This window comes from Mucilaginibacter sp. P4_C11, from assembly GCF_056402115.1.
In genome coordinates, this window is record NZ_JBFUIA010000028.1 from 1 (window position 1) to 57,671 (window position 57,671).

Below are 57,671 nucleotides of genomic sequence, written 5' to 3' on the forward strand. Positions count from 1 at the left end.
ATAGAAAAGATAGAAAAGAGTTTATTCTATGGTACTTGTTCCTCAAGAATAAACAAAATGGCAATAGGTTTTCTTAGCCATATTTGAACTCTACCATGAATAAAAAAAGCCGGACTTTCGTCCGGCCATGGTATCGTTCGCAAATATTATTGCTGGCAGGTTGCACCTCTGCAGAGCCTGGGTACTCTTATATCTGCATTTGCTATATACTGCTTTTTTTAACTAATTCCACCAACTATTTTTGGCATCATTACCAAAGAAAATTGTCATTTCGATAGAGCTTGTGGGGGAATAGAGGGGTCGCGAAAGAGAAATCTTGAACGTGCTGCATCCAAACCAGGCTATCGGAATGCTGGACGTTCAAGATTTCTCCTCACCCCCTTTCGCACAATCTGCCGCTGGTTCGTTCGAAATGACAACTGGTTTTATTAATTGATGAGATCCAAAAGATTTGTATACACGTTCGCCTTTCGACGGACGGTTGTAGTAGTTATCATTAGAGATTTAGCCTAAATTGTCCTCCCAATCCCCCATTTTGCAAATTGCCACATTAATTGTAAATTTGTAAAAAAATAAATGATGCTGTTTAAAAATTCATTCTGTAAAACTATAATGTGGCCCATGGCGCTGCAGCAGAAGGGTTATGCATCAATCATACGCTTCTCCACCCCGGTATAGTAACCATACTTTTAATACCGAAACATTTTTATTACGCATCATTATTAATTACAAAAAGTGCTGATTTTTAGCACAATTTTATACAATACAAAATTTATGGACACTTATTATACTATCGAAGAAAAGTATTTGCAGGCCGTGGATAAACTCTCTTATGGTAAAACTACCAAAGGGCTTAAATTACTGAACGAAATTATCAGCAACGATCCTTTATACGCGCGTGCCCACCACCAACTGGGTATGTTATACTATTACGAAGTGAAAGATTACCAAACCGCAGGCTACCACTTCAAAACCTGTATGGAACTGGAACCTTCATTTCCGGATAACTATACACACTATCTTGATTTGCTTGTGTTTTTGAATATGGAAAAACTGGTAAACAACGTATCTGTTAAAGCCCTGAATACGCCCGGAGTTGATACCGCCGAAGTTTACAGCCTGCTTGGCTTGTTCCACGAAAAAAGCAAAGACTGGACAAAAGCCTTAATTAACTATCAAAAAGCCTTTATGGAAGTAACCGACCATAACGACAAAATTGATATTGAGCAAAGCATCAAACGCATCCGCTCAAAAATGAAGCATACGCTGGCTTATACTTACCAGATAACGGAGTAAGAGGCCTCACCCAACCCTCTCCAAAGGAGAGGGCTTTTGATTTGCAGTATGGAAATCACGTAAACATAAAAACCGGCCAAAAGCCAGTTTTTATGTTTATAAACTTCTGCTCCCTCTCCTTTGGAGAGGGCTGGGGTGAGGCTTTCTATTTCATATTCGCTGCCCTTATTGCCTTAACCTGCGCCGTGCTTACGGCCGATGCTTTGTTGCCAAAGCTATTTCTGATGTAGGTGAGCAAATCGGCAATTTCCTGGTCTTTTAAAAAGTCATGAGCTGCCATGGTGTTAGAGTAGCGCTGGCCATTGATATCTACATCGTCACTAAAACCGTTTAATATTATTTTAATCAGTTTGGCTTTATCGCCCAAAACAAAAGAGGTTTTGGCCAGGGGCGGGTTCATGCTGGGTATCCCCATACCATCTGCCTGGTGGCATGCGGCACAGTTTTCGGCAAATATTGGGGCCCCGGCTGCCATGGATGCCTTTAGTGCAGCCGATGGTTGTTTGCCCGCAGCTTTGTGTTTCCTGGCTTGCGCCTGTAAGCCTGTAGTTATAAAAATAGATAGCAGTAATAGTAAAGGGGCTTTTTTTAAGTCCATTATTATTTTTTATACGTGATTTTGTAAATGGTTCCCTGGTTATCGTCGGTTACATAAAGTGCGCCATCTGGTCCCTGCGCCAGTCCGCATGGGCGATGCTCGGCACTACCTTTGGCAGCTTTTTCGGCACTTCCTGCAAAATTATCTGCAAATACCTCGTATGCGCCGCTTGGCTTGCCATCTTTAAACGGCTGAAAAACTACAAAATAACCGGCCTGCGGTTCTGGCGTACGGTTCCACGAACCATGAAAAGCGATGAAAGCGCCGTTTTTATACTTTTCGGGAAATTGGCTTCCGGTGTAAAACAATAAGCCGTTGGGCGCCAGGTGGCCGGGAAATGCGGCCGCCGGATTTATGGCCGTTTCGCCGCCTTCCTTTTTGCCATCACCTCCGTACTCGGGCATTAATATTTTTTTGTTTTGCTGCCAGTCGTAATACATATATGGCCAGCCGGCGTTATCGCCTTTTTTAATGGCGTACATACACTCGGCAGGCAAATCTGCCGATTGCTTGGTGGTAAAGTATTCCGGGAACAGGTCGTGAAGTTGGTCGCGGCCATGTTGCATCACAAAAAGCTGGTTATTTTGCTGGTTCCAGTCCATCCCAACCACATTGCGTAAACCGGTGGCGTAACGGATGCCATCGCCATAGTGCTGGTTAAGCTTATCGGCTTTAAACTGCCAGATGCCACCTGCCGAATCTAAAATAGGGCAGCCTTTTTGGCCCGGCGAGCCTTTTTTTCTATCGGCTACCTGGCAGGCGTTGGAGTACGCACCAATATTAACATACAGATTGCCATCGTTATCAAGCGTTATGGCTTTGGCCTCGTGCTCATTGCGGCTTAAGAGGCCGGTCACAATTTTTTCTGGCTGATCGGGACTAATTACTTCACTCTTGTCATTCAATTTATAACGGAAAACTTCCTGGTCGGACGATGCATACAGGTAGCCGTTTTTTACAAAGGCACCGGTGCCTTTATAATCGCCAAAGCTTGTTTTCAAAGTGGCTTTATCACCATCCTGTGTTAAATACAAAATGGTTTTGCCATCTTTTATGGTGTTAAGCTTTACATAAATGTTGTTTTGTGGCGTAATGGCTATTTCCCTGGTACCGCCCAATTTCTCGGCAATTGCGGCTGCGCTGAAACCAGCCGGAAGCTTAAGCCCGGCATTTGTCGCAGTTGTAGTTGTGCCGGTAGTATCGCTACCTTTTTTATTATCGGGGTTGCCGCTTTTGCAACTGTTAAGCAGTATAGCGCCGGCAATAGCTGCAACAGGCAGCATTGTCCATACGATGTTTCTTTTTTTCATGGCTTCTGATTGATTATCAAAATAAATAAATATACAGGGAATCCCGAAATCTGATTTGTAGTAATTGTATGACAATTAGGGTTGTTGGGAGAATCTTAAACTGCTGTATAAAATGGTTTATTGGTGTTTATACCTCGAATGAAGCACATATCCACGCGAGGGGTAAAAAGGGAGAATGACGTATATCGCATGGCGGCTACGACTCACCCCGGCTACGCTACGCTGGCGACTTCTCCGGCTCCGCCGCAAAGAGGGTTTTGGAAACATGTTGAGTAAATATTTGATTGTCAAAAAATTAGAAACAAAAACCCTCTTTCCACCGCAGGTGAAGAGAGGGTGGTCGGGCGTAGCCTCGACCGGGTGAGTCTTAGCCTGCGTTCAAGCGAACGTTTATGTGAATGTCAATACGTCATGGGTAGGTATGCAGTAGTAACGGACCTTTTTTAGTTTTAAACAGCCTCTTAAACTGCTGATCTTCATTTACTGCTATTGATCGTGACGAGGCAAATGATTATCTTTCTTACCTTAATAGTAATTGTTAAAGATTGTAACTTCCATACAATGTACTCCTAATAGGCTTAGCCCCTCTAAGCGTTCCCCTATTGTGTATAAAAGTTATGTAGCCAATTAACTTTCACCTACCGTGCACATCCCCGCCAAATTAAATTTCTCACAATCGATACCGGTAACAAATTAAGTACTGATTTATACCAGTTGTAACATATATAGCAACAATGGATTAAACCATTGCCATTGCTGGGGGTCATAGCTATATAAAATTTAACAAAATGAAAAAGTTAATCATAGTATCAGCAATAGCAATGAGTGGGTTAATAGCTAATAAAGCAAACGCTCAATTATCAATACATGTAGGTTTTAATGTTCCTGCTCACCGTGTTTATGTACCAAGCCCTCCGCCTGTTGTGGTTGAAGAGCAACCGGTTTATAATGACGATTACGCCCAGGTAAACTATAACGATGATAGCGATGATTACTACTATTTGCCTGAAGTAGAAGCTTATTACAGCATATCAAACCACAGTTACTATTATAATAATGGCAGCAACTGGGTAACTTGTGCTTACTTGCCAGGCGCATACCGCAACTATGACTGGCGTACCGCTGTAAGGTACGAGGTACGTGGAAACCGCGCTTACATGCACCATGATGTGTACAGGCAAAGGTGGGGCGGATATCGCGGAGATCGCGGTAACTGGGGCCATCGTTTTGAAAGAAGGAATGATGGAGGATATGCTTATCAGGGCCATGATAACAGAAACAATAACCGTGGATGGGATAACGCAAGAGACAATAACCGCGACCGTGGTAACTGGGGTGGCAGGCCCGATAACAGGGGCGACCGTGGCAACTGGGGTGGCAGGCCCGATAACAGGGGCGACCATGGCAACTGGGGTGGCAGGCCAAACAACAATGATAACCACGGTGGCGGCAACCAAAATCATGGTAACTGGGGCGGGCAGCCTAACAATGGTGGCCAGGATCACGGAAACCAAAACCATGGCAACGGGGGCGGACAACCTAATAACGGCGGCCAGGATCATGGAAACCAAAACCAGGGTGGCGGTCATGACCGCGGAAGCAACGGCGGTGGCCAGGACCATGGCAACCGTGGCGGCGGACGCGAATTTGCCGGAAACCGCGGTGGGTTTGGTGTAAGGCAATAAGCTTTCTGCTGATACCAGATAATACAATTCATCTCCCCATATATATAAATGAAAAAGCTGCCTTTGCGGGCGGCTTTTTTTATGCAATGTTTCGGCGGATGAAGCCGATGCCCCAATAAAAAGTAGTAGTCTGTTTAGCTACACATTTCGTTTTATTAAGCAAAAAATCCTACTTTGTATCCAAATTATAAACCTCTCCCCGGGATATGAAAAAGATTGTTGCTTTACTGCTGTTTGTTGCGTTTGCTGCTGATGCCCTTGCGCAGGGTAATACTTTGCAAATTGGTACACCGGCCAATGAAAAATTTTCTACAGAACGTTTGCAGCGCATTGATAACATGATTGAGCAAACCATCGATTCGGGCTATATTAATGGGGCAGTAGGGTTGATAGCCCGTAACGGCAAAATGATTTATTATAAATCATTCGGCATGGCCGATGTTGAACAAAAAAAGTTGATGAATAACGATGCTATCTTTCGCATCGCGTCGCAAACAAAGGCAATTACCAGTGTAGCTGTAATGATGCTTTTTGAAGAAGGTAAGTTTTTGCTGGATGATCCTATCTCCAAATACCTGCCAGCGTTTGCTCATCCAAAGGTGATAGACACCTTCAATCCTAAAGATACAACTTATACCACTGTCCCTGCCAGGCGTGAAATTACCATTCGCGATTTACTTACCCATACTTCGGGCATAGCCTATGCTCAGATCGGCTCGCCTACGATGAATGCCGTTTATGCCAAAGCCCATATTCCGGCCGGCTTTGTTACCGATAAAATACTACTGGCCGATGCCATGAAAAAACTGGGCCCATTACCGTTGGAGCACCAGCCGGGCGAACGCTGGACTTACGGCCTTAACATAGATGTTTTAGGCTACCTGGTTGAAAAACTATCGGGCAAAAGCTTAGACCAGTTTATGAAAGAACGCATTTTTGATCCCCTTGGGATGAAGGATACCTATTTTTATATCCCCACAGCCAAGCAAAACAGGCTGGTGGCCGTGTATACTCCCGATAAAAAAGACCATCTTATTAAGTGGAATGCATCTACTTTTGAGGGCCTTAGCGCCGATTACCCCACTGTTAATGGTACCTATTATGCGGGCGGTGCCGGTTTAACATCTACAATTAAGGATTATGCCACTTTTTTGCAAATGATGCTGAATGGCGGCGTTTATAACGGTCAGCGCTTATTAGCACGGCACACCGTTGAACTAATGACCACCAACCAGATTGGCGACCTGTACATTAACCCCGGTAAAGAGAAATTTGGCCTGGGTTTTGGCCTGACAACCGACATAAGTTCAAAAAAGCTGGGCATAAGCGAAGGTTCATTTGCCTGGGGCGGTTTTTTTGGCACCCTGTATTGGGTTGATCCGAAAGAACACCTGGTATGCCTGTTATTTGTTCAGAACTGGCCATTGCCGCACAACGCCTTCCAGGATAAATTCAGGGCGATGGTTTACCAGGCGCTTACGGATTGAGCACTTTTGAAAATATTGTTGTTGGAAGATTTTTATTCCCTCCCAACGGGAGGGGTGCGGCCGACGTCGTGCGCAAAGGCAGGGAGGGGTTTCGCCGCGCGATTATGAAACTTATACGTAAACGGTTCATAAACCCCTACCTCCTCCTTCCCCAAGGAAGGAATCGCACAACCCTCTGTCGTTTTCGAAATGGTACTGTTACTAATATGTCGCCTTAGTCGTTATCCAACTCACCTTTCAAAACCTCCCAAACATTCCTGGCAACAATTTTAGCGCCTTTTTCGGTTGGATGGATGCCATCGCCCTGGTTAAGGTCGGGGTGGCCGCCTACGCCTTGTAACAGGAATGGCACCAGCGCCATTTTATTTTTAGTGGCCAATGTGGGGAACACCGCCTTAAACTTGTCTACATAATCGGCGCCCATATTTGGCGGTACCTGCATGCCCAGCATTACCAGTTTGGCCGCCGGGTATTTTGCCCTTACCTTATCAATAATAGATTGCAGATTTTTGGTAGTTTCGGTAGGCGATATGCCGCGCAGGCCGTCATTTGCTCCTAATTCAAGTATAAATATATCAACCTTTTGTTTCAAGGTCCAATTTATCCGGCCGTTGCCTCCGGCAGATGTTTCGCCGCTTACCCCGGCGTTAATCACCTTATAGGGTAGTTTTAGCGAATCTATTTTTTTTGCGATAACACCGGGGAAGGCATCTGCCGGGTCATCCAACCCATAGCCCGCAGTTAAGCTATCGCCAAAAAATAAAATAGTTTGCACTTGTGCCGATGCAGCAGACTTCGCGGCAGTATCTGCCGGTGTTGATGTATTGGAGTTTGATTTATCGCCACCGCCGCAACTTGCCAAAGCAAATGTGGCCGCAAGCATAAAAAAGATCTTTACTTTGTTCATAAAACTAATACAACGCGGTTAAGCGTTTGTTCTTAATATCTCTAAAGGCGGTTTGTTCAACACGCCCCGGCTGTTTAACAATCCAATAATTACGGTTAGCAAAGCGATGATGAAAAATAAAATCAACGCAGGCACAAAGCTAACCGAATAAGGGATCTCGAAACTATATTTTGCTAAAAACCATGTACCTGCCACGGCTATTAAAATCCCTGTTAATGCCGATAAACTGCCTAAAAACAGGTATTCCAATGCTGTTATAGCCAATATCTGTTTGCGGCTGGCCCCCAATGTTCTTAATAAAACGCTTTCCTGTATGCGCTGGTACTTGCTGATGCGTACCGAGGCAATGAGTACCACTATACCCGTAATGATGCTGAACGCGCTCATAAAACGGATCACATAACTGATTTTGCTTAACAATTCATCCAAAATACTTAATACCAAACCCAAATCGATAATGGATATGTTGGGGAATTGCCTTACCACAGCCTGCTGAAATGCCGCCGATACCTTGCTTGAGGGCACATGCGTCATCAGCACCTGGAATTGCGGAGCATCTTCCAGTACCCCGGTAGGGAATACCACCTGGAAATTGGTTTGCACTTTGCCCCAGTTAACTTTACGCACACTGGCTACATACGCAGGCATCGGTACCCCCTGAACGTTAAATACCAGCTTATCGCCAATTTTAAGGTGCGCGCGTTTTTGCAGGTTTTCTTCTACCGATACCGGGATGTCTTTCCCGGCTTCGGCCTTGCCTATCCATTTGCCATCCAGCAGTTTCTCTGATGAGGATAATGTATCCCTAAACGTTACCCTATATTCCCAGGCAAATACGCCATGGGGGATTTTGATGGTGGTATCTTTAATTACGTCGGCCGCGGTTTTGCCGTTTATCTGCTCTAACCTCACGGTTACTATGGGCACCTGTTGCAAAACCGGCAACCCATTTTTGCGGGTTACATCGGCTACGGCATCCTTCTGGCTTTTTTGGATATCAAACAAAATCATATTGGATTGATTGCCGCTGCTTGATAAATTCACCTGGCTGATGAGGATGCTCTGGATAAAAAACAACGTACAAATAAAGGCCGTACTTAGCCCGATGGAAACCATCAGGATTAAAGTTTGGTTGTTTGGCCGGTATAAATTGGCAAAGCCCTGTCGCCATAAATAGCTCCAGCCGCTGTTGATAAGCAGTTTCATCACGCGCATCAGCAACCAGGCCACGGCGGCCAATATCATAAAGGCCACTAAAATACCGATGGTGAAAAAGATACTGCCTATCCAGCTATCTAATTGCAAATAGGTAAAGCCTAAAACAAACACGATGATGAGTAAATAAACCAGCCAGCTTAAAGGGTCGCGTTTGCGGCCTGCTTCGTCAAATGACATGCGCAGCGTATTTAGTGGTGATATATTACGCACCGATATCAGCGGCAGTAAAGCAAACAATATTGATATAATTACCCCCAATAAAATACCCTGACCAATAGCCAGCCACGATATCTCGACAGAAATAGTGAAGGGCAAAAAGTCTTTAAAAACCAGGGGCAGTAAATGCTGTATGGCCGTACCTAAAGCTGCGCCCGCTATGGAGCCTATCAGCCCGATGCCAACTATCTGTATCAGGTAAATCAAAAACGCCTCGGATGCTTTAACGCCCAAACAACGCATAATGGCTATCGAGGCTATCTTTTCGCGTACATAAATATGAATAGCGCTGGCTACACCCACGCAGCCCAACAACAAGGCAATAAAGCCCACCAGCGATAAAAAACGGCCCAGGTCGCCAAATGCCCTGCCGGTGTTTTCTTTGCGGGTTTCAATGGTATCGTAGTTCATGCCATTTTTATCTAATATGGGGTCCAGCTTTTTGGTTAGCTTTTCCATATCAACTTTATGGTCGTACTTGTAGTAAAAGGTATAATTTACGCGGCTGCCTGTTTTCATGAGGCCGGTTTGCTCCAGGTATCGCATCGGGATGTACACCACCGGCGCTATCCCCGCCATGGCACCACTTTGCCCGGGGGCTTTATCTAACGCGCCTGCTATCAGGAAATGTTCGGTGCCTATGCGCACCGAGTCGCCAACCTTGGCGCCAAATTGCAGCATCAGCGTTTTATCAACCAGCGCAGTTTGGCCTTGCTTAAAAGAGGTGCCGGCAATCTCGGGCGTGGTTTCTATAGCGCCGTAGTAAGGGTAATCGCCCTGCAAAGCCCTGATCTGTACCAGCCTGGTGCCCTTGCTTTTGGGGAAATAGGCCATCGATGCAAAACTCCGCTCGGTTGATCTTTTATCGCCCAGCGAGTCGAGCATCTTCTTCAGTTTAACATCCGCAGGCTTATTGCCCGATATCAGCAAATCGGCACCAATGAGGGTTGCGGCCTGGCCATTTACATCGTTTTGCACATTGTACCTGAACGAGTAGATAGCCACCAGCGCAGCAATACCAAATACAATGGCCGATATGAACAGGAACAACCTCGACCGGTTTTTCCTGCTATCGCGCAAGGCCATGTTAAATAGCCAGGCAACGTTTGTTTTTCGTTTATAATTAACCGGATTGGTGTCCATAACTTACCCGTTAATTGTTTTTTCGTCGGATACCAGCTTGCCGCCTTTTATCCTGATGATGCGTTGTGTTTTGGCCGCAAGGTCAAGGTCGTGGGTTACTACAACCAGGGTAGTACCGGCCTCTTTGTTCAGGTCGAAGATGAGTTTAATCACCTTTTCGCTGGTTTCGGCATCAAGGTTTCCGGTTGGCTCGTCGGCAAAAAGGATCTTGGGCGCGTTTGAAAACGCGCGGGCCAGCGATACCCGTTGCTGCTCGCCACCTGATAGCTGCGATGGATAGTGATGCCCGCGGTCGGCAAGGCCAACTTTGTCCAGCAAATCCAGTGCACGTGCTTTAATATTTTTTTCGTTTCGTAACTCCAGCGGCACCATCACATTCTCTAAAGCGGTAAGCGTTGGCAGCAATTGAAAGTTTTGGAAAATAAAACCCACATATTGGTTACGCACCTGCGCGCGCTGGTCTTCGGTTAAATTGCCCAGGCTGATGCCATTTAGCTCCACCGATCCGGTGCTTGACCTATCCAGCCCGGCACATAGCCCCAGCAGGGTAGTTTTGCCGCTGCCCGATGGCCCGACAATAGCATTGGTAGAGCCTTCAGTGATGGCGAAGTTGATATTATCAAGCACGGTGAGCGTACGCCCGGCGCTTTGGTATGTTTTACTGAGATCTTGAATATTAAGGATAGTTTCCAACGGATAATTTTTATGCTTTGATGATTTACCAACCAATTTGTTACCGCATCGGTTTGCATAAATATCCATGAAATAGCCAGTTTATAGCTATAAGCTGCAGTGTTTTTTGATTTAATGACATAGCTGTGGCTTAAGTGGTGAGTAGTCAGTGTTGAGTAGTGAGTGTTGAGTATTGAGTTCGACGGTTAGAGTCGGCTTATATAACGATTTTACAATTTCCTGTTTAAAATAATCCGATTCATAACGCACAACTATCCTGTCAGGCAAGTTGAATAAAGAGGGTGAACTAACTCGGTGATGACCTTCGGATGAGTCTTCACCCGGCATGTCAACGGTTCTTTACCTATGGCATTGCAAAGCTTTTTTGAACACCAATCACATTTTAAATACCTTTGCCCCTAATGAAAGTATCCGGATTTACCTTTATCAGAAACGCGGTTAAAAACGATTATCCAATTGTGGAGGCTATCAGCTCCATTTTGCCCCTTTGCGATGAGTTTATCGTAGCCGCCGGCAATTCTGATGATGGCACACGCCAACTGATCGAGGCCATCGGATCGCCAAAAATCAAGATCATCGATACTATTTGGGATGATTCGCTGAAAGATGGCGGCCGGGTGTTCGCGGTGGAGACGGATAAGGCCTTCGCGGCCATATCGCCGGATAGCGACTGGGCATTTTACATCCAGGGCGATGAGGCGGTGCATGAAAAGTACCATCCCCTTATCAAAAAGGAGATGGAGGCTGCGCTTAACAAACCCAACATCGAGGGCCTGCTGTTTAAATACCTTCACTTTTACGGCTCCTATGATTACTACGGCGATTCGCGCAGGTGGTATCGCCGCGAGATTCGCCTGGTAAAAAACATTAAAGGCATCCATGCCTACCGGGATGCGCAGGGTTTCCGCCTTAACGACCGGAAGATTAAAGTAAAGCTGATTGACGCGTACATTTACCACTACGGCTGGGCCAAACCCCCGCAGGGATTAAATAACAAGATCCGCAACTTCAACAAGTTTTACCACGACGATGCCTGGATGGAGCAAAACCTGCCCGAAACTTTTGAGTTTGATTACAGCAACGCCGATAAGCTGGTCCGCTTTACCAACACGCATCCCGCACCTATACAAAAACGCATTGCCGCCACCAACTGGAATATCGACTTCAGCACCAAAGAACTGCGCAAAGCGATGACTTTTAGACGTAAGTTTTTGCAGTTTGTAGAGAAGTATACCGGCTGGCGGATAGGGGAGTATAGGAATTACGAGATAGTGGAAAGGTAGAAGGAACCCTTAAAGAGCGGGGGCCTGCGCGATTCCTTCCTTGGGGAAGGAGGAGGTAGGGGTCTCGTCAGGCGTTCAAGCCGCTTTTTACTCGTCGCTTGTATAAACCCCTCCCTGCCTTTGCGCGCAATTCAACCGCACCCCTATCGTGGGGGCTACTGTGTGTACACAAGTTTTGGAAACTTATCAATAAATAGAAAAATGTCATTTCGAACGAACCGGGGCGGGCATTGAGCGTTGGCGTGAGGAGAAATCCTATACGTCATGCTTGCAAATTTGCATGGTTGAATGCATGTGGTATAGGATTTCTCCTCGTACCTCGTTCGAAATGACATTTTCTTTTGGTTTAAAGATGTGTACACACAGTAGCCCGCCGGGAGGGAATAAAAAAAGAGCTACAAATTCTGCGCTATCACAAACCCGCTGGCCCAGGCCCATTGAAAATTGTAGCCGCCAAGCCAGCCGGTTACATCTACACATTCGCCGCCGAAGAACAGGCCGGGTACTTTTTTAGCTTCGAGGGTCTTGGACGATAGCTCGTCGGTTGATACGCCGCCGCGCATTACTTCGGCTTTGTCGTAGCCTTTATCGCCGGCGGGTTTTACTTTAAACTCGTGTATCAGCAGGCTAATATCTTCAATCTCGGTTTTGGTGAGCGATGCCAGATTTTTCTCTACCGGCAGCCTGTCGCTCAATGCCTCGGCAAATTTGCGGGTGTACAGGCCGGCCAGGTAGGCCAGCAGCATTTTTTTGCCGTTGGTTTCTTTTTCCTGCTGAATCAGGTCGGCAATGTTTTGGTTGGGGAGCAGGTCGATGTTGATGGTTTCGCCAGGTTTCCAGTAGGATGAGATCTGCAATATGGCCGGGCCGCTCAATCCCCAGTGGGTAAACAATATGTTTTCTTCAAAGCTGATCCTGTCGTTCCAAACGCGGCAAAAAATGCTGTTGCCGCTCAGCTGCTCAAACCAGGGCTGATCTTTGCCGGTAATGGTAAGCGGTACCAGGGCGGGGGCGGTATCGGCTATTTTTAAATCGAACTGGCGGGCAGTACGCAATCCAAAATCGGTAGCGCCCATTTTGGGGATGGGTAATCCGCCGGCTGCTATAACCACATTGGGCGCGCTTATAAATTCCTGTTTGCCATTAACCTCAACCCGAACGGTAAAACCACCGTCAGTTTTTTCAACCATTTTCACCTCGGCATTGCACCAGATATCCTGTTCCATATCGGCACATAGATTGGTGAACACCTCTACTATATCTTTAGCCTTATCACTTTCGGGAAACAGCTGGCCCAAAGTTTTTTCTTTGCCTGTAATGCCGTAGGTTTCAAAAAAACTGATGGTATCGTCCACCGTCCATTGTGAAAAGGCTGATTTACAAAAATGTGGGTTTTGCGATATAAATTGCTGGTCGGTAGCGTACAGGTTAGTGTAATTACAGCGGCCGCCACCACTTATCAGGATCTTGGCACCTACCCGGTCGGCTTTTTCCAGCACCAGGGTACGCTTGCCCAAAAAGCCGGCTTGCACCGCGCACATGAGGCCGCAGGCGCCGCCGCCAATAATTATTGCGTCAAAATCTGTTTGTTTTGTTAATTTTGTTGTCATGACCGAGGTTTCGCAAATATCAGAATTTGGAAAGATACTCATCTTTCTTATCACCGGGATAATAATGGTGTGCGTGATATTCTTTTTCAACCGGTTACTGGCCCCCAGCAACCCCAATTACGAGAAGCTAACTTCCTATGAATGTGGCGAGGAGCCTACCGGCAATGCCTGGCTGCCCTTCAATTCGCGTTTTTATGTTATCGCCTTAATATTTTTATTGTTCGATGTCGAGATGGTGTTTGTATTCCCCTGGGCTACCGTTTTTGGCAACCACGAGCTGATTGCTGCCGATAACCGCTGGGGATGGTTCTCGCTGGCCGAGATGTTTATCTTTTTAGGCATCCTGATATTGGGCCTGGTTTACGTGTGGGCCAAAGGCGATTTGGAATGGATAAAAGCCAAACCAACCGTACCCACAACTGATGTAAACATCCCGCTGTCGTTTTACGAGCAGCTGAACCTGGAGCAGGGCAAATTTGTTGTAAAACCATTTAGCCTGACTAACGAACCGGTTGCTGCACCTGAACCTGTTGCTGCCGAAGCACCTGCGGAGGCCGCCCCGGTACGCAAGCCCATGTTTAAACCCACCTTTAAAAAGCCCACAAATGAGTAGCGATATAACCAGCGAAGACGGCGGTGTAGTGATCACCAAAATGAACGACCTGCTTAACTGGGCGCGTTTATCATCCCTGTGGCCTCTAAGTTTTGGGATAGCCTGCTGCGCTATTGAAATGATGGGTTCCATGGCATCCACTTACGATCTTGACCGTTTTGGCGTATTCCCCCGCCCATCAGCCCGCCAGGCAGATGTGATCATTATAGCAGGTACGGTTACCTTTAAAATGGCCGAACGCATCAAGCGCCTGTACGAGCAAATGCCCGAACCTAAATACGTGATCAGCATGGGCTCATGCTCCAACTGCGGCGGCCCGTACTGGCAGCACGGTTACCACGTGGTGAAAGGTGTAGATAGGGTTATCCCGGTTGATGTGTACGTACAAGGCTGCCCACCCCGCCCCGAAGCTTTGATTGGCGCTATTTTGGAATTGCAGAAGAAGATTGAAGGGGAGCGGTTGATAGGGGCGTAAAGAAATGACCGGAAGAAAACCTAAACCAAAACCTTTATTTTATTTTGAGGCATTTAATCCCTGGGATGTACTATTTATTTTAGTTTATGGGACAGCTACAATTGGTGTTTTGCTATATTTACATTGTGGTGCTGATAAATCTAAAAACGAGGTTTTAATATTTTATACTGTTGCTCCTCAATTGCTTAACTATTTTCTGAATTACAGCTCTTTAAAAAATCTCAGATCCTATTTTATATGGATTGGGTTTGCAGTTGTACATATCTGCATATATTGCTTTTTGAAAAATGATCCCTTTTACGAACGATCAAGGGGGCTTTTGCTAAATACTATTGTTTTATTAATTCTATATCAACTGCAAAGGATCGTAAGCCTTAAAATTCAAAACCAAGAATTGGCAATGCCAACCAAGGATTGGAAGGATCTTTTTACCAACAGAAGCGTAACTTTTTTGGATTTTATTCTGTTTGTGATTTATTTTGGATGTTTTTATACGCTAACAATTTTTGCAGCTTCCCATACATACTGATTAGTCATTATAAATCATTAGAAGGCGGTATCATGATAAAGTGGTTTAAGAAAAAGAAAAGTTTAAAAGATCAGGTACTATCATTACTTAGTATTGCTAAAATACTGGGACTTAACCAGCGCGATTTAGATAACTCTAAAGAATACCTGGAATATAACGAATATGGATTATGCTTCGAAATCCTGATAACCCAAATGCATGAGTATAATATCGGGATAGATAACGACGTATATTTATTGATAAGCGATATTGCAGCGAAGATGAAGTTACCTGCTGAAGAATATTCCTTTATGCAGGAGTTGGTGCGCGATAATCCTGAGAAAACCGCTGCTGTGATAAAATTTCCGTTTCATCAGCAGGTATTGAGCGGAGAAATAGAAAATGTTAAGGCTGTGCTTACCCCGGATACTAATTTAGATGAACTTGATGAGTTGGGTAATTCGCCTTTGCATTGGGCGGTGATGAGGGGAGATTTGGATATTGTTGAATTACTACTAAGCAAAGGAGCTAACCCTAACGTTGTTTGTTCGGACGGCTACACACCTAAATGGAGCGCAGCGGATTTTGGGCTCACCGGGATTGAAGAACTATTGACATCATTTGGAGGGAAAATAGCTACTAATGAAAATTTTGACAAGGTGTCGTGGTCGGTGTTCAAAGGGTTTTTAAACGAGCCGATGCCTGGTGAAGAATGATAATTAAAAACCAAGGAGGTCCTTATAGTCCCCGATCAATTTGAGAAGCAACTTAAAACGGAAGCGGTCAAACGAATGCCTATGTAAATTCCAATATATCACGGGTAGTTGTAAAGTTTCGCGAAACTCTGAAGGGAGAATGACATTGAATAAGGTAATTGTCATCCCGAACGTAGTGAAGGATCTATTCGCGAACTTTTCTGTCGGCGATGCCTGTCGGTTAATAGATTCTTCACTACGTTCAGAATGACAAAGGGGTTGTTTATAATATATTATGGTTAGGAATCAGCGAATTACAGACTTGTCATACAATGAACAAGACAAGACATACACGGTAGCGCGAAGAGAAAACTACCTCTTGAGCGTAGCGAAAAATCTTATACGCACTGCATTCAATTTATAACGTCGGATTGTATATCGTAAAAGATTTCTCACTCGTACCTCGTTTCGAAATGACAAATGAGTGGGTTACCCTTCCGGGTTCAATCGCGCAAATACCCCTTTTATCACATCCGGGCCGCCGTTGGCCATTGTTTCGCTAAAGCCAAAGGTTAGTTCGGTTTTGCCGTCCTTCAGTTGTTCAAATATAGCTTCGATAAAAGCGCTTACCGGTGGGTGGGCATCGTGCAGGCCCTTGCCGCCCAGGTCGGTATTTAGCGCGGGTGGAATAATTTCTATTACCTCAACATTCCTGGCTTTTAACAGGTGCCGTGCCGATAACGTAAACGAATGGAAAAAAGCCTTGGTTGCCGAATACACGGGTACGTTGGTAAACGGCACAAACGCCAGACCGGATGTTACATTCATAACCGTGCTCAGGGATTTTAAATTCAAAAATAACGACATCAGGTGCAGCGGGGCTTCAATGTTGGTGGCTATCTCGTCCTTCGCGCGGGCAAAAAAATCATCGTCGGTAATTTTCATCCAGTTTTGGATGCCGGCGTTGTTCACCAGTACGTTTGTATCGCCGTGGTTTTCGGCAACCCAGTTGTAAAGTTCCTCGCGGCCGGCTTCTGTAGATAAATCGGCTACTTTTGTAATTACCGATGGGTATTTTTCGGCTGTTTCCTGTAAAACAGACTCGCGCCTGCCGCAAACTATAACGGTGTTGCCTTCCTGTATAAACCGTTCGGTAAGCCCAAGGCCAATGCCGCTTGCGCCGCCGGTTATTAATATTTTATTGCCAGATAAATTCATGGTGTTGTTTTAATTGATATCACAAAGATGCGTACAGGCAGGCATCGGCAGGTTACGAATTTCAAACCATAGTTTGCAAAATTCAAATAACGTAAGTGCCGCAAAATGTAGAGACGCTTAATTGCGTCTCCCGCGTTTAGGTTTACGCTTACAAAGTTCACTTGTCTGGCGTGCGACGCAATTATGCGTCTCTACAATGAATTTTCAGGCAAAAAACATCAATCTAAAACCTATCTTTAAGCAACCAATAAATTATGAAAAAGCTTATCGTTTTAATCCTGCTGTTCAGCAATTGCGCTATTGCCCAAACATCTACCCCCAAACAGCCATTTTTCCCCAAGGGGACAGTGCTGTATGGCGATATTAACTACGCCGGCGACACGTTAAAAAAACACCTGCTGGATATTTACCTGCCGCCGGTGGTAAAAAGCAGCTACCCGCTTATTGTTTGGGTTCATGGCGGTGCCTGGATGCTGAATGATAAATATGCCGATATGGGCTACATGACCGAAACCCTTAAAGGCTTTATTGATAGGGGATATGCCATAGCCTCGATAGATTACCGCCACAGCACAACCGCGCCTTTCCCGGCGCAGATTCAGGATTGTAACCAGGCGGTGGAGTTTTTATACCAGCACGCGGCTAAATACAAACTGGATAAGGATAAAATCGCCCTCATGGGGTTTTCGGCAGGCGGGCACCTGGCTTCGCTGATGGGTTTATCCAATAACGATAATATTAAAGCATTTTATGCTGATGGCAAAAAGCCGTCGTTTAAAATTAAGCTGGTACTTGATTTTTATGGGCCGTCGGACTTTTTGTCGATAAAAGGCAATGAATCAACCGACCCTAACAGCCCGCTAACCTTGTTGCTTGGCGCCAGGGTGTTCGACCGGCCCGACCTGGCAAAAATAGCCAGTCCGGTTACTTATGTTGATAAAAACGACCCGCCATTCCTGATTGTGCAAGGCGAAAAGGATGAATCTGTAAACCCCGGCCAATCTATTTCGCTCAGTTTGCACCTCAAGCTTGCCGCCGTAAAAAATGAATTGATTATTGTGCCCAACGCCCCGCACTATGGGGTAATGTTTGATGCGGAAGATGTAAGGAATAAAGTGTTTGCCTGGCTGGACGAGTATTTGAAGTAGGGATTTTTTTTTCGTAGAGACGCATCACATGCGTCTCCCGCGTTTAAGTTTGCGTCTTCAAAGTTGGCCTGCATGGTGGGAGACGCATGTGATGCGTCTCTACAGTGTTTTTTTAATCGTTACGATAGCATCACATTACGCTCTTTAACAATCTCTTTCAGCAGTACCTGTAATATCACTGCGTTCCAGTCGTTGGCGAAGTTTTTGCTTTTGCACTGCTTTTTGTTTTGGCAGTTGTAAATCATAAAATAGGTGCTGTAACTGCTAACGGCTATGGTGTGCCAGGGTAAAATGTCTTGCTGGTCCCAACATATACCGGCAAAATGGAAACTGATACCGCAAAGCTCAAAAGTCTGGTGAATTTTGTACAGGTCGTGGTAATAGTTAAACAGGTTTACAAAGTAGTTTTGCCATAGCTGCTGTATAATATCATTCCAAAGCCTGCCATATATTTCTTTACGGACGCCGTAATAACTGCCCAGTTTAATGCGCGAAATTTTACGCTCGTAGTTTTGTACCTCGATAAAATACTGGCGGCCAAAAACAAACTTATAGCCTCTTACCCAGCTAACCCCATACCTGAAAGCCGCAATATTGGCGGCAGGCAAAAAAGCAGAAGAAGCAAACGGTGAATTTTTTTGTATAGTAATGCCATCTGTGTTAAATACCAGCTTTCGGGTTATTTTTTGCGTAACAAGGCCGGGTATTTCAATTATGTTGGTAGCATTCATCCGCATAAAAATAAGCATCAGTTTTAATATTTTTTTACAGATAAAAAATAAAAGGCCCTGTTCGTATGGTTTTTATAAAAAGTATAACTTTATACCATAAAATAAACCGCCATGGCAGCACAAAACCAACCATCAAAGCTCAAAGATGCCTTGCCTACTATTTTCTGGCTTAGTTTTTTAACCGGCACGCTTGATGGTATGGCAGCCATCATCTGGAGTTTTATTACCAACCCCAAGGTGGGCGCCGATGTTATTTTTGAATTTATCGCAAGCGCTGTATTTGGCAAAGCGGCTTTTACCAGCGGCACGCAAATGGTAGTGGCTGGTGTGTTTTTTCATTACCTTATAGCGTTTTTGTTTACAGCTACGTTTTACCTGCTTTACCCTTTTTTTGATAAACTTATCCGTAATAAATACATTATCGCCGTTGTATACGGCATTATAGTTTGGTTGGTAATGAACCTGGTTGTAGTGCCCTTAAGTAAAATTGGTTACCATCACATTAAAGTGCATGTAGCTTTAACCGGGTTGGTTATCCTTATCATTTGTATTGGTATACCCGTTGCGCTTATTGCCGATAATAAATACTGGAAAGGTAAATTTTCGCCTAAAAAATAATGAGTATCGTTTTTCCATCGGCCGTTTTCCCGCAATTAAAAACCGACAGATTGGTTTTAAGGGAACTTGTACATGCAGATAGTGAGCAGCTTTTAGCCATCCGCAGTAATGAAGCTATAAACCGTTTTATAGGACGCAGCAACCAGCAAACGATGGAAGCTATTAATCAATTCATCCAGGCCCGCAAAAAGGATAGGCTTGACGGGAAAGGCGTGTACTGGGTTATCCAATTAGAAAACACTCCCGGCGTTATTGGCACCATTTGCTGTTGGAATTTTGACTACGAGGCGGCAACAGCCGAGATTGGCTACGAACTGCTGCCAGCATACCACGGCAAGGGCCTTATGCGCGAGGCCATTGAGAAGGTTATAGCGTTTGGGTTTAACAATATGCTGCTTAAAACTATAACCGCCTGGCCAATGCCACAAAATGAGCCATCGGTAAAACTATTAGAGCGCAGCGGATTTACTTATTCGGAAGCGATAGACGGGCAACTGGTTTATAAATTGAACAACACGAGTTTGGTTGATTAATAGCAGCCAATAAAAAAGGGTCTGGCGTTTTACTGCCAAACCCTTTGGATTTAAAATTGATCATTAATCCCCGTAATTATACCGGGATGCCTTGTATTAAGCGCATCGATGCTAATTATTGCGGCATCAGCACGCCATTTAAGCCGTGGATAACGCCGTTTGAAGCCATGGTATCAAACGATATAACTAAGGCTGCATTCCCTTTGGAGTCTACAATTTGCAAATTGCTTTTATCGTTTACCGATAGGGTAAGGCTATCACCGTCTATTGTTTTTAACACTGCTTTCCCTTTGCCGGCGCTCAAAGCTTTAATAATATCGGCTTTGGTATATTTACCGGCAACTATATGGTATTTGAGCACTTTGGCCAGTTTACCATGGTCCTTAGTCAAATCGTCCATAGTGGGTTTTGGCACTTTGCTGAATGCTACATCATTTGGTGCAAATACAGTGAATGGGCCGGGGCCTTTTAATTCAGGTTCCAGGTCGGCAGTTTTAACGGCCAGTGCTAATGGAGCAAAATCTGTAGTGCTGCTTAAAACGCCAACTACATCGCCCGATGCGGCAGCAGGAGCGGCGGTTGTAGTTGCAGGGGCTGTTTTAGTTGTATCTGTTTGCTGGGTTTGCGCCATAACGTTGTTCGATAAAAATCCGATGCCTAACGCGGCCACAGCAATTAAAACTGACTTTTTCATGTTCATCTTTCTTTTTGATTTTGTTCGTAAATTAAATGTAAATGAGTAGCAGTTTTTCTGATAGTATTTTCTTTTAAGTTATATAATTAGTGAATTAATACTGATGTTATAACTAATAATTACACAAAAGGTTTTAGATAGACACGAATTGCACGGATTGGGGTGAATTGCACGAATTGGAAAAGAACGCGAATTTCTTGAATTTGAATAGGTTAAACAGGTGTGGATGCTGCGATTTTTTTTGACAGAAATTCAAGCTGAAGGTGCAATTGATTGTTGAATAAGGGGAGGGCAGGACAGAAAAACTACCTAAAAAAGGTACTTATTCACGGGCGGGCATCGCGGTCTTTATTCGGTATTTCTATTTCGGCAATAAAAATGTAGTTTTAAAAAATTGCCGTTCGGCCTTCCGGGGCTTGTTATATATATTATGAAAATCTGGAAATTACTTTTATTTCAATACCTTTTTTCGGTGCTATTATCCATCGTGCTCAGTTTTGTATTCTTTTTAATTACGGTTAAGGGCGATTTGGATAGTCACTTGATACCCATAACCTTAATCGGAGCGTTTTTTCTCAATCTCCCGCTAACTTTGCTCTGGATCCCGGGCCTTTTTATGTCTATAAACTTTAAAAACAAAAAAAGTAAAGCATTTATAGCGTGTTTTATTACGCCCGTTGCTATTTTGGGTTATGTGCTGTTTGGCTCGAAGATGCAATACGGCGATAAAGAATTTTATGCCACACAGGTAATTTCGCAGATAATTGTACTATGCTTTATGTTTTTCAGGAGATTAACACCTGATAATATTGTTGAAGAAGATTGAAAGATCGCTTATGTAATTTTGTGACATTGATATTAAAGCTTTAAGCAAGCTATTGCCTTATTTTGCAGCTGCATACAAAACATGGCCTGCGGGCTATGCTCAAAAAACATTCAACTATGAAAGTACTCGCCAGGCAGCTATTTAAAACGGTTATATTTTCTGTCATTTTATCAATAGCAGTTAACAGCATTTATTACGCCGTTACCCAAAAGGGGGCCGACTACTCCACCGCTTTGCCTAAAATTTGCGAGGGGATAGTATTGCTCAACATTATTGTTTTTATAATGTCGCTGCCATCATTATTCCTGGTAAACCCAGCTTACTGGAATAACCTGCCGGTAAGGTTGCCGCTGTATTTTGGCGGGTCGATAGCGTTTATCGTAACCATATTTACCATGCAGCTGCCCCCGCAGTATAAGGTAATTTACCTGTTAACCGGGTTCGTTTTTTTAATAGTGCACAGCGTTTTTTACTACCTGAGGGTAAAAAAAGGATAACAACCCAGATATAAAAGCAGGTTATGGGTTTTTGAAAGATTTCAGGTAAACTTGCAACATCAAATGAAAGCATTTTACGGAGATTTAAAATTAGGTATTTTAGGCGGCGGCCAGTTGGGGCGCATGCTGATACAACAGGCTATAAATTATAATGTTACGGTTAAAATCCTCGATCCCGACAGGGAAGCTCCCTGCCGCAAACTTTGCGACGAGTTTACCGTAGGATCGTTAGGCGATTACGAAACCGTATACAACTTTGGCAAAACTGTTGATTTGCTTACCATCGAAATTGAGAAGGTAAATGTAGATGCGCTGGAGCAGCTGGAGAAAGAAGGTGTACTGGTTTACCCCCAATCGCGCATCATCAGGCTGATACAGGATAAAGGTTTGCAGAAGCAATTCTTCAAAGAAAACGATATTCCTACAGCCGATTTCCAAATCATATCATCGCCCCGGGAATTACAGCAAAGCACCATTCCTTTTCCTTATATTCAAAAACTCCGCAGGGATGGTTACGATGGTAAAGGCGTGTACAAGGTAGTTGATGAAAGTTACCTGGATAAAGCTTTTAAAGAACCCAGCCTGATAGAGCAATGGGTTGATTTTGAAAAAGAAATAGGCGTAATAGTAGCCCGCAACGAAAATGGCGAAGTAAGCACCTTCCCGCTGGTCGAGATGGAGTTTAACCCGGAAGCCAACCTGGTTGAGTTTTTAATTTCGCCCTCAACCCTGCCATTTGAAGTGCAGCAGGAAGCAGAGCAGATAGCCAAAAAAATAGCCGAAAGCCTGAAAATTGTTGGCCTGTTAGCCGTTGAGATGTTTTTAGATAAAAACGGCAAAATATTGGTTAATGAACTGGCCCCCCGCCCACATAACAGCGGCCACCAAACCATTGAGGGCAACGTGGTATCGCAATTTGAGCAACATTTAAGAGCCATATTTAACCAGCCATTAGGCGACACCGCCTGCCTTAACAACGCCATTATGGTAAACGTTTTAGGCGAAGCCGGCTACGAAGGCCCCGCCGTTTACAAGGGAATAGAGAAAGTACTGAAAGTGCCGGGTGTGTATATTCACCTTTACGGAAAAGCGCTGACAAAACCGTTCCGCAAAATGGGACATGTGACGATAGTAGATGCGGATAGAGAAAAGGCGATTGAGAAAGCAAGATTTGTGCAGAAGACTTTAAAGGTGATAAGTTAGTCGCAACATGTCGTTGCGAGGAACGAAGCAAATTCCTCGTATGACCGCTGTGCATGCGAAGAGATTGCCGCGCTGCGCTCGCAATGACATAAGCTATTGTTGTGGGTAGATATCGGCTGTTATCGATAGTGTGAAAAGAGTTGTGACTTATTGTATTGTTAAACCCCTTATCATGAACATAAAAATAATAGTACTAACTGTCCTTATTGGATGTATTGCGACGGTTGGTTTCGGCCAATACACTTACAAACAAAAGCTCGGAAACTTAGCGACTGTAATGTTGCCAGATACCCCTAAACTTCAATCGGTAAATGGCGTTAATAGTTATTTTATTAATTATAAGGGCGTAATATTTATGGCGCAGGCCGCCGATGTGGCGGGAAGTCTAAGAGATCTTATTAACAACCAACCTATCGACTCCACCTATGCAACTTATATAAACAGTTTGCTGAAAAGTTCAAAGGCTAAGTTGGTTTATAAAAATAAAATAGATATTAGTGGAGTTAAAGGGGTTGAATTTGGCTACAAAAGAAAATTGAAAGGACAAGATACTTACGGGTATCACCGTTTAGTGTGTTTAAATGATTCATTGGTATCATGCGGATTATTGGCCGCAGATTCGTTATCAAATACAGACAAGAATCTGAAAGTGTTTTTTGACGGGTTTAGAGTTGTGAATGCCAGCGGGGCCCGACAGGATGTTCCTGCTAACCTGGCGTACAAAACAGGGAAGTTAATAGGTTTTTTGATGTTCTTGTGTATCCCGGTTTTAATCGGTCTTGGGATAGTGTTTTTGATCAGAAGAATATTTTATAAGAAACATAAAGATAGATAGCGCCCCATCGCAAAGCGGTAAATCTTTTTACTTTGCATAATTGCGGCGCAAATCAGGAGATTGCTTCGTGCTTCGCAATGATGGTGCTAAAACCTCTTATCATGAACATTAAAATAATTGTACTAACTATTCTTGTTGGCTGTATTGCTACGGTTACCTTTGCTCAATACCCTTATAAGCAAAGGCTTGGAGGGATAGCGAGAGTAATGTTGCCGGATAGCCCTGCATTAGAAAGGGTAAGTGGTGTAAACGTTTACATGGTTAACCATAATGGGGTGACGTATACGGGGGTGATAGCAGACGCAGAAGGAGGTCTATTGGATCTGTTTAAAAATGATAATGTCGACTCAGTTTACAACAACTACATAAAGGGTGCATTAAAAAGAACTAACAGCAAAACGTTTTATAAAAATAAAATAAAAATCAGCGGACTCGACGCAGTTGAGTTTGGTTATAAAGCACATTATAACGGGTACGATACCTATATATATCAACGTGTGGTATGTTTAAATGATTCCCTGGCAATATGCTCAATATCTTGTTCCAATTTATTGCCGGCTACTGATAAGAATTTGAAGGTGTTTTTTGACGGGTTTAAAGTTTTAAATACATGGCATGCCCGGCAAGATATGTCTTCTTTGGACTACAAGTGGGGGAAAGTGACGCATTACCTGATGTTTTTATGCATCCCAATTTTGATTGGCCTTGGTATAGTATTTTTGATAAGAAGAATAGTTCACGAAAAAACAATGGATAAATAACGCGTTGTTGCAAAGCGGGAAACCTTTTTACCTTGCATAATTGCCTTGCAATGACGGTGCTAAAAATATATATACAATAACAACAACATGAGCCAACCAAAAGTAGCCATCATTATGGGCAGCAAATCTGATTTGCATATTATGCAGGATGCCGCCGATGTATTAAAAGAATTAGGTGTTGAATACGAAATTACGGTAGTATCGGCACACCGCACACCGGATAGGATGTTTAGCTACGCCCGTGCCGCTGCCGACAGGGGTATTAAGGTGATTATTGCCGGTGCCGGTGGCGCTGCGCATTTGCCTGGCATGGTGGCATCATTAACCCATTTGCCGGTTATTGGCGTGCCTGTAAAATCAAGCAACTCTATTGACGGCTGGGATTCGATACTATCTATCCTCCAGATGCCAAACGGGATCCCTGTTGCAACTGTAGCCCTTAATGCAGCCAAAAATGCAGGCATACTTGCCGCCCAGATCCTATCGACTGCCGACGAATACCTTGTTAAAAACCTTATCGACTTTAAAGAAGACCTGAAGAAAAAGGTAGAAGAGTCGGCAAGGGAAATGGAGGGGTAGAAGAGAATCAAGAGTCAAGAGCCAAGACGAAAAGCAAATGCCGGTGTAACACGACAGGTAACTCATTATGTTTGTGGCTTTTGCTTGACGGGCTGCGAATGTGCAGAGGAAAGAATTATTTGAGGATGTGTCTGAACTCGAATTAAACGAATTTTTAGAATTTCTCGAATTGGCTTTTTAAATTCTGGTAATTCTTTAATTCGATAAATTCGGGTTCAGACAAAAAATATTAATCTGGCACAGACCACATTCTGCCCATTCTTAAATTCTGAAAATTCTGATTCAGACAATTGCAATAGGGATGGGCGCGGATACCGGCCAATGTGCGTAATGCCTGCAGGCGTATGAGCATACAGCCCGGCCCGCTTCTACCAGCGGGATTGCCCGGCAAACTACTGCAAACTTAAAACTGCATACCGCAAGCTGCCCACTGCAAACCGCCAACTACAAACTAATTCAACGCCGGGTTTTCGGGAAAATTGGCTATATGCGCGTAGCGATTGCCAAGGCCTTTGATCACGTCTTTCCACAGGTTGTGCTCTTCGCCTTCAAAGAGGGTTTCGGGGGCAAACTTGTCGGTTACTATCCAGCTGTCGGCGGCAATTTCTTCGTCGAGTTGCTGGGCTGTCCAGCCGGAGTAGCCTGCAAAAAACTTTATTTCGGTTTCGTTAAGCTGGTAGTTGCTCACCAGCTTTTTTATTTGCTCAAAATCGCCGCCCCAGTATACGCCGGAAGCAATTTCAATACCGCCGTCAATTTTTTCGGGTACCCGGTGGATAAAGTGCAGGGTGTTTTTGCCTACCGGTCCGCCTTCATACACAGGCATTTCGGAGTACGATACATCGGGCAGCACATCGCTAAGCATATATTCGCCCTGGTGGTTTAAAATAAAGCCCATGGCACCATCGGCAGAAAATTCTGTGAGGATAATGACCGATCTTTTAAAGTTCGGGTCCATCATAAAGGGTTCAGAAATAAGCAGGCGTCCGGCTGCTGCCGATATGGTACTTAACATACAGGTTTAAATTTAAATGACACAACAAGCATAGTAAAAATATGTTCAATTATGAAAATGAAAATATATCAATATATACGGATTAATTAATTAGTAAGTTTGCACAAATGGACGAGCAGCAACTACAAAATTTAAGGCAGGAGTATTCTGCCGCTACTTTATTAGAAAACAGCACCAAGGCCGACCCGATGAACCAGTTTGAACAATGGTTTAACGAAGCACTGGCCGCAAAATTGCCCGAGCCTAACGCCATGACCCTGGCTACGGCAACCACAAACGGAAAGCCATCGGCCCGTATTGTTTTGCTGAAAGGTATTAATAAAGAGGGTTTTATGTTTTATACCAATTACCTGAGCCGCAAGGGTAAAGAGATAACTAAAAACCCGCATGGCGCCATTACCTTTTTTTGGGGCGAACTGGAACGCCAGGTGCGTATTGAGGGTACATTGGAGAAATTGAGCAAGGAAGAATCTGAACGGTATTTTCACTCGCGCCCTGTAGACAGCCAGATTGGTGCATTGGTATCGCCGCAAAGCCAGGAAATTGAAGACCGGAAAGTACTGGAAGAAAAACAAGCCCAGCTTACAGCCGAATATGAAGGCAAGGAAATTCCGAAGCCATCATATTGGGGTGGATACATTTTAAAGCCGCAACTGGTAGAGTTTTGGCAGGGCAGGCCAAGCAGGCTGCATGACCGTATCCTTTACAAGAAAACTGATAAAAAAACCTGGAAAAAAGTACGTTTGGCCCCATGATGTTTAACGACATTAAATTATTACTTATCCAAAAATTTGGCGAGGCTGTTATTGCCGGCGAAGAAACCGGCGGCCTGCAGCCTGCCTTGATAATTAACCCCGACGATATTGACCGGGTGTGCCTGGAGCTACGTAATAACCCCAAAACATACTTCGATTTTTTATCGAGCATCAGCGGTTTGCATTATAACGATGAGGCCAACCGGTACGGCGTTGTTTATCACCTCACATCTATTCCGTATAAAACGCAGCTTACCCTTAAGATAAGCAAGCCCCACAACCAGGAAAGCGACCTACTCCCCGAATTTAAAAGCATCACCGCCATATACCGCACTGCCGACTGGCACGAACGAGAAGCTTATGACCTGTTAGGCATCTTTTTTACCAACCATCCCGACCTGCGCCGCATTTTATTACCTGATGACTGGGATGGTTTCCCATTACGTAAGGATTATAAGGCGGCGGAATATTATAAGGGGATTAAGATAGATTAAGCCTCACCTAAATCCTCTCCAAAGGAGAGGACTTTTGATTTGCACATTTGTTAGCCTCGTAGTGTTAAAAACATCACGGGGCTTTCCTTTTTCAGAACCCTCTCCTTTGGAGAGGGCAGGGTGAGGCTTGAAGTTTCTGTTAATTTTTGTTAAATAATTTTGTTATTTACGAACTATTCGTAGTTTTACGAAATAATCGTAATTAACAATGGAGAAATTATCAAAACAAGAGGAAGAAGCCATGCAGGCGGTATGGCAATGCGAGGTGGGTTTTATAAAAGATTTTCTTGACCAGATGGAGGAACCCAAGCCGCCATACACCACGCTGGCATCAACCATAAAAAACCTGGAGCGAAAAGGCTTTTTACAAAGCGAAAAAATGGGCAATTCTCTGCGCTATAGCGCGGCCATTAAAGAGGAGGAATACAAAAAGCGCTTTATGAGTGGTTTTGTGAACGATTACTTCCAAAACTCCTACAAAGACCTGGTAACCTTTTTTGCCAAAGATAAAAAGCTAAGCGCGAAAGACCTGCAAGAGATCATTAAACTGATTGAAAAACAATAAACCCTAAAGCCATGCCAGCACTGTTTGTTTTTTTGCTTAAAGTAAATATTGCCCTGTTATTGTTTTGCGCCGGTTATTACCTGGTATTAAGGCACCTTACTTTTTATACCCTTAACCGCGTTTACCTGCTTGCAGCTATATTGTTTGCCAGCATATACCCGCAAATAAATCTGTCGGATTTTATACAGCGGCACCAGCAACTGGCACGGCCGGTTCAGCAGGTTGCCATAAACTGGCAGGCGCCCGCGCAAGCACTGGCAAAAACAGTTGATAAGCCCCATTACTGGCTTTACATCGAATCGGTATTCTGGTTAGGGGCGGCACTGTTGAGTATTCGCTTGTTTGTGCAGTTGTTTTCGTTGTACCGACTGTATAAAAACTCAAAGCCCGCTACCATTGGTAACCACCAGGTAAGGCTGATAGATAAGGATGCCGCGCCATTCTCGTTCTGGCAAAGCATATTTGTGAACCCGGCCAACCATGAGCCCGCCGATTTAAAGGCAATTTTATTGCACGAGCAGGTGCACGTAAACCAATGGCACACGGCCGATATTCTGCTTGCCGAACTAAGCAGCATTTTTTACTGGTTTAACCCGGGCATTTGGCTCATGAAAAAAGCCATCCGCGAAAACATAGAGTTTATAACCGATCAAAAGATCCTTAAAAAAGGTATCGATAGCAAAACTTACCAGTATAGCCTGGTATCGGTAAGTTTTAATAACACCCAACCTGGCATTGTAAACCATTTCAATTTATCAACCATTAAAAAACGTATCATCATGATGAACGCCAAACGATCTTCAAAAATAACCCTAACCCGGTACGTGTTCATGGTGCCGGTTGTTGTTGGCCTGTTATTGGTTTTTAGTATTTCAAAAGCCGATTTTGTTAAAAAAAGCGCTGCCTTTAAATCTATAACCATATTATCAAATAATGTAGGTAATGCTGTAGGCATCAATAAGCTGGCTGCTACCATAAAACTGATTTTGCCAGGTAAGGATGAGAATAAAACCCCTGCAAACACAGCTAAGGGTAAAGCTGATGATGGCAACGCCAGCCCTGTATTTTACCTGGATGGGGTACAGGTATCAAATGCCAATAGCTTTGCCGATGATACCGAAAGTATAGATTACCTTACAGCAACTGATGCCAAAAAGTATTTTAATGCCGGCGATGGAAACCATGCAGTGGCCTTTGCAACAAGGAAAAATTCGGTTGCCGGTAAAGCCCTGAGAGAAAAAATAGCACAATTGGCAGGCGCAGGTAAAATAAAGGTAAACAGCGTTAATAAGGGCGCTATTGAGCATGTAAATACCAAAGTGAATTTTATTTTAAAAGATATGGTAAACGCCGATACCACCAAACGGGCTTTTGCTATCCACATCAATGGGAACGACTCGGTTGTATATTATATTAATGGTAAAAAGGGCGACATCAAAAATGTAAACCCCGACGATATACTTAGCGTTAACGTATTTAAAAACAGCGATGCTGTACAGCTTGTTGATGATAAAGTGGCCGATAACGTAGGGCTGGTATTTATTACCACAAAAAACTCGACCGAGGGCTTAAAATTTAAAGAAAAGCTGGATAAATTTAAAGGCACGACAGATGCCGGGTTTGCTACAGTAATGGATTTTAGCCCCGCTCATACAAAAGGCCGCGTTGGTAAAGTTTTTATAAGGGATATGAAAATTGCCGGTGATACTTTAAAAGATGCAACCGGGAAAACAAAGCATGTTTATTACACTTACTCCGTTAACTCTGCCGATCCTATAGTAGTAGGTAAGGTTAAAGGCCTTAGCAAAGTAACCGTGTCGGCCAACTCCAAAAAGGCAATTAAATCTAACCTGAAGATAGATGAAGTTGTTGTAGGCACTGCAGATGATATCGACGATGCTGAGCCCATCACGGTAACCGGCACAGGGGTAAGTAGTGCAAGAGCCACCAAAAGGATATCGGGCAGTGCGGCTTCGGGCGCTACAACGGTTACCGGCTGGAGCAGTAAGTCCATTCGTAAAAACATAGTTGTAAAAGGTAATGCAATTACCTTAAATGGTACCACACCAATGGATACCATTGTGATGATGACAGCCAACGGTGACCCCGTAACTATGGTTGATAGCAGAAATGGAATAAGTGCCACCGCTACTAAAATTTTGCGGATCCGTCCCCGGAATGACGATAAAGCAAGCCCGCTGATTTTGGTAGACGGCAAAGAGGTTACCCAGGCCGAGTTTAAAAAGGTAGACCAAAGTAATATCAAAAATATAAGCGTGCTTAAAAACGATGCCGCCACCGATAAAAAATATGGCGAAAAAGCTAAACAAGGTGTGATTGTTATTGAGCTTAAGAAAAAGTGAGTGGTTGATTGGGTTGGACTACGTTGATTAAGTTATAAGATCAGTTAATAGTAGTAGTTCTTTATTTATCACGAGGTGAATGGTTAATTAAACTCAATCAACCATTCACCTGATCAACTCAATCTAACCCAATCAACCCCAAATCAACTCGCGATAGCGAGTTTTTCTGTTTCTAATAACTTCAGCAATGCCTGCTCTGCAATATTTAACTCCGCCGCTTTTACGTCTTCGTGCCCGTCAATTTTATCAATATATTTAAATATGGTGCCTTCCTCGTAGCTTTTTATTACCGTTGGGTGCACGTAGTATTTTTTACAAACCGTGCGGGTATTGCCAAGGTTAATAGCTACCTCATCCAATACGCTTACAATTTTCTTTTTGCATTCGGTAATGTTTTGAAACTCGCCGGCCTCTTTAAAGGCGTAAAGGGCGCTTACGCTGCCGCTCCAGGTGCGAAAATCTTTGGCGGTAAAATCTTCGCCGGTAATGCCTTTCAGGTAATCGTTAATATCGCCCGAGCCGATACTGCACCGTTCACCATCGGGTTTGTAATACTGAAAAAGTTCTTTGCCCGGTATATCCCGGCATTGCTTTACCAGGTTGGCCAGGCGCCTGCTTTGCAAGGCTATTTTATGAAAAACACCCTTTTTGCCCTTAAATTCAAACTTAATTTTTGATCCCTCAATGGCCACATGCTTGTTAAGCAGTGTGGTTAGCCCAAACGAACCGTAAAGCTTTTTGTACGATTCATTTCCCACACGAATGCTGGTCAGCTCCATCAGGCGTACCACCAGTGCTACAACTTTTTCATGATCCAGGTTGTGGCGGGCCAGGTCTTTATCTACCTGGGCACGTATAGCAGGCAAATGTTCGGCAAAGGTTTGCAGGCGGTGGTATTTGCTTTGGTTTCGAATTTGGTTCCAGCCGGCATGGTAGCGGTATTGTTTACGCCCGGCTGCATCGGTACCTGTAAACTGCAGGTGCCCGTTTTCATAAGGCGAGATCCATACTTTGGTGTAAGCAGGTGGGATAACCAGTTTGGCAAAACGGGCAATCAATTCCTTATCCTTTACCAGCGCGCCACCGGCATCATAATAACTCCAGCCTTTGCCCGCTTTTTTACGGGTATAGCCCGGGGTTGAATCTGAGACATAGCGTAAGCCAACTGCCTTTGCAGTAACTTTTGGGTCGCGACCAATTTTTTCGAGTTTTTGTAGCAGCCGATTCATGCAAAGTACAACAAGGGGTAAGGGATTAAGTTTTAGGTGAAGGGTTAAGAAACAATAGGCCACAGTGGCGTGTCATAATATTTTTACAGCGTATGCAGGCTATCCTCAAAACCAATTTGTAGTTTTAGCTATTAATGTATTATAAACATTTATTAACCAAATTCATGCTGCCTAAAAACTGTAAAACATTCATTTTAAGCCTGTCGTTAACAGCTGGGATAGCTGCCTGCCATGCGGCCCCGCAACAAACGGCGGTTGCCGATACGGGCAAAGGTGCACCTGTTGAAACCATTAAGCCCAACAGCGATTATAAATCAGCCTTCCCCGGCCAAACGCGCATCACAGGCGTCAAAACCAAAATGGCGGTAACCGCAACGGTTATTAATAGCGAATTAAAGCAGCCCTGGGCGCTTTGTGTATTGCCCGACGGTCGCTTTTTGATAACCCAAAAGGGTGGTACTATGCGTCTTTTAAAAGCTGATGGGCAGGCTGATAAAACGATAAGTAATTTACCTGCTGTATTGGCACAAGGGCAGGGCGGTTTGCTGGATGTTAACATCGATCCTGATTTTAAAACTAACCGGATGATATTTTGGGATTATGCCGAAGTAACCCCAGAAGGCAACGTACTGGCGGTAGCTAAAGGTAAATTATCGGCAGATGAAACACAGGTAGAGCATATTGAAGTGATATACCGTGCAAAGCCCGCTTACAGGGGTGCTTTACAGTACGGCAGCCGCATTTTGTTTGATAAGCAAGGCAACTTGTTTGTAAGCACCGGTGAACGCTCGGGTGGCGATATACGCATGAAAGCGCAGGACTTGAGCGCTGCTATTGGTAAAGTACTGCACTTAACCAAAGATGGTAAGGCGGTGCCGGGTGGCCCCTTCGCCAATACCCCAAATGCCCTGCCCGAAATTTATGCCTACGGTTTCCGTAACCCCGAAGGGATGGCCTGGAATCCGGCAACCGGCGAACTATGGGAAGATGAGTTTGGTCCGCGCGGCGGCGACGAGATCAATATTATCCGTCCGGGCAATAACTACGGCTGGCCTGTAGTTACCTATGGTATTGAATACAGCGGCGAAAAAGTTGGTGATGGCATCCAGCAAAAAGAGGGGATAACCCAGCCCATTTATTACTGGGACCCTGTTATATCGCCTTGCGGTATCACTTTTTACACCGGCGATTTGATACCGGAATGGAAGGGTAACCTTTTTGTAGCCGCCCTCAGCGGATCGCACATTGCACGCCTGGTTATTAAAGATAATAAAGTAGTAGGCGAGGAGCGCCTGTTTAAAGATAAACGCGAACGCTGGCGGTCGCTTGCCACCGGTAAAGACGGCGCGTTGTACGGCGTAACTGATAATGGCAAAATGTACAGGATAGCCAAACAATAGTAAATACAAAGCATCGCAAAATCCCGGACGGGCTACCCTTCGGGATTTTGCTTTTTATAAAGATGGTTAAAAACGCCGCCGAATATTTGCCGGGTTTGATATTAATCGGTATTCTTGAAACATCACATATAATTTTTAAAAAGCGCTGTAGCCAATGGCCGGCGCAATAATTATTCATGAGCACTATTCCTGTAAATTTAAAAACCAAACAACACTTCGAAATTCTGGACGGCCTGCGTGGCGTTGCCGCTTTGGCGGTAGTGGTATTTCATTTTACCGAGTTCCTTTTTCCAAGTTACGATGTAAACTTTATCGGCCACGGCTTCCTCGCTGTCGACTTTTTTTTCTGCCTGTCGGGCTTCGTCATAGGTTATGCTTATGATGACCGGATTGGTAAAATGGGCGTGCTGGAGTTTTTTAAATCGAGGATTATCAGGCTGCACCCGTTGGTTATTTTAGGTTCGGTGTTGGGCCTTATTGGTTTTCTTGTTGATCCGTTTGGCGGTCACCCGGAGGCTTACAGTGTTGGCCGGCTGGCGTTGATATTTGTAAGCTCGATGCTGCTTATCCCGTTCCCGGCCATGCAGGAGCGGTATTTTAACCTGTTTAGTTTTAACGCACCGGCATGGTCGTTATTTTGGGAGTATATAGCCAATATTGTTTATGCGTTTGTGCTTTACAGGCTTGCACGTAAGTATTTGGTTGTATTGCTGGTTATAGCCGCGGCAGCGCTGAGTTTTGTTGCGTTCCATGCCAAGATATTATCGGGCGGCTGGGCCGGCGAAAACTTTTGGGAAGGGGGTGCCCGCATTTTTTATTCGTTTACAGCCGGGCTGCTTGTATACCGGTTTAACTTCATTATCAAAAACAAGCTTGGCTTTATTGGGCTTGCCTTGTTACTGTTAGCGGCATTAATGATGCCACATAGTAAATGGAACTGGCTTGCCCAATTGCTTGTGGTACTTTTTTATTTTCCGCTGCTTATTGCTTTGGGGGCAGGTGCCACGCTTTCGGGAGGCCTTAAAAAACTCTGCAACTTTTCGGGTAATATTTCTTACCCGTTGTATATGACCCATTATGTGGGTATCTGGTTTTTTGGTAATTATGTAATAAGCCACAAGCCGCCAACCAGCCAAATTGTTTATATAGTTATTGCAGGTGTAATATTACTGGTTGGCATGGGCTACCTGGCCATGGTGGCTTACGACATCCCGGTAAGGAAGTATTTGAGTAGTAAGCGAAAGCAGGGTTGAGGTAGATCACAACAAATGTTCTATTTTTATTGCCGTCAACTCTTTTTTTACTGGTAAATATTTCTTTATTATTGTTTGATGAGAAGAAAAGACGACATCCTTTGGAAAGGGATTTTGGAAGATGTTTTTGACGATTTTCTATGCTTTCTTAGTCCTGAAGCCACGGAGATTTTCGACTTTGATAAAGGATTTGAGTTTCTGGATAAAGAGCTGGAACAGGTTTTTCCGCCCGAAAACGACGAGTACTCGCCAAAGGTGATAGATAAGCTGGTTAAAGTATTTACTAAAGCAGGCAAAGAAGAATGGATTTTGGTGCATGTGGAAGTGCAGGGCCAGTATCAAAAAGATTTTGCCAGCCGCATGTACACTTATTTTTACAGGATACTGGATAAGTATCAAAAACCAATAGTTGCCTACGCCATATTTACCGAAGCCAATACAAAAGAAAGACCAAGCCATTTTGCCATAGACTTTATGGGCACCAGCTTACGTTACACGTTTAACACCTACAAAATAGCCAGCCAAAGCGATAAGGTGCTGAAAGCCAGTGATAACCCTTTTGCCCTGGTTGTGCTCACAGCAAAGGCAGCACTTGTTGGCAAAGACCTGAAAAGCAGCCGGGAACGTGACGAATTGCTGCTGAACTTAAAGCTTAACCTCACCAGGCTATTGCTGGCTAAGCAGATAGCGAAAGGAAAGATAAGGGTACTGATGAATTTTTTAAGGTATTACATACGCTTTGAAAATCAGGATATAAATGCTAAATTTGAGCAAGAGGTAGAAATTTTAACAGAAAGGAGCAACACCATGGGCATTGAAGAACTTTTATTGGATAGAGCTGAGAAAAAAGGCGAAAAAAAAGGCGAAAAAAAAGGAAAGCAAACTATTGCCCGTGAAATGAAAAAAGAAGGCATGCCTGTTGCCCAGATCGAAAAGTTCACCGGGCTTTCGGCTGGGGAAATTGAAAAGCTTTAGAAACCGCTATAAACATTTAAAAATACCACTCGCTATTGTACGCCGGTTAATCGTAATTAGCTTGCCACCGGGCTTTCTATTAAAGATTTACAAAAACTTTAGTTCTCTATAATATATCATTCTCATTATAAGCCATTTAAAGTTGAGGGCAACCGAGCCTTGACTACGTCTATTATAATATCCAGTCTATAGTTTTTGTACTATTGTATTAACGGCCTCTTGCTATCGTTTACCGTAGCAAGAGGCCGTTATATATTAACATGTCTTTACTTATTCAGCAATTGCAAAGCCTTTTCCAATGCGGCGTCGGTACCTTTCCATAGGTCTTTAATGGTTTTGGTTATGGCCACATTAGGTGCAATGCCTACGCCCACAAACTCTTTCCCATCGGGGTAGGCATCGTGTTTGCCGCATACGCGTGCCGATCCGCCGCCTGGCAGGCTAAAGCCAAAAGGCTGGCCTGTGCTGCCACCGGTAGTTTGCCCAATAAGCTGGCCGCGTTTCATGTAATCAAAAGCCACGGTAAAATCTTCGGCTGCCGAAAACGTACGGGCGCTTATCAATACTACCACAGGCTTATCATAATATTGTTTGCCGTTGGCATCCCATTCGCCGGGCACATTTTCGTGCCATTGGATGCCGTTAATAGTAGGCATATACCTTAATACTTTTGAGTATGAGCTTTGAAATGGCTTGTTGGTTAACGACGAAATAATATGGTAACCAATGCCACTACTGCCGCCACCATTATTCCTGATATCGATGATAAGCCCCTTTGTTGCCGCTATCTGGGTAAATAATGAATCAAACTGCTTCATTATGTTTTCATCTTCAAAATTGTTTACCGTTAAATAGCCAATTTGCCCTATGCGCTTATACTCCAGCGATGGCAAAGCATTTTTTACATCGTGGTACCCGGTGCGGGCAATATCCTGTTGCCAGGTTTTTCCGGCGCTGTTGCGTAATTGTAAATGCAGGGCTTTAGTGGCCGGGCCCGCCAATAAGGCGTAGGTATAGGTGCGTACATCCAGGTCCTGCACGGTCGAGCTGCTTTGGTAAGGCGCAACCTGCGTTTTGCCGTAGGTTGTAACCGGGATGCCATCTATACTCAATACTTCGGTGCCGGGGGTAATGCCCAGGGTTTTTAAGCTGTCGCTAAAAACCTGGCTTACAAATACCCGGCCTTCAATCAGTTCGGTTCTGAATGGCGGGCGGGTGTAAAATTCGGCCGATAATTCTTTTGGTACGTATACATTGGTATGCCCGTCTTTAAGTTGTGCATAAAACTGTTGCAGTACTTTATAATATTGCGCGGTTGATGTAGTGTTTTTTACCAGCGGAAGGTAATCAAGATAGGTTTTGTCCCAATCTATCGCAGCGTGGTCAAAATTGACGAAATTGTATTTTGCCTGCGACCATAGCAGCGATAATCCCGCTGTTTTTTCAGCATCCGATATGTTTTCCTTGTAGGGCGTTTTTAAAGATTCGTCTTTCCAAAGCGCCTGCCTAAGTTTAAGCCTGCTTAGTGCCGATTGAAACCTGGGGTTCGATCGCATGGGTATGAACAGCGAGTCGGTTTCATAAAAATCGATACGGTAGTAATCGCCTTCGTTTCCCATTTTGTCAAATATGTCCAAAGCCTTTTCATACTGTTTACTTAGGGTATAGCACAATATCATATCGTAATAAACATCACTTTTACGACCTTTTAAGTATAAATTATCCTGGGCAAGTTCTATCACCTCGGGCTTGTCCAGGAAATTTACCGCTGTATTTAAAATAGCCAGGCCGCTATCGCACTCAGCTTTGGTAGGATTATCCTTTTCGTAAAATTTACGGGCTTTTGCACGCAGGTTTTGCGCATTGTTATAGGCCTGGCTGCCTGTTAAAGCTGTTTGCGACTTTACTTCAAAGCAGATAAAAGCTAAAAAAAATAAGGTTATAAGGTTGTGTTTCATAGGTTTATTATTAATTGAATGAGTTTTTTTAGGTTATATACTTTTGAATGTCTTTTGAGTTTAATCCCTTTTGCTTCATTGACGTTACATAGGCGGGGGTTACGCCAGCGTTTTTAAGTACAAAAAGCTGGGTTAAGGGGATGTTTTTAAATCCGAGATCGCTAAAGCCTTTAATAAATCCGGGAGTTATTTCTTTTACCTTAAGCTGCACCAATGTGGTGGGCTCAATATTGATGTAACCCATTGTTTTATAACCCATAACCAAATCGGGTGTGATACCCTGCGATTTAAAAAGCGTTAAGGCATTTAACGGGATGTTGTTGTACCCCACATCATGAAAACCTTTGATATATTCGGGCGTTATTTTTGAAATTTTTAAGCTTAGCAGTGTGCTTGCCGGTATATTGCTATAGCCTGAATTTTGCAGTTCGGAAATATATTCGGGCGTTATGTTGAAGTTTTTGAATGAGTGAAGTTGCGATGCTGTTAAATCATATCCAAAGCCGGCCAGTGCCCGCAGGTAGGCGCTATCAACATGCATGTATTTGGCTGTTGAAATTATACTTACGGGTATTACGGTTCCGGTAGTATCGCCTGGTACCCTGGCGGCTAATTTTGCCCTGGTAAGGCCCTTAATGTAGTCGGCTGTTATGCTATCCGATTTAAGCAGGCATAGTTCATTAAAAGTAATGTCGGGATAGCCGGCTTTCTTTATTTCGCTAACATAACTGCTATCCATATTGGCTAATTTTGCCCGCTGTAAATCATGAGCAGTTAGATTTTTAAAGCCCGAATGCCCCCAGAATTTTATTTCTGAAGGCGTTACTTTAAATAGTGCCAGCATAGATAGTTGTTCGGCGGTTAAGTCTTTAAATCCGTTATCTATCAGCAAATTGATATAATCCTCTTTTACATCGTTTACCACCAGGCCAATAAGGGCATCCTCATTGGTGTTTTTTACACCGGCTTTTTGTAAATGCTCAAGGTAAGTTTTATTAAACGTCATTTTAAACCGGCCAAGTCCCTGGTCGCCCTCAAACTTGCCATTAAACAATATAGTACCCGCATCGCGTTTTACATAAAAATCGCTTTGCTTTTTCAGCGGTAGTGATGAAAACGCGCTCACCGGGAAAACGAAGCCGTTATAACTCCAATCCTGCTTTTTGATCACTATCTTCATATCCATGTTGAGTACATTACCCTCTTTGTTGGCATACCAAAAACCCACGATATCGCCCTTGTATAAAGAATCGGGAATAATACCGGTACCCATCCCTTTACTCATCAACCTGTTTTTTCCGTTAGCAGGCTGGTTAAGGATACAAGTTAGCCCGGCGAATAAAGGCACCAGTAAAAAATACTTCCACAGCGTATGCAGGTTTGATTTTTTAATACTCATCATCATGATGCGTTTTTTGAGTATCGACTGGTTGTAATTGGTAGCAATCCGGAGCGATAGGTGAGGGGCCGATACCTTAAGCAGGCTTAATTGGTATAACGAGCGATCAATATTGTGTTTGCTGGTAACCGCTTCATCGGTAAGATACTCCAGGTTATTTTCCATTTCTGTACGGTACCACCAGGCAAAAGGGTTAAACCATTGTAGTACGATAACCAATTCGGCCAATAAAATATCAATGCTATGCAGTTGGCGGGCATGCACTTTTTCATGAACTAAAATTTGGTTATAGGTGTCCCAATTGTACTTTTCAGGATTGATAAATATGTTATTCAGGAAGGAGCAGGGTACCTTATCGCCGGCAAGTTCAACAATACGAAAAGGACCGTCAATAATTACCGGGCGGGCATAGGCCATGTAAAGCGTGTAAATAAGCTGAACAAGCAGGTTTAAAGCAAATACCGCCACACCGGCTATATAAATAATAGATAACCATTGCACCGTATCAGCCAAAGTAAAATGCGATGCGATTGTAGTTAACGGTTTTGCCAGGGGCGCCACGGCCGGCTTTGGTGTAGTCGCCGGTTTCGAACCGGGTTTTGACAGCCTGGGTATTATTGCTTTAACCGACGGAAAGGCTTTTGCCGGCAAATCAACCCTCGGTAATTCATCAGTACTGACAATATTTTGCGGTTCAGCCGCCCTTGCCGACCATTGCTGCGGAACGTGTATAAGCGGCAGCAAAAAGGAAAGGGGTAAGCAGACGAGCAGTACCCATCGGTTAAGGTTATAAAAAGTTTCCCGTTGTAAAAACAGCTTATAAAACAACAGGCAAATTGTTATGAGCAATGCTACATGCAACAGGTAGGGTATCATTTTTTATTCGATTTAATGATTTCTATAATGTCGTTCAATTCTTCCTCGGTAAGTTTTTGCTCTTTGGCAAAAAAAGCCAGCATGCGCGAATAGGAATTATCAAAATACTGGCTTACCACATCTTTCATGGCGTGTTTTTGATATTCTTCTTTGGCAATTGCCGGGTAATACTGAAAAATATTGCCTACGCTATCATGTGCTAAAAAGCCTTTTTCTTCCAGTATTTTTACTATGGTAGCTACCGAGTTATAGTGGGGCTTTGGCTCGGGCAGCTCCTGTATAATCTCTTTAATGAATGCTTTATCCAGGTTCCATACGGCCTGCATGATTTGTTCTTCCCGTTTAGCTAATTTTTGCATCGATTTACTGTTATAAACAAATGTAATACTAATTGATTAGTATTACAACTAATAAATTAGTAATGTAACTAATTTGTTAGTATTTGATGTTGCGCGGTTAGTGTTGTATGTTATTGTTTCGCACGCAATCAATGCCCTTTATGAACAGGTTTCGCGGGCTTTTTTGAAGGGAACCGTTACCGGCCGGGTTACCTGAAATGGTGTGTGGGGGCCTTTTGGAATAAGTAGGTGCAGACAATATTTGCCAGTAACGCCGATTAGCGCGAAAGCAAGCAAAAGCACTAAGTTTTATGGTGATTGAAACACACGGCGGCCCGAAAACTTCGGGTTGTGCTTTACAGCAGTTAAAGTACTGTTACGGAGATTCGTAAAGGCGTTAAGGGATGGAAGAAAGCGGATTAAACAGGCAGGATGATGCCTGTTTAATCCGAAAAAATGGTTTTTTAGCGCTGTTCTATCTCTTTTAAACTATCCATCTTTTTGTAGGCTAAAAATCCTTTGATATCTTCAAAGTGCTCGCGTACCCGCTTATGGCCAAACTCAAATACTTTTTTCACCAGTCCGTCTAAGAAATCCCGATCGTGAGATACCAGGATCAAGGTGCCGTCAAAATCCCGGAGTGCATCTTTAATAATGTCTTTTGTCTTCATATCCAGGTGGTTGGTGGGCTCATCCAGTATTAACAAATTCACGGGTTCTAACAGTAATTTAATCATTGCTAAACGGGTTTTTTCGCCCCCGGAAAGTACCTTGACTTTTTTAGTGGTATCATCACCGCTGAACATGAACGCACCTAAAAGATCTTTGATTTTAAGGCTGTTATCGCTTAACGGGATTTGATCAATTGTTTCAAATACCGTTAATTTTTCATCAAGCAATGCGGCCTGATTTTGGGCAAAGTACCCGATCCTGGCATTATGGCCTACCTTTAAACTTCCTTCAAAATCAATCTCGTTCATGATGGCTTTGATCATGGTAGATTTACCTTCGCCGTTTTTACCAACAAAAGCTACTTTTTCTCCGCGCTCTATTACCATCGATGCGTTTTTGAATACCACATGATCGCCGTAGGTTTTGGTCAGGTCTTCTACCATTACCGGGTATTGACCGGAACGTGGCGAAGGCGGGAATTTCAACCGCAAGGCTGATGTGTCTACTTCATCTATCTCAATAACTTCAAGTTTTTCAAGCATTTTTACCCGCGATTGTACTTGCAAAGTTTTAGAGTAGGTACCCCTAAAGCGGTCAATAAATTCCTGGTTATCGGCAATGAAACGCTGCTGCTCCTCGTAAGCTTTCAATTGATGTACACGACGGTCGGCACGCAACTGCAGGTAATGACTGTATTTGGCTTTATAGTCATATATCCGGCCCATGGTTACCTCGATGGTGCGGTTGGTAATATTATCCACAAAAGCACGGTCGTGCGAGATCACCATTACCGCCTTGGCCGAATTGATCAGGAAATCTTCCAGCCACTGTATACTTTCGATATCCATGTGGTTGGTTGGCTCATCCAATAAAATAAGATCGGGTTTTTTTAGCAAAATTTTAGCCAGCTCGATACGCATGCGCCAGCCGCCCGAAAATTCAGAGGTCTGCCTTGCAAAATCTTTACGTTCAAATCCCAGGCCTTTGAGCACCTTTTCTACCTCTGCATCGTAGTTAGTGCCTTCAACCGTATAAACTTTCTCACTCAGTTCCGATACCCTTTCAATCAACTTCATGTAGTCGTCACTCTCGTAATCGGTACGAATATTAAGCTGCACATTTAACTCCTCCAGTTCCTTTTCCATTTCATTGGCCTCTGCAAAGGCTTTCATGGTTTCTTCAAAAACACTCACCTTATCCTGGGTAAGTAAATGCTGCGGCAAATAAGCTACTACTGCGTCCTTAGGGCCGGTTACACTACCGGTAGTAGGTTTGGCTACATCGGCAATGATCTTGAGGATGGTAGATTTGCCCGCACCATTTTTACCCATCAGGGCTATCTTGTCGTTCTCGTTTATGGAGAAGGTTACATCGCTAAACAAGGTGGTTCCGCCAAATGAAACGGAAATGTTATTTACATTGATCACAGTATGAAAATATTAAATTGCCGGCAAAGATAACGAAAGTCATAGGTTTCCGGAATCAATATCCCCTTACATTATTAAAGCCAACCCAGTTTGCTTTCAACTACATCGAAAGGGGATGGACGATTAAGTCGCCTACGTCTCCTGGCCCGACTATGCCAGATCGTTTCCCTTGATTCAGCGGACTATGTTTTAAATCTTTCATTTGCGGTATGTAGCTTTTTCCCGTTTAAAATGATTTAATTGAAAATAGGCCGACACTCCGCCCGTTCCCTAAAAATGGCGCAACCGATTGTTTTGGCTGGTAACGCATTATCTGCATCTTTTTCGATGGTTCGATGGGGTTGATATCTCGTGGCCTGTTTTTAATAGAGTAATTACTATCTATATTTGTGTGCGCACACGCAAAATTATTATTTGTGATTTTCCCTGTAATTTATCAAACATGCTAAAAAAACTATTGCTTTTAATTTGTATTGCCCTGCCGGGTTTTTGTAATGCTCAAAATGTTTTTCTGTCGGGTATAAAGCCGGGAAAGGCTGTTGCGTTGTCGGGCAAGGGATCGCTGATTCTAAAAAACAATTGCTTGTCGGTAAAATGGCTTGCCGATAAAAAGACGATTGCGGTAAACGAATTTGTTGCCCAAAACAATAAACAGGTGGCTTTAAAAGGTTCACCCATGTTTGAGCTGGAACTGAAGAATGGCACGACACTTAACTCTGCCGATTTTCAAATAAGCGCCACGCCAAAAATTATTGCCATAAAGGGCAATTCAAAAGCGGTTAAACTTTCAGAAAAAGAAAATGGGGTGGAGGTTTTTGCAGAACTTTTCAACATAAAACATGGTATCCGGGTAACGTGGGAAGCTATTTTAAAAGATAATTCCAACTATATCAGGCAAGCCTTCAGTTTTCATAGCCTCAAAGATTCCCTGAAGGTAAGCAAATTAAAACTCATCAAATTTTCGATGGAAACAGGCATCAAGCCATTGGGTGTTGTAGATGGCTCGCCGATAGTATCGGGTAATTACTTTTTTGCATCTGAAACTCCTATAAGTAAATACAACACCGATAACGGCTGGGTTAGCAGCTATATTGAACACCCGGAGCCAACTTTAGATTTAAATGGCTCTACGGTTTGGGGCATTGCTCCCGAAGGCCAACTGCGCAGGGGATTTCTGTATTATCTGCAACGCGAAAGGGCGGTGCCTTACCGGCAAATGCTTCATTATAACTCCTGGTATGATATATCATGGGCCGATCGTAAACTGACAGAAGCGGGCTGTCTTGACCGTATTAAAACCTTTGGCGATAGCCTTACCATAAAGCGGCACCTTAACCTAAACGCCTTTTTATTTGATGATGGCTGGGACGATAATCAAACACTATGGCAAATTAGCAAAGCAAATTTCCCGATGGGGTTTGATAATATGAAAGCGCTGGCCAATAAATACCATGCATCGCTTGGGGTTTGGATGTCGCCATGGGGTGGATATGAGCAGGCAAAAGAACAGCGGCTACAGTATGGCCGGAAACAAAATCCCCCTTTTGAAACTAATTCGCATGGTTTCTCCCTCACCGGGCTTGTTTATTCCGGCAGGTTTAAAGAAACAGCGGCTAATTTTGTTACCAAATATGGCGTCTCGATGTTTAAATTTGATGGCGTAGGGGCCGGAGATCAATCAACCGGCGCTACTCCCGAATATCAAACGGATATGGAATCGCTGTTAAAGCTGGTGGCATCGTTGCGCACCGTGAAACCAGACCTTTATTTTAGCATGACAATAGGCACCTGGCCATCACCTTTCTGGCTTAAATATGGCGATGTGATTTGGAGAAACGGCTGGGATACCAATACACAGGGGCAGGGGGATACCAGGCAGCAGTGGCTCAATTATCGCGATGGTGAAGTGTATAAAAATATTGTACAGCGTGCCCCGCTCTATCCTATAAGCGCTTTAATGTATCATGGCGTTTGTGTTGCCGACAATGGCCCGCCCGCCAAATTTGATATGAACGATAAGGATATCGCTGACGAAATTTGGTCGTTTTTTGGATCGGGAACAAGTTTGCAGGAGCTGTATATTAATCCCCATAAATTAAACACCGCCAATTGGGATTGCCTGGCCAGCGCAATAAAATGGTCGCGGCAAAATGCAGATATTATGCCCGATGTGCATTGGGTAGGTGGTGATCCGGCAAAAGGTGAGGTTTACGGTTTTGCAGCCTGGTCGCCAAAAAAAGCTGTTCTTACTTTAAGAAATCCCTCAGATACAGCAAAAACATTTGAGGTTGATGTGCCCAAGGTTTTTGAATTACCTGTAAACAGCAAACGTATCTACCTTTTTTACAACGCTAAACTTAACGGCAAGCAAGCGAAGGCGCTGTTTAAAGGAGATACCTATACCGTAACGCTTAAACCATTTGAAGTGTTGGTGTTAAATGCCAGCCCCGCCCTATAATAAATTGTTTTTTTATACAAATCGATATTGTCGGTCGGGCATAAAAAGTTTAGTTATATGTGCGCAAATGAGCCCTGTGATACCCCAGGTTTTATCCTTAAATCGCCTTTACATACACCCCTAATGAACCGGATAGTAACTTTATTGATCTTTTGTTTTTTTAATACCGTATCCTTTTCACAAACTATAGCAGCCTATAAGTGGGAAGATCCGGCTAAAGCCGGCTTTGCGGTGATAGAGGGGCAGGCCTGGCCAACAGAAACGGCGGGTACTTATGACAGGTTCCCTGAACGTGCGCAAAGCAGCCTTAACCCTAATGTGTGGAACATATCGCACAGTAGTGCCGGTTTATACATTAAGTTTAAAACAGATGCGCCAAATCTGGTTATCCGTTATAAGGTAAAAGCAGATTTGGCCATGTCGCACATGCCGGCCACCGGCGTAAGCGGTTTGGATCTTTACGCGCTGGATCCCGACGGAAAATGGTGCCTGGCTCCCGGAAGCTTTACTTTTATGGATACCATTATCTACCGGTACTCCAATATAAAGGTGAGCACCAGTTTTCCGGGCCGAAGCTATGAATACAGGCTTTTTTTGCCATTATATAATTCCGTATCCTGGCTTCAAATAGGTGTTCCGGCGGGTAATAGTTTTAGTTTTATGCCTTTATCTAAAGAGAAACCGGTGCTTGTGTATGGTACATCTATAGCGCAGGGTGCCTGCGCATCGCGGCCTGGTTTGGCATGGACGGCAATTTTACAACGTGCGCTTGACCGCCCGCTGGTAAACCTGGGCTTTTCCGGTTCCGGGCGACTGGAAAAATCGGTTATCGACCTGGTGGCCGAGGTTGATGCAAAAATTTACGTGCTTGATTGTATGCCCAATTTAACCAGTTTTGCTGACGCGGAAATTGAAACGCGTTTACTGGCATCAATACAGGGCTTAAAACAGAAACATCCGCTGGTACCAATACTACTTGTGGAGCATGCCGGGGGTAATGTAGATGGCTTGTTAGATACCGGCAGGAATACTGACTATAACCGGGTAAATAAAGTGCTGAACCAAACCTATTCAAAGCTGATTGCAGCGGGAGCAAAAAATGTTTACCTGTTAAGCAATAAAGAAATAGGGTTTGATATTAATTCGACAGTCGACGGCGTACACCCCAATGATGCCGGGATGCAGCAATATGCCAGGGCTTATGAAAAAGCCATCCGGGCAATTATTAACGAGCCAACGGGTATATATTCAACTACAGCGCCTGTTGTACAAAGTCGTGATGGCTATTACGATTGGCGAAACAGGCATAATGAAATATTAACGCTCATTAAAACCGATGAGCCAAAAATTGTGTTCCTGGGTAATTCTATCCTGAATTACTGGGGTGGAACGCCGAAAGCACCTTTGGCAAGAGGCACCGCATCGTGGGATAAATACCTGGAACCATTAGGGGTAAAAAACTTTGGTTTTGGTTGGGACCAGGTTGAGAATGTGCTATGGCGCGTGTATCATGAGGAACTTGATGGCTTTAAGGCCGATAAAGTTATGATTATGATAGGCACCAATAACCTGTCTGCCAATACTGATGATGAAATAATTGCGGGGTTAAAATTGCTGGTGCAGGCCGTAAAAGCCCGGCAGCCCCAAACCGGAATTTTGTTATCCGGCTTGTTGCCAAGGCGGGCGCAGGAAAAAAGGGTACAGGTACTTAATAAAGGAATAGCAAAATTGGCGACTCAGACCGGTGTTCGTTTTATTAATCCGGGCATCTTATTGCTTAATAATGCCGGTATTATTGATGAATCTTTGTTTGGCGATGGCCTGCATCCTAACGAGGAGGGGTATCAAAAACTGGCGGTTGCTTTGGTTCCGTATCTTAAAAAGTAGGGGCGGAGTTCTGAAGGGGGATGACATTGTGAAAAGGGCTGTCATGGGTAGCCCGTCGAAGCATAGCGGCGACTCGACTCACCCCGAACATCGCTATGCTCGTTCTGCCCCTCTTTCCGCTTCGCGCATAGAGGGGCTAAAAAATAAAAATGGGGTTTACCCTCTATGCGGCGTAAGCCGGAGAGAGGGTCGGCCAGCGTAGCGTAGCCGGGTTGAGTCGTGACCAGCGTTCATGCTAATGTTTATGTTATTTCCAACATGCCATAGCTAACCCATCGAACCATCTGCGCAAAGTCCTCTCCACGCGACCTTTCAACAGTCCATTAGCCACCACGCAAACACCGAACATACCTCCCCGGCAAAATTATAGCTGGATAATGCGACAAAAACTATATTAAATTACCTTTGCTATCTTTTTTACACGAAAGGTTAACATGAAGAATAAAATTGTACGCATTAAAGATATTGCCGAAAAAGCGAAAGTTTCTACAGGTACAGTTGACAGGGTATTACACAAGCGGGGGCGGGTATCAAAAAAAGTAGAGGAGAAGATACTCAAGATCATTGAAGAGATGGATTATGAGCCAAATTTGATGGCGAGGGCCTTAGGCTCAAACAAAATATATCAGATTGCTGCCTTAATACCCGATCATAAAAGCGATTCATATTGGTACGCCCCCAAAGCCGGAATTGAAAAAGCCGAGAAGGATTTGAAACAATTTGGCATCGTCGTTCAGCAATATGTATTTAATCCCTATGATGTTGAGTCGTTTATAACTCAAGCCAATCAATTAACCAAAGATAATCCCGACGGTATAATTTTGTCCCCGATATTTTACCGGGAAACTTTGCCGTTTTTTGAGAAGTGGAAAGCGGCCGAAATTCCATTTGTATTGTTTAACACCCAAATTGCCGAGTGCGAGCCTTTAAGTTATATTGGACAGGACTCTTATCAAAGCGGTTTTTTGGCCGGCAAACTAATTCATTACGGCCAGCCCGATCCTTGCTCTGTTTTAATCGCACATATCGACGAAGAGATAAGTAACGCGGCCCACCTTTTGAAAAAAGAGCAGGGGTTCCGCAATTATTTTGCCCAAAATAACCTGGAGCATCAGTACAATATTTTAAGGATTGAATTGAATAGGTCAAACCCGGTCTTGTTCATCACACAGCTGGATGATATTATTGATAGCACGCCCGATATTACCAGTGTTTTTGTAACAACATCCAAGGCACATGAAATTGCAAAACACCTGGAGCAGCGCCATATAAAACACATCAAAATAATTGGGTACGATTTACTGCCCGCTAATTTATATTTCCTGAATAAAGGGGCAATTAGTTTCCTGATTAACCAAAACCCCAAGGGGCAGGGGTATTGGGGTATTTATCAGCTAACCGATTACCTCGTGTTCAAAAAGGAAGTCCCCATTATTAAATACCTTCCGTTGGATATCGTGACCAAGGAAAATATGAATTATTATACAGATGATGAAGATACTGTTTACTTAGATATCTGATTGTTCGCTTATTTCCCGGCGCAGGGAAATCACTTTTAAACTTTTTCAGCTACAAATGGTTGACCTTTACAAAATAATACACTTTTAAGCTGCCCCGTAAAGGCTACATGTTCGTAGAAAGACGAATAGTTCAACCTTTTTTGCTCCTTAGGATCAAGATCGACTTTTAAAATCGATTTCCCTGTTCCCCGGGTTCCTTGCTACCTCAAATTTAAAACCTGATTTCCGTGGCGGCAATACAGTACACCTATGCTTATCCAAAGTAGTAGCTGATTCTTTTAGCAAGAGTTTTGCTATACCGCCCATTTCTGTAGTTCATTTAATCCTGCTGTTGCAGTCGATGGTTCTCTGTCAAAAAAAGCTTTGTTTACATAGTGCGCGTTTGTTTACATAAAAGAATTATTTAATAATTTTTTATTAAAGTGTGTGCGAGCACGCAAATATTTTTATATTTGTTTGTAGCTATTTGTACCATATAAGTGTGTGCGCATACTGATACCTGTAGCTTTTCGCATTTTGTACACCGGGCAGTGATGAGCCGTAGAATTTAAAATGATCAAAAAGAAAAAATGACCAACAAGATTTATGAAATAGTATCCAACTTTTCCGTCGGGGGAGATATAGCTGCTGTTATTCCTTATGGTTCGGGCCATATCAATGATACTTTTCACGTAACGAACAAGGACGCTGCGTTGCCCGGGTACCTGCTACAGCGCATCAATCATCATGTGTTTGAAAATGTGCCCGCGCTTATGGAAAACATACACCGGGTAACCAGTCATCTCAAAAAAAAGCTGGCGCAGATACCAGGCTCAAACCCCGATAAAGAAGTGCTCACTATGGTTTGGACGAAAGACGGGCAAAGTTTTTTTTGTGATGCTGAAGGCAATTACTGGAGAATGTATTGTTTTTTGAAGGATACCAAAAGTTATGACCTGGTATTAACCGAACAACAGGCTTATGAAGGGGGAAAAACCTTTGGCAAATTTCAATTGCTGCTGGCCGATTTGGATGCCGGCCTGATTTGCGAAACTATCCCCGGTTTTCATGACATCAGCGTTCGGCTCGACAACCTAAATAAGGTGGTACTGGCCGACCCGGAAAACCGGGTTAAAGATGTTTTGCCCGAATTAACTTTTGTAGTTGAAAGGGCAGAAAGCATGGTTACCATTTTGAATTTGGGAAAAGAAGGCAAATTGCCGCAGCGTATTATACACAACGATACTAAATTTAACAACATATTACTGGATGCCAGTGATTGCGGGCAGTGTGTAATTGATTTGGATACAGTTATGCCCGGCTATGTAGCTTATGATTTTGGCGATGCCATCCGCACCATTATCAATATAGCGCCCGAGGATGAGGAAGACCTTACAAAGATAGGGCTTAGCATCCCATTGTTTAAGGCCTATACCGAAGGCTATTTTAAAAGTGCCGGCAGCTTTTTAACAGATACGGAAGTTCAATCCCTTTCAATGGGCGTTTTGCTGATACCTTATATGCAAGGCGTTCGGTTCCTGACAGATTACATTGCCGGCGATGTTTATTATAAAACACGCTTTGCCCAACACAACCTGCAGCGAACCAGGGCGCAGTTCCAGTTGCTCAGAAAGCTTGAGGAAGAATACGACGTTTTAGACCAAATAATTAAAAACGCGGCAAAATCATGCACGCAATTATCATCCGAAATTAAATGAAAGAACTAACCGTACCATTTTTGAAGGGGGTAACAAAAATTAGCCCCATAGCTCATGTTTCTTTTTTGTTGGATAGTTACGAAGCTAACGCTATCGGCATGGTTCCCTGGCCCGGCTACGGTTATAAGCCCGATGCTAATTTTACAATGGCCTATGGTAACGATTGTGTTTTTATAAAATACTATGTTAGCGAAAAGTGTGTAAGGGCAATTTACAGCCAGCCTAATGAGCCCGTTCATAAAGATAGTTGCGTGGAGTTTTTTGTTTGTTTTGATAACGAAAATGAATATTACAATTTTGAATTTAACTGTGGCGGTGCTTGCCTGGCGGGGTTTGGAGCACACAGGGAAAATCGACGGTTATTACCCGAACCTGTTATCGGAATGATAAGGCACCAGGCGCAAATAAAAGCGGTAAACAATAAAGGCGAGGGGAATATAGCCTGGGAACTAACCCTGATGATTCCGTTGGATGCATTTTACTACCATTCGCTTACAACATTAAATGGCAGGCAATGCCGGGCAAATTTTTATAAATGCGGCGATGAGCTGCCCGATCCGCATTTTTTGGCGTGGAATGATATTAAATCTGCCGAACCTAACTTTCATTTACCCGTTTTTTTTGGGAAAATGAAATTCGAAAGCCCCAATAAATACTTAGCTCCTGTAAAACAAAAGCAACAAACTCATGAGATTAAAATTTATCGTAATCCTGTTGCTGTATAGCGCAGGTGTTTGGGCGCAATCAAAAAGCGGCGATTTTTACCAGGAGCTTGGGGATCCAAAACCTGTTGACCAGGGAAGCTGGAATCTTTTAAAACCAGGCACATACGTGAGTTTTGTATCGGCTGATATCCGGTATGATAAGCATAATGCACCCGCTATATTTCCGTTACAAACCCAGTGGCAAACCAAAGCCTGGAAAGGCGAAAAGGTGCATACGCAATTCCTGGTGTGGGCAACCCGTAACCTGCAGCAAATTAGTTTTGAGTGGAGTAAACTTGATGATGGTAAGGGCCATGAAATTGCTGCAAAAAACATCAGCGCCAACTTTGTGCGTTATGTGATGGCCGATGGTCTTAATAGTGAAGGCGGCGGCTGCGGTATTCAACCCGGCCATGACTCGTCGCTGGTTGAAGATGTAATTGACCAGGTAAAATCCCTTGCCCTGACTAAAAATACTACCCGGCCTGTTTGGCTAAGCATTAACGTGCCGGGCAGCGCTACCCAGGGTGTGTACAGCGGTTATGTGAAAGTTAAGGAAGGCAAAAATAAGTATGCTGCAATGCTGCATTATACAGTACAGGTACTTAATCACAAGTTGCCTGAACCGGCACAGTGGAAATTCCATTTGGATTTGTGGCAAAACCCCTATTCCGTTGCACGCTGGTATAGGGTAAAACCATGGTCCGGTCAGCATTTCGCCATTATGCGCCCGTATATGAAAATGCTTGCTGATGCCGGTCAGAAATCAATTACCACCACCCTGATACACGACCCCTGGAACAGCCAAACGTATGACGTGTATGGCTCAATGGTAAAATGGACTAAAAACAGGAACGGCTCCTGGGCGTATGATTATACCGTTTTTGACAAGTGGGTAACTTTTATGATGTCGTTAGGCATTGATAAGTTTATTAACTGCTATAGCATGATTCCCTGGAATTTGAAATTTTATTACCACGACGAGACCCTTGGAAAAGATACCGCCATAATAGCCAAACCAGGTACATTAGCATATGATGCCCATTGGCGCCCTATGCTTACCAGCTTTGCCCGGCATCTTAAACAAAAGGGATGGTTTGCTAAAACTACCATCGCTATGGACGAACGATCGATGGCCGACATGCAAAAGGCAATTGCGTTAATTAAAAGCGCCGATAAAGATTTTAAAATTTCATTGGCCGGTAATTATCACCCCGAAATTGAAAAAGATTTAGTGGATTACAGCGTGGCCTCAAACCAGGTGATAGATAGCGCAACTATGCTTGCACGTAAAAAAGCAGGATTAAATACTACCTATTATACCTGTTGTACAGAGGGGCATCCCAACACCTTTTCCTTTTCTGCATCTGTCGAGTCTGCCTGGCTGGGATGGTATGCCGCTTACAAGGGATATGATGGTTACCTGCGCTGGGCATACAACTGCTGGGCAAAAGATGCCTTACGCGACACCCGGTTCGGATCATGGTCATCCGGGGATGCCTACCTGGTTTACCCGGGTTTGCGTACCTCTATCCGTTTTGAACGGCTGATTGAAGGTATCCAGGATTATGAAAAAATTAACGTACTAAAGAGCCAGTTTATGAAAGAAAACAGGCGAGATAAACTACATCAGCTTCAAAAAATATTAAGTGGTTTTGATATCAGCGAGGCAAAAAATAAAAGTGCAGGTGACGTTCTTCACGCTTCGCAGAACGATTTAAATAACTTGTAAATTATTGTAATAAAATGTAGTTTTTGTTAACTTTTATTGAATATTTTCTTTTACTTTTTGCATTTTTTTGACTTTATTTACTATCAGAAGTAGCTTAAATAACAAAATTGAAGTCTCGGGGAAAATGCAGGGTAAATTGCCACACGATAGATGCCGCAAATTACTTAGCAGGAGCCGGAGGAAAACAAGGGCTTCGGCGGGAGTACTGAATGGCTATCTAAATGGTAGTAATTGTAATATTTTAAAACAATAAAAAACACTTTATTTGAAGTTGCCAATTTTAAATTTCATAATGCCGAATGAATAACCTGGAAGTTCAGCTATTGACAGATGAGCGGCTTATAGCGTTGATCCAGGAGAATAATCTTGCGGCATTTGAACGTATCTATAATAAATATTGGTCAAAACTTTATCTTTCAGCATACAATATCCTCCGGGACCGCCAGGTATCTGAAGACGTTACCCAGGAGGTGTTGGTAAACCTATGGATGAAACGTGCTAATCTTCAACTAACTTCTTTAAATGCTTATTTATATACAGCCGTGCGCTACCAGGTGTTTAATGTTATCCGCTCCGGCAAAGTAAGAGCAGATCTTTTTAATCACCTGGAAGAACTTTTTAGCAATAACGGGGGCGAAGATATCCTATCCCAAAAAGATATTAACCGTTTGCTGGAGCAAGGGGTAGCCGAACTGCCCGAAAAGTGCAGGCAAATATTTATCATGAGCCGTAAAGAACACCTAACTACCAAAGAAATTGCCGAACGGCTTGGAATTGCCCCTAAAACAGTTGAAAATCAATTAACTGTAGCCTTGAACCGCTTGCGTAAAACACTGGGCGATTTTGTTTGCTTAGCTGCCATTATGCTATGCGGACGGTGGTTTTGAGTGTTTTACTGAATTTTAGTCAGGCTTTTTTCTCAAAATTCCTTCTCTTATTAATTGTTAAAACTTCATGATTTGTTATTATTCATAGGTAATCCTACACCGAACCGGGCAAAAAACAAGGCGAAGTTTTTTTGAAATTAAAAATAGGTCTTTACAGCAAATTCAAATTGCGTTTTAAAAATCTCTTTAAAAGCGTTGATGTTATTTTGTTCGTAAAAGATCAACATCGCCTTTTTATAATCCACGGAATCTACCGTTCGGAAAGATAATGGGCAATGTTGGTATGCAATCAATATCGCATTGCTAACAATTCGCGCAGTTCGTTTATTTCCATCTGTAAAAGCCTGGATGTAGGACAACAATACTAAGGCCAGCAACGCCTTTTCAAAGACATTTTCCTTTGCGTTGATCAGTTCGCACATCCCCGTCAGTGCCTCTCGTATTTGATGTTCATTATCAAGCGGAATATAATTAGTGCCTGATATACCGACCCGTCGTTGCCTGATATTCCGGTCTACGTCCAGTTCCTTTACTAAGATACTGTGCATGTCTTCTAAAGACTTGATCGTTAACGGCACTACATAATCGGGGTGAGCGACTATAAAGTCAATCGCTTCTTTATGGTTAAGCAACATCACCGCATCATCTTTTGGTTTGCCTGCAGCAGTTTCCTTTTCTTTTAACAAACGTTCGGTTTCCAGTAGGGAATAAGTGTTACCTTCGATCTGCGAAGATTTCCAGCTCAGGTCGATAGCAAGCCGCTCCATTTCTTTGCTATAAAGCGATGAAGACAGGTTCGAAATATTTTCCTTGAATTCATTTTGCAGCGCACTCAATTGATCCAGTTCCTTAGTTGTAAATAAGGTGATCTGACTAAGTATATGCGGTATCAAGTTGAAATTGAAAGTGCTTTTTATCGTTCTTTCGTCAATCTCTTTTTCAAAATACCTGCTTACATTTACAGGATGAAGCACTTCATAGGCCGGGCTTAACAAATATTTAACAGATTTTTGCCTGCCCAGGGTGATGACCAAATCTGTTTCAACCAATTTACTGAGTTGGCGTTTGAAAGTTGCAAAGCTTACCCCAATAGCTAATTCCGCGTACATTTTACTTGATGATGTCGCGGGATTTTCGGTCAAATAACCAATGATCAGATCAGAAATGTTCTCTTTCATGTTTTATAGCTCAATCAATATTCAAATATAGCTTATTTGTTGTAAATTTTGAGCCGTATTTTGTATATAAATGAGCCATATTGGAAATGGGCTGGTTAAATCTATATGATTTAAAAATGAATTCTGACAGATTTGTTAATGATATAGAAATATTTAAAATTTCTTTGGGGGTACCCCCTGTGTTGGGTTACTTACATACAATAACCTCCCAATGAAAAAAGAAACACTTCTGATCTTAATAAACAAATACCTTTCAAACCAGGCCACTGCCGAGGAGGAAGAACTTTTATTAAACTATTACAACACGCTCCAGAAAAACGAATTGAAATGGGACGAGCTTGCCATGGGCGATGAAAATACAGCCGGGGCCGAGCTTTACGATAAGGTATTGCTGGAGATAAAAGCTCGCGAATCTGCACCTAAAAGAATTGTTTTTTTGAGGCGGTGGTTTGTAGCTGCATCAATTACCTTATTCCTTGTCGCCTCCTCATTATTGGTTTTTTACCTCAAGCCCGGCGCTTCTGGTTTATTAACTAAAAACAAACCGCAATCGGCAACCGGGAATACCATCGCCCCAGGGGGGAATAAAGCATTATTAACCCTAGCCAATGGTTCAAAAATTGTTTTAGATGATGCCGCGACCGGCGAATTGGCCAAACAATCTGGTGTAAAGGTTACCAAAGCTGCCAATGGTCAGTTGGTTTATACAGTCGAAGATGCATCCTCTAATTCAGGTGCTTCAGCCCAGGTGACATATAATACCATCGAGACGCCAAAAGGCGGGCAGTACCAGGTTGATTTGCCCGATGGTTCAAAAGTTTGGTTAAATGCGGGCTCATCGCTTCGTTATCCAACCAATTTCAATGGTAATGAACGCAGCGTTCAGTTAGCGGGCGAGGCTTATTTTGAAGTTGCTAAAAATGCTAAAAAGCCATTCAGGGTTGTGAGTAACAGCCAGGTGGTTGAAGTTTTAGGTACGCATTTTAATATCAGCTCTTACATTGATGATACTTCGGTTAAAACTACTTTATTGGAAGGTTCTGTTAAAGTGCTGTCTACCAAATCTAATCAATCAAAATTGCTTAAACCGGGCGAGCAATCAAATATCAGTTATTTAAGCAACTCATTTAATGTACAAACAGTTAATACCGAAGAGGTAATTGCCTGGAAAAATGGCTATTTCCTGTTTGTTGACGAAGACCTGAAAAGCATTATGAGCAAGTTTGCGCGCTGGTACAATGTTGACGTAGAATACGCCGGTAATGTGGATAATTTAAGATTTGGCGGAATGGTATCGCGTTCAAGAGACTTAGCCCAGGCACTGAAGATCATAGAACAAACAGGAAACGTTAAAACTAAAATTGAAGGAAGGAGAGTCATCATTATGCCTTGATAATTACTCCGCATTAAGGTATCCTGAAAAATAAGCCGGAAGTGCTCGAACACTCCCGACTAAAACGTTAGGGCTTACCATGAAACTAAATTCGTAGTCCAATTACACCTTAAACCCAAACAAGTTCAAATGTATGAAATGTTATGAAATAAGTTTGTACAGGGTCCCCTGTATAAAAAATAAAGCTTTGTTGATTATGAAACTATCCATCATATTGTTGGTAGCAACCATACTTCAGGCAAGTGCTTCAGGTTACGCACAAAAAATTACATTATCAGAAAAAAATGCTCCATTAGAAAAAGTTCTTAAAGAAATTAGGGAACAATGCGGATATGATTTCTTCTATAATTCAAAGGTAATTAAGCAGGCTAACCCGGTAAGTATTGATGTTCTGAATACCGAATTAGAAGAAGTATTAAAACTGACATTTAAAGGGCAGCCGTTTATTTATAGTATAAGCGAGAAAACAATTATTATTAAACCTAAACCTTTAGCTTCACCGTCTCAGCCAATACCCGTTATAAAGGTTTCGGGTATTGTTACTGATTCAAAGGGTCTTACGTTACCTGGCGCCAGTGTGCGTATTAAAGGTACCAATAAAGGCGTGGTAACTGATATACAGGGGCGCTTTACCATTGAAGCCGATGTTAACAGCATTCTTGTTGTTTCATTTGCCGGTTTTGTTGCCAAAGAAATTACAGTTACCGAAGCAACATCCTCGCTTACTGTTCAATTATTGGATGATACCAAAGGAATAAATGAAGTAGTAGTGGTAGGTTATGGAAAGCAAAAAAAGCTGACGATAACCGGCGCTGTTACTACTGTAAACGTGGCCGATATAACAACGCCCAACCGCTCATTATCTAATGCCCTGGCGGGCAAAGTAGCCGGTGTAATATCAATGCAAAGAAGCGGAGAACCTGGCTATGATAATGCATCATTTACCATTCGTGGCATTGGAACTTTTACAGGTAATGCAAACCCACTTATTATTATTGACGGGGTACAGCGGGATGATGTAAACAGCACTTATGGCGGGGCTTACAACAACATCGATCCGGAGGATATTCAAAGTATTTCGTTGTTAAAAGATGCTTCGTCAACCGCCGTATATGGTGCCAAAGGTGCAAATGGGGTTTTAATTATAACTACCAAAAGAGGTGTTGCAGGCAAACCTAAAATTTCATTAAAAACAGAAGCTTCAATGTCTGGCCTTACCAAAACACCAAAAATGCTGGATGCGGTATCATGGATGAGATTACATAACGAAGCAACTACAAATGACGGTAACGCAGCGGCCTATTCCGAAGAAACTATTCAAAAAACAGCCAGCGGTTTAGATCCATATCTGTATCCCAATGTTAACTGGATAAAATCTGTTTACAAGAATTGGGCGCCGGGATACAACACCAACCTGAATGTTAGCGGCGGTGCATCAACGGTAAGGTACTATGTTTCGGCATCTTTTTATGATCAGGATGGAAGCTATAAGGTAACCAAACAAAATGGATACAATCCCAACCTAAACTTCAAAAGGTATGATTTCAGGTCGAACCTGGATATAGATTTAAGCAAAACCACTTTATTATCCATGAACCTGGATGCTATGCTGGTGAGCAGCCGTTATCCCGGCCTGTCTGCCGGTAGTATCTGGTACGAATCGTATTTAACCCCACCCAATGCATTCCCGATACAATACCCGGGAGGTAAATGGGCCGGTCCGTTTAACAACGGGGGATCCAACCCGGTGAACGATATTCAAAATTCTGGTTATAACAGCGAGTTTCGCCCAACTGTTCAGTCGGTTTTCTCTATCAACCAAAAACTGGATGCTATTACTGAAGGCTTAAGCGCTATGGCCAGGTTTTCGTTCGATTCTTATAGCGAAAACGACAACGGCAGAACGGGTACCAATGATCTTTTTTTAGCAACATCAAGAGACCCACAGGGTAATTTGGTATTTGGCCAGTCGAGGTATGGAAGCCAGTTTTTAGGCTACACGCAGTCATCCTCTGCCGAAAAAACCATGTACCTGGAAACAAACGTAAATTACGACCAGGCTTTTGGCAAACACCATGTAGGCGGACTGCTGTTATATAACATGCGGTCGAGGGTA

General features: G+C 43.4%; 49 protein-coding genes (1 of these 49 running past the window's edge). 33 read left to right on the forward strand and 16 right to left on the reverse strand.

The window, feature by feature from the left end:
• The first annotated feature begins 774 nt into the window (after positions 1-774).
• On the forward strand, positions 775-1,296 hold the full coding sequence (locus tag AC1DU2_RS22605) for a tetratricopeptide repeat protein (RefSeq protein ID WP_090653004.1): 522 nt from the start codon (positions 775-777) through the stop codon (positions 1,294-1,296).
• 145 nt (positions 1,297-1,441) lie between these two features.
• Here the strand turns inward: AC1DU2_RS22605 and AC1DU2_RS22610 are convergent, their stop codons facing one another.
• Together AC1DU2_RS22610 and AC1DU2_RS22615 are read right to left on the reverse strand one after the other, a co-directional pair.
• Entirely contained in the window at positions 1,442-1,894 is a 453-nt protein-coding gene (locus AC1DU2_RS22610) for a c-type cytochrome (protein WP_477387051.1), read from the reverse strand.
• A gap of 2 nt (positions 1,895-1,896) precedes the next feature.
• Positions 1,897-3,204, reverse strand: a complete 1,308-nt coding sequence (locus AC1DU2_RS22615) for a PQQ-dependent sugar dehydrogenase (RefSeq protein ID WP_477387053.1) — start codon at positions 3,202-3,204, stop codon at positions 1,897-1,899.
• Between the two features lie 788 nt (positions 3,205-3,992).
• Between AC1DU2_RS22615 and AC1DU2_RS22620 the strand changes: the two genes are divergently transcribed.
• Together AC1DU2_RS22620 and AC1DU2_RS22625 are read left to right on the forward strand one after the other, a co-directional pair.
• The gene (locus AC1DU2_RS22620) at positions 3,993-4,889 is read left to right on the forward strand and encodes a hypothetical protein (RefSeq protein ID WP_477387055.1); all 897 of its coding nucleotides are present in this window, start codon (positions 3,993-3,995) and stop codon (positions 4,887-4,889) included.
• 206 nt (positions 4,890-5,095) lie between these two features.
• The gene (locus AC1DU2_RS22625; RefSeq protein ID WP_477387057.1) at positions 5,096-6,376 is read left to right on the forward strand and encodes a serine hydrolase domain-containing protein; all 1,281 of its coding nucleotides are present in this window, start codon (positions 5,096-5,098) and stop codon (positions 6,374-6,376) included.
• Positions 6,377-6,590: 214 nt separating this feature from the next.
• Here AC1DU2_RS22625 and AC1DU2_RS22630 read toward each other — a convergent pair whose 3' ends face one another.
• From AC1DU2_RS22630 to AC1DU2_RS22640, 3 genes are read right to left on the reverse strand one after another with little or no spacing between them, the layout of a single operon-like run.
• The gene (locus tag AC1DU2_RS22630; protein ID WP_477387059.1) at positions 6,591-7,283 is read right to left on the reverse strand and encodes an arylesterase; all 693 of its coding nucleotides are present in this window, start codon (positions 7,281-7,283) and stop codon (positions 6,591-6,593) included.
• Between the two features lie 18 nt (positions 7,284-7,301).
• Positions 7,302-9,860 carry an ABC transporter permease gene (locus AC1DU2_RS22635; RefSeq protein WP_477387061.1) on the reverse strand — a complete coding sequence of 853 codons (2,559 nt, stop codon included), beginning with the start codon at positions 9,858-9,860 and terminating at the stop codon, positions 7,302-7,304.
• A 3-nt stretch (positions 9,861-9,863) separates the two neighbouring features.
• On the reverse strand, positions 9,864-10,622 hold the full coding sequence (locus AC1DU2_RS22640; RefSeq protein WP_477387063.1) for an ABC transporter ATP-binding protein: 759 nt from the start codon (positions 10,620-10,622) through the stop codon (positions 9,864-9,866).
• 332 nt (positions 10,623-10,954) lie between these two features.
• On the opposite strand from AC1DU2_RS22640, the gene AC1DU2_RS22645 reads away from it, so the two are divergent.
• Positions 10,955-11,836 (forward strand): glycosyltransferase family protein, encoded by an 882-nt coding sequence (locus tag AC1DU2_RS22645; protein WP_477387065.1) that lies wholly within the window; start codon positions 10,955-10,957, stop codon positions 11,834-11,836.
• Between the two features lie 395 nt (positions 11,837-12,231).
• Here the strand turns inward: AC1DU2_RS22645 and AC1DU2_RS22650 are convergent, their stop codons facing one another.
• On the reverse strand, positions 12,232-13,446 hold the full coding sequence (locus AC1DU2_RS22650) for a BaiN/RdsA family NAD(P)/FAD-dependent oxidoreductase (RefSeq protein ID WP_477387067.1): 1,215 nt from the start codon (positions 13,444-13,446) through the stop codon (positions 12,232-12,234).
• On the opposite strand from AC1DU2_RS22650, the gene AC1DU2_RS22655 reads away from it, so the two are divergent.
• The 4 genes from AC1DU2_RS22655 to AC1DU2_RS22670 are packed head-to-tail and all read left to right on the forward strand — an operon-like array spanning position 13,445 to position 15,758.
• Positions 13,445-14,059 carry an NADH-quinone oxidoreductase subunit A gene (locus AC1DU2_RS22655; protein WP_477387069.1) on the forward strand — a complete coding sequence of 205 codons (615 nt, stop codon included), beginning with the start codon at positions 13,445-13,447 and terminating at the stop codon, positions 14,057-14,059. The two genes, AC1DU2_RS22650 and AC1DU2_RS22655, sit on opposite strands and share 2 nt — an antisense overlap.
• Positions 14,052-14,534, forward strand: coding sequence for an NADH-quinone oxidoreductase subunit B (locus AC1DU2_RS22660; protein ID WP_090653327.1), 483 nt, complete (start codon positions 14,052-14,054; stop codon positions 14,532-14,534). The genes AC1DU2_RS22655 and AC1DU2_RS22660 overlap by 8 nt, the downstream gene beginning before the upstream one ends.
• A 4-nt stretch (positions 14,535-14,538) precedes the next feature.
• The gene (locus AC1DU2_RS22665) at positions 14,539-15,063 is read left to right on the forward strand and encodes a hypothetical protein (protein ID WP_477387072.1); all 525 of its coding nucleotides are present in this window, start codon (positions 14,539-14,541) and stop codon (positions 15,061-15,063) included.
• A 32-nt stretch (positions 15,064-15,095) separates the two neighbouring features.
• Positions 15,096-15,758: an ankyrin repeat domain-containing protein gene (locus AC1DU2_RS22670; protein WP_477387074.1), complete on the forward strand. Its 663-nt coding sequence runs from the start codon at positions 15,096-15,098 to the stop codon at positions 15,756-15,758.
• Positions 15,759-16,226: 468 nt separating this feature from the next.
• Here AC1DU2_RS22670 and AC1DU2_RS22675 read toward each other — a convergent pair whose 3' ends face one another.
• The gene (locus tag AC1DU2_RS22675; protein ID WP_477387076.1) at positions 16,227-16,955 is read right to left on the reverse strand and encodes an SDR family oxidoreductase; all 729 of its coding nucleotides are present in this window, start codon (positions 16,953-16,955) and stop codon (positions 16,227-16,229) included.
• A 254-nt stretch (positions 16,956-17,209) separates the two neighbouring features.
• Here AC1DU2_RS22675 and AC1DU2_RS22680 point away from each other — a divergent pair, with 254 nt between their 5' ends.
• Positions 17,210-18,103 (forward strand): alpha/beta hydrolase fold domain-containing protein, encoded by an 894-nt coding sequence (locus AC1DU2_RS22680; RefSeq protein WP_477387078.1) that lies wholly within the window; start codon positions 17,210-17,212, stop codon positions 18,101-18,103.
• A 119-nt stretch (positions 18,104-18,222) separates the two neighbouring features.
• Here the strand turns inward: AC1DU2_RS22680 and AC1DU2_RS22685 are convergent, their stop codons facing one another.
• The gene (locus AC1DU2_RS22685; RefSeq protein ID WP_477387080.1) at positions 18,223-18,852 is read right to left on the reverse strand and encodes a hypothetical protein; all 630 of its coding nucleotides are present in this window, start codon (positions 18,850-18,852) and stop codon (positions 18,223-18,225) included.
• A 93-nt stretch (positions 18,853-18,945) separates the two neighbouring features.
• Here AC1DU2_RS22685 and AC1DU2_RS22690 point away from each other — a divergent pair, with 93 nt between their 5' ends.
• Positions 18,946-19,452 (forward strand): hypothetical protein, encoded by a 507-nt coding sequence (locus AC1DU2_RS22690; RefSeq protein ID WP_477387082.1) that lies wholly within the window; start codon positions 18,946-18,948, stop codon positions 19,450-19,452.
• Positions 19,452-19,985 carry a GNAT family N-acetyltransferase gene (locus tag AC1DU2_RS22695; RefSeq protein WP_477387084.1) on the forward strand — a complete coding sequence of 178 codons (534 nt, stop codon included), beginning with the start codon at positions 19,452-19,454 and terminating at the stop codon, positions 19,983-19,985. The genes AC1DU2_RS22690 and AC1DU2_RS22695 overlap by 1 nt, the downstream gene beginning before the upstream one ends.
• A gap of 115 nt (positions 19,986-20,100) precedes the next feature.
• Here AC1DU2_RS22695 and AC1DU2_RS22700 read toward each other — a convergent pair whose 3' ends face one another.
• The gene (locus AC1DU2_RS22700; protein WP_477387086.1) at positions 20,101-20,679 is read right to left on the reverse strand and encodes a fasciclin domain-containing protein; all 579 of its coding nucleotides are present in this window, start codon (positions 20,677-20,679) and stop codon (positions 20,101-20,103) included.
• Between the two features lie 430 nt (positions 20,680-21,109).
• Here AC1DU2_RS22700 and AC1DU2_RS22705 point away from each other — a divergent pair, with 430 nt between their 5' ends.
• The 6 genes from AC1DU2_RS22705 to purE all read left to right on the forward strand — a co-directional run bounded on the left by AC1DU2_RS22705 (position 21,110) and on the right by purE (position 25,380).
• A complete protein-coding gene (locus tag AC1DU2_RS22705) occupies positions 21,110-21,505 on the forward strand; it encodes a hypothetical protein (protein WP_477361417.1) in 396 nt (131 codons plus the stop codon).
• A 116-nt stretch (positions 21,506-21,621) separates the two neighbouring features.
• A complete protein-coding gene (locus tag AC1DU2_RS22710; RefSeq protein WP_477361419.1) occupies positions 21,622-22,002 on the forward strand; it encodes a hypothetical protein in 381 nt (126 codons plus the stop codon).
• A gap of 63 nt (positions 22,003-22,065) precedes the next feature.
• A complete protein-coding gene (locus AC1DU2_RS22715; protein WP_477361422.1) occupies positions 22,066-23,205 on the forward strand; it encodes a 5-(carboxyamino)imidazole ribonucleotide synthase in 1,140 nt (379 codons plus the stop codon).
• 172 nt (positions 23,206-23,377) lie between these two features.
• Positions 23,378-24,040, forward strand: coding sequence for a hypothetical protein (locus AC1DU2_RS22720; RefSeq protein WP_477387088.1), 663 nt, complete (start codon positions 23,378-23,380; stop codon positions 24,038-24,040).
• Positions 24,041-24,141: 101 nt separating this feature from the next.
• Positions 24,142-24,801 (forward strand): hypothetical protein, encoded by a 660-nt coding sequence (locus AC1DU2_RS22725; RefSeq protein WP_477387090.1) that lies wholly within the window; start codon positions 24,142-24,144, stop codon positions 24,799-24,801.
• A gap of 87 nt (positions 24,802-24,888) precedes the next feature.
• Positions 24,889-25,380, forward strand: a complete 492-nt coding sequence (gene purE, locus AC1DU2_RS22730) for a 5-(carboxyamino)imidazole ribonucleotide mutase (protein ID WP_147058527.1) — start codon at positions 24,889-24,891, stop codon at positions 25,378-25,380.
• Between the two features lie 451 nt (positions 25,381-25,831).
• On the opposite strand, the gene AC1DU2_RS22735 is transcribed toward purE, so the two are convergent.
• A complete protein-coding gene (locus tag AC1DU2_RS22735) occupies positions 25,832-26,395 on the reverse strand; it encodes a YqgE/AlgH family protein (RefSeq protein ID WP_477387092.1) in 564 nt (187 codons plus the stop codon).
• A 107-nt stretch (positions 26,396-26,502) separates the two neighbouring features.
• On the opposite strand from AC1DU2_RS22735, the gene pdxH reads away from it, so the two are divergent.
• The 4 genes from pdxH to AC1DU2_RS22755 all read left to right on the forward strand — a co-directional run bounded on the left by pdxH (position 26,503) and on the right by AC1DU2_RS22755 (position 30,572).
• Entirely contained in the window at positions 26,503-27,150 is a 648-nt protein-coding gene (pdxH, locus tag AC1DU2_RS22740) for a pyridoxamine 5'-phosphate oxidase (protein ID WP_147058531.1), read from the forward strand.
• The gene (locus AC1DU2_RS22745; protein ID WP_477387094.1) at positions 27,147-27,644 is read left to right on the forward strand and encodes an NADH-quinone oxidoreductase subunit C; all 498 of its coding nucleotides are present in this window, start codon (positions 27,147-27,149) and stop codon (positions 27,642-27,644) included. The genes pdxH and AC1DU2_RS22745 overlap by 4 nt, the downstream gene beginning before the upstream one ends.
• Positions 27,645-27,852: 208 nt before the next feature.
• Positions 27,853-28,209: a BlaI/MecI/CopY family transcriptional regulator gene (locus AC1DU2_RS22750; protein WP_090653318.1), complete on the forward strand. Its 357-nt coding sequence runs from the start codon at positions 27,853-27,855 to the stop codon at positions 28,207-28,209.
• Between the two features lie 11 nt (positions 28,210-28,220).
• Positions 28,221-30,572: a M56 family metallopeptidase gene (locus tag AC1DU2_RS22755; RefSeq protein WP_477387096.1), complete on the forward strand. Its 2,352-nt coding sequence runs from the start codon at positions 28,221-28,223 to the stop codon at positions 30,570-30,572.
• 143 nt (positions 30,573-30,715) lie between these two features.
• Here AC1DU2_RS22755 and AC1DU2_RS22760 read toward each other — a convergent pair whose 3' ends face one another.
• Entirely contained in the window at positions 30,716-31,801 is a 1,086-nt protein-coding gene (locus AC1DU2_RS22760; protein ID WP_477387099.1) for a DNA topoisomerase IB, read from the reverse strand.
• Positions 31,802-31,965: 164 nt separating this feature from the next.
• Between AC1DU2_RS22760 and AC1DU2_RS22765 the strand changes: the two genes are divergently transcribed.
• The 3 genes from AC1DU2_RS22765 to AC1DU2_RS22775 all read left to right on the forward strand — a co-directional run bounded on the left by AC1DU2_RS22765 (position 31,966) and on the right by AC1DU2_RS22775 (position 35,429).
• Positions 31,966-33,201, forward strand: coding sequence for a PQQ-dependent sugar dehydrogenase (locus AC1DU2_RS22765; protein ID WP_477387101.1), 1,236 nt, complete (start codon positions 31,966-31,968; stop codon positions 33,199-33,201).
• 176 nt (positions 33,202-33,377) lie between these two features.
• The gene (locus AC1DU2_RS22770) at positions 33,378-34,454 is read left to right on the forward strand and encodes an acyltransferase family protein (protein ID WP_477387103.1); all 1,077 of its coding nucleotides are present in this window, start codon (positions 33,378-33,380) and stop codon (positions 34,452-34,454) included.
• A gap of 78 nt (positions 34,455-34,532) precedes the next feature.
• The gene (locus AC1DU2_RS22775; RefSeq protein WP_477387105.1) at positions 34,533-35,429 is read left to right on the forward strand and encodes an RpnC/YadD family protein; all 897 of its coding nucleotides are present in this window, start codon (positions 34,533-34,535) and stop codon (positions 35,427-35,429) included.
• Between the two features lie 266 nt (positions 35,430-35,695).
• Here AC1DU2_RS22775 and AC1DU2_RS22780 read toward each other — a convergent pair whose 3' ends face one another.
• From AC1DU2_RS22780 to AC1DU2_RS22795, 4 genes are all read right to left on the reverse strand, one after another.
• A complete protein-coding gene (locus tag AC1DU2_RS22780) occupies positions 35,696-37,387 on the reverse strand; it encodes a S41 family peptidase (RefSeq protein ID WP_477387107.1) in 1,692 nt (563 codons plus the stop codon).
• 28 nt (positions 37,388-37,415) lie between these two features.
• Positions 37,416-39,662 carry a M56 family metallopeptidase gene (locus AC1DU2_RS22785; protein WP_477387109.1) on the reverse strand — a complete coding sequence of 749 codons (2,247 nt, stop codon included), beginning with the start codon at positions 39,660-39,662 and terminating at the stop codon, positions 37,416-37,418.
• The gene (locus AC1DU2_RS22790) at positions 39,659-40,021 is read right to left on the reverse strand and encodes a BlaI/MecI/CopY family transcriptional regulator (RefSeq protein ID WP_477361451.1); all 363 of its coding nucleotides are present in this window, start codon (positions 40,019-40,021) and stop codon (positions 39,659-39,661) included. The genes AC1DU2_RS22785 and AC1DU2_RS22790 overlap by 4 nt, the downstream gene beginning before the upstream one ends.
• Before the next feature lie 443 nt (positions 40,022-40,464).
• The gene (locus AC1DU2_RS22795) at positions 40,465-42,099 is read right to left on the reverse strand and encodes an ABC-F family ATP-binding cassette domain-containing protein (RefSeq protein WP_477387111.1); all 1,635 of its coding nucleotides are present in this window, start codon (positions 42,097-42,099) and stop codon (positions 40,465-40,467) included.
• A gap of 442 nt (positions 42,100-42,541) precedes the next feature.
• On the opposite strand from AC1DU2_RS22795, the gene AC1DU2_RS22800 reads away from it, so the two are divergent.
• The 7 genes from AC1DU2_RS22800 (at position 42,542) to AC1DU2_RS22830 (ending at position 52,984) form a co-directional block, all read left to right on the forward strand.
• The gene (locus tag AC1DU2_RS22800) at positions 42,542-44,557 is read left to right on the forward strand and encodes an alpha-amylase family protein (protein WP_477387113.1); all 2,016 of its coding nucleotides are present in this window, start codon (positions 42,542-42,544) and stop codon (positions 44,555-44,557) included.
• Between the two features lie 123 nt (positions 44,558-44,680).
• A complete protein-coding gene (locus tag AC1DU2_RS22805; RefSeq protein ID WP_477387115.1) occupies positions 44,681-46,444 on the forward strand; it encodes an SGNH/GDSL hydrolase family protein in 1,764 nt (587 codons plus the stop codon).
• 434 nt (positions 46,445-46,878) lie between these two features.
• Positions 46,879-47,964: a substrate-binding domain-containing protein gene (locus AC1DU2_RS22810; RefSeq protein WP_477387117.1), complete on the forward strand. Its 1,086-nt coding sequence runs from the start codon at positions 46,879-46,881 to the stop codon at positions 47,962-47,964.
• Positions 47,965-48,533: 569 nt separating this feature from the next.
• The gene (locus tag AC1DU2_RS22815) at positions 48,534-49,661 is read left to right on the forward strand and encodes a phosphotransferase enzyme family protein (protein WP_477387119.1); all 1,128 of its coding nucleotides are present in this window, start codon (positions 48,534-48,536) and stop codon (positions 49,659-49,661) included.
• Positions 49,658-50,386 carry a carbohydrate-binding family 9-like protein gene (locus AC1DU2_RS22820; RefSeq protein WP_477387121.1) on the forward strand — a complete coding sequence of 243 codons (729 nt, stop codon included), beginning with the start codon at positions 49,658-49,660 and terminating at the stop codon, positions 50,384-50,386. Before AC1DU2_RS22815 ends, AC1DU2_RS22820 begins: the two co-directional genes overlap by 4 nt.
• Positions 50,349-52,097, forward strand: coding sequence for a DUF4091 domain-containing protein (locus AC1DU2_RS22825; RefSeq protein WP_477387123.1), 1,749 nt, complete (start codon positions 50,349-50,351; stop codon positions 52,095-52,097). The genes AC1DU2_RS22820 and AC1DU2_RS22825 overlap by 38 nt, the downstream gene beginning before the upstream one ends.
• Positions 52,098-52,396: 299 nt before the next feature.
• Complete coding sequence (locus AC1DU2_RS22830; protein WP_477387125.1) at positions 52,397-52,984, forward strand: RNA polymerase sigma-70 factor; 588 nt, start codon at positions 52,397-52,399, stop codon at positions 52,982-52,984.
• Between the two features lie 137 nt (positions 52,985-53,121).
• Here the strand turns inward: AC1DU2_RS22830 and AC1DU2_RS22835 are convergent, their stop codons facing one another.
• A complete protein-coding gene (locus tag AC1DU2_RS22835) occupies positions 53,122-54,162 on the reverse strand; it encodes a Fic family protein (protein WP_477387127.1) in 1,041 nt (346 codons plus the stop codon).
• Between the two features lie 211 nt (positions 54,163-54,373).
• Here AC1DU2_RS22835 and AC1DU2_RS22840 point away from each other — a divergent pair, with 211 nt between their 5' ends.
• Complete coding sequence (locus tag AC1DU2_RS22840) at positions 54,374-55,555, forward strand: FecR family protein (RefSeq protein ID WP_477387129.1); 1,182 nt, start codon at positions 54,374-54,376, stop codon at positions 55,553-55,555.
• A 196-nt stretch (positions 55,556-55,751) separates the two neighbouring features.
• Positions 55,752-57,671 carry the 5' portion of a TonB-dependent receptor gene (locus AC1DU2_RS22845; protein WP_477387131.1) on the forward strand. It continues 1,431 nt past the right edge of the window, so only the first 1,920 of its 3,351 coding nucleotides appear in the window; it begins with the start codon at positions 55,752-55,754; its stop codon lies beyond the right edge, outside the window.

What these genes read in the sequence shown, in the direction of transcription:
- AC1DU2_RS22720 (WP_477387088.1), top strand. Translation starts at nt 23,378, where the DNA reads ATGAACATAAAAATAATAGTACTAACTGTCCTTATTGGATGTATTGCG.
- AC1DU2_RS22710 (WP_477361419.1), top strand. Translation starts at nt 21,622, where the DNA reads ATGAAAGTACTCGCCAGGCAGCTATTTAAAACGGTTATATTTTCTGTC.
- AC1DU2_RS22780 (WP_477387107.1), bottom strand. Translation starts at nt 37,387, where the DNA reads ATGAAACACAACCTTATAACCTTATTTTTTTTAGCTTTTATCTGCTTT.
- AC1DU2_RS22835 (WP_477387127.1), bottom strand. Translation starts at nt 54,162, where the DNA reads ATGAAAGAGAACATTTCTGATCTGATCATTGGTTATTTGACCGAAAAT.
- AC1DU2_RS22770 (WP_477387103.1), top strand. Translation starts at nt 33,378, where the DNA reads ATGAGCACTATTCCTGTAAATTTAAAAACCAAACAACACTTCGAAATT.
- AC1DU2_RS22680 (WP_477387078.1), top strand. Translation starts at nt 17,210, where the DNA reads ATGAAAAAGCTTATCGTTTTAATCCTGCTGTTCAGCAATTGCGCTATT.
- purE (WP_147058527.1), top strand. Translation starts at nt 24,889, where the DNA reads ATGAGCCAACCAAAAGTAGCCATCATTATGGGCAGCAAATCTGATTTG.
- AC1DU2_RS22820 (WP_477387121.1), top strand. Translation starts at nt 49,658, where the DNA reads ATGAAAGAACTAACCGTACCATTTTTGAAGGGGGTAACAAAAATTAGC.
- pdxH (WP_147058531.1), top strand. Translation starts at nt 26,503, where the DNA reads ATGGACGAGCAGCAACTACAAAATTTAAGGCAGGAGTATTCTGCCGCT.
- AC1DU2_RS22630 (WP_477387059.1), bottom strand. Translation starts at nt 7,283, where the DNA reads ATGAACAAAGTAAAGATCTTTTTTATGCTTGCGGCCACATTTGCTTTG.
- AC1DU2_RS22760 (WP_477387099.1), bottom strand. Translation starts at nt 31,801, where the DNA reads ATGAATCGGCTGCTACAAAAACTCGAAAAAATTGGTCGCGACCCAAAA.
- AC1DU2_RS22830 (WP_477387125.1), top strand. Translation starts at nt 52,397, where the DNA reads ATGAATAACCTGGAAGTTCAGCTATTGACAGATGAGCGGCTTATAGCG.
- AC1DU2_RS22755 (WP_477387096.1), top strand. Translation starts at nt 28,221, where the DNA reads ATGCCAGCACTGTTTGTTTTTTTGCTTAAAGTAAATATTGCCCTGTTA.
- AC1DU2_RS22645 (WP_477387065.1), top strand. Translation starts at nt 10,955, where the DNA reads ATGAAAGTATCCGGATTTACCTTTATCAGAAACGCGGTTAAAAACGAT.
- AC1DU2_RS22655 (WP_477387069.1), top strand. Translation starts at nt 13,445, where the DNA reads ATGACCGAGGTTTCGCAAATATCAGAATTTGGAAAGATACTCATCTTT.
- AC1DU2_RS22615 (WP_477387053.1), bottom strand. Translation starts at nt 3,204, where the DNA reads ATGAAAAAAAGAAACATCGTATGGACAATGCTGCCTGTTGCAGCTATT.
- AC1DU2_RS22660 (WP_090653327.1), top strand. Translation starts at nt 14,052, where the DNA reads ATGAGTAGCGATATAACCAGCGAAGACGGCGGTGTAGTGATCACCAAA.
- AC1DU2_RS22805 (WP_477387115.1), top strand. Translation starts at nt 44,681, where the DNA reads ATGAACCGGATAGTAACTTTATTGATCTTTTGTTTTTTTAATACCGTA.
- AC1DU2_RS22725 (WP_477387090.1), top strand. Translation starts at nt 24,142, where the DNA reads ATGAACATTAAAATAATTGTACTAACTATTCTTGTTGGCTGTATTGCT.
- AC1DU2_RS22810 (WP_477387117.1), top strand. Translation starts at nt 46,879, where the DNA reads ATGAAGAATAAAATTGTACGCATTAAAGATATTGCCGAAAAAGCGAAA.
- AC1DU2_RS22695 (WP_477387084.1), top strand. Translation starts at nt 19,452, where the DNA reads ATGAGTATCGTTTTTCCATCGGCCGTTTTCCCGCAATTAAAAACCGAC.
- AC1DU2_RS22610 (WP_477387051.1), bottom strand. Translation starts at nt 1,894, where the DNA reads ATGGACTTAAAAAAAGCCCCTTTACTATTACTGCTATCTATTTTTATA.
- AC1DU2_RS22625 (WP_477387057.1), top strand. Translation starts at nt 5,096, where the DNA reads ATGAAAAAGATTGTTGCTTTACTGCTGTTTGTTGCGTTTGCTGCTGAT.
- AC1DU2_RS22800 (WP_477387113.1), top strand. Translation starts at nt 42,542, where the DNA reads ATGCTAAAAAAACTATTGCTTTTAATTTGTATTGCCCTGCCGGGTTTT.
- AC1DU2_RS22620 (WP_477387055.1), top strand. Translation starts at nt 3,993, where the DNA reads ATGAAAAAGTTAATCATAGTATCAGCAATAGCAATGAGTGGGTTAATA.
- AC1DU2_RS22840 (WP_477387129.1), top strand. Translation starts at nt 54,374, where the DNA reads ATGAAAAAAGAAACACTTCTGATCTTAATAAACAAATACCTTTCAAAC.
- AC1DU2_RS22690 (WP_477387082.1), top strand. Translation starts at nt 18,946, where the DNA reads ATGGCAGCACAAAACCAACCATCAAAGCTCAAAGATGCCTTGCCTACT.
- AC1DU2_RS22705 (WP_477361417.1), top strand. Translation starts at nt 21,110, where the DNA reads ATGAAAATCTGGAAATTACTTTTATTTCAATACCTTTTTTCGGTGCTA.
- AC1DU2_RS22640 (WP_477387063.1), bottom strand. Translation starts at nt 10,622, where the DNA reads ATGGATATTTATGCAAACCGATGCGGTAACAAATTGGTTGGTAAATCA.
- AC1DU2_RS22715 (WP_477361422.1), top strand. Translation starts at nt 22,066, where the DNA reads ATGAAAGCATTTTACGGAGATTTAAAATTAGGTATTTTAGGCGGCGGC.
- AC1DU2_RS22605 (WP_090653004.1), top strand. Translation starts at nt 775, where the DNA reads ATGGACACTTATTATACTATCGAAGAAAAGTATTTGCAGGCCGTGGAT.
- AC1DU2_RS22775 (WP_477387105.1), top strand. Translation starts at nt 34,533, where the DNA reads ATGAGAAGAAAAGACGACATCCTTTGGAAAGGGATTTTGGAAGATGTT.
- AC1DU2_RS22700 (WP_477387086.1), bottom strand. Translation starts at nt 20,679, where the DNA reads ATGAAAAAGTCAGTTTTAATTGCTGTGGCCGCGTTAGGCATCGGATTT.
- AC1DU2_RS22745 (WP_477387094.1), top strand. Translation starts at nt 27,147, where the DNA reads ATGATGTTTAACGACATTAAATTATTACTTATCCAAAAATTTGGCGAG.
- AC1DU2_RS22825 (WP_477387123.1), top strand. Translation starts at nt 50,349, where the DNA reads ATGAGATTAAAATTTATCGTAATCCTGTTGCTGTATAGCGCAGGTGTT.
- AC1DU2_RS22635 (WP_477387061.1), bottom strand. Translation starts at nt 9,860, where the DNA reads ATGGACACCAATCCGGTTAATTATAAACGAAAAACAAACGTTGCCTGG.
- AC1DU2_RS22685 (WP_477387080.1), bottom strand. Translation starts at nt 18,852, where the DNA reads ATGCTTATTTTTATGCGGATGAATGCTACCAACATAATTGAAATACCC.
- AC1DU2_RS22785 (WP_477387109.1), bottom strand. Translation starts at nt 39,662, where the DNA reads ATGATACCCTACCTGTTGCATGTAGCATTGCTCATAACAATTTGCCTG.
- AC1DU2_RS22650 (WP_477387067.1), bottom strand. Translation starts at nt 13,446, where the DNA reads ATGACAACAAAATTAACAAAACAAACAGATTTTGACGCAATAATTATT.
- AC1DU2_RS22750 (WP_090653318.1), top strand. Translation starts at nt 27,853, where the DNA reads ATGGAGAAATTATCAAAACAAGAGGAAGAAGCCATGCAGGCGGTATGG.
- AC1DU2_RS22665 (WP_477387072.1), top strand. Translation starts at nt 14,539, where the DNA reads ATGACCGGAAGAAAACCTAAACCAAAACCTTTATTTTATTTTGAGGCA.
- AC1DU2_RS22765 (WP_477387101.1), top strand. Translation starts at nt 31,966, where the DNA reads ATGCTGCCTAAAAACTGTAAAACATTCATTTTAAGCCTGTCGTTAACA.
- AC1DU2_RS22790 (WP_477361451.1), bottom strand. Translation starts at nt 40,021, where the DNA reads ATGCAAAAATTAGCTAAACGGGAAGAACAAATCATGCAGGCCGTATGG.
- AC1DU2_RS22670 (WP_477387074.1), top strand. Translation starts at nt 15,096, where the DNA reads ATGATAAAGTGGTTTAAGAAAAAGAAAAGTTTAAAAGATCAGGTACTA.
- AC1DU2_RS22735 (WP_477387092.1), bottom strand. Translation starts at nt 26,395, where the DNA reads ATGTTAAGTACCATATCGGCAGCAGCCGGACGCCTGCTTATTTCTGAA.
- AC1DU2_RS22815 (WP_477387119.1), top strand. Translation starts at nt 48,534, where the DNA reads ATGACCAACAAGATTTATGAAATAGTATCCAACTTTTCCGTCGGGGGA.
- AC1DU2_RS22675 (WP_477387076.1), bottom strand. Translation starts at nt 16,955, where the DNA reads ATGAATTTATCTGGCAATAAAATATTAATAACCGGCGGCGCAAGCGGC.